General features: G+C 52.4%; 53 protein-coding genes (1 of these 53 running past the window's edge). 15 read left to right on the top strand and 38 right to left on the bottom strand.

Features of this window, described 5'->3' with window-relative positions:
* The 12 genes from ACQKE4_RS13875 to rpiB form a co-directional block, all read right to left on the bottom strand.
* Positions 1-884: the 5' portion of a TRAP transporter substrate-binding protein gene (locus ACQKE4_RS13875; RefSeq protein ID WP_427388997.1), read on the bottom strand. The gene continues 97 nt to the left of window position 1, outside the view; the window shows 884 of its 981 coding nt (coding positions 1-884); it begins with the start codon at positions 882-884; its stop codon lies off the left edge, out of view.
* An 88-nt stretch (positions 885-972) separates the two neighbouring features.
* Entirely contained in the window at positions 973-1968 is a 996-nt protein-coding gene (locus ACQKE4_RS13870; RefSeq protein WP_427388995.1) for a transketolase family protein, read from the bottom strand.
* A gap of 12 nt (positions 1969-1980) precedes the next feature.
* Positions 1981-2841 carry a transketolase gene (locus tag ACQKE4_RS13865; RefSeq protein ID WP_427388993.1) on the bottom strand — a complete coding sequence of 287 codons (861 nt, stop codon included), beginning with the start codon at positions 2839-2841 and terminating at the stop codon, positions 1981-1983.
* A 556-nt stretch (positions 2842-3397) separates the two neighbouring features.
* Positions 3398-4303: a ribokinase gene (locus tag ACQKE4_RS13860; protein ID WP_427388991.1), complete on the bottom strand. Its 906-nt coding sequence runs from the start codon at positions 4301-4303 to the stop codon at positions 3398-3400.
* Between the two features lie 102 nt (positions 4304-4405).
* The gene (locus ACQKE4_RS13855; RefSeq protein WP_427388989.1) at positions 4406-5368 is read right to left on the bottom strand and encodes a D-ribose ABC transporter substrate-binding protein; all 963 of its coding nucleotides are present in this window, start codon (positions 5366-5368) and stop codon (positions 4406-4408) included.
* A 72-nt stretch (positions 5369-5440) separates the two neighbouring features.
* A complete protein-coding gene (locus tag ACQKE4_RS13850) occupies positions 5441-6556 on the bottom strand; it encodes an ABC transporter permease (protein WP_427388987.1) in 1116 nt (371 codons plus the stop codon).
* A 25-nt stretch (positions 6557-6581) separates the two neighbouring features.
* On the bottom strand, positions 6582-8129 hold the full coding sequence (locus tag ACQKE4_RS13845) for a sugar ABC transporter ATP-binding protein (RefSeq protein WP_427388985.1): 1548 nt from the start codon (positions 8127-8129) through the stop codon (positions 6582-6584).
* A gap of 9 nt (positions 8130-8138) precedes the next feature.
* The gene (locus ACQKE4_RS13840) at positions 8139-8783 is read right to left on the bottom strand and encodes a DUF2291 family protein (protein ID WP_427388983.1); all 645 of its coding nucleotides are present in this window, start codon (positions 8781-8783) and stop codon (positions 8139-8141) included.
* A 47-nt stretch (positions 8784-8830) separates the two neighbouring features.
* Complete coding sequence (locus ACQKE4_RS13835) at positions 8831-9937, bottom strand: MDR/zinc-dependent alcohol dehydrogenase-like family protein (protein ID WP_427388981.1); 1107 nt, start codon at positions 9935-9937, stop codon at positions 8831-8833.
* A 423-nt stretch (positions 9938-10360) separates the two neighbouring features.
* Positions 10361-11341, bottom strand: a complete 981-nt coding sequence (locus ACQKE4_RS13830) for a sugar-binding transcriptional regulator (protein WP_427388979.1) — start codon at positions 11339-11341, stop codon at positions 10361-10363.
* A gap of 38 nt (positions 11342-11379) precedes the next feature.
* The gene (locus tag ACQKE4_RS13825; protein WP_427388977.1) at positions 11380-13110 is read right to left on the bottom strand and encodes a dihydroxyacetone kinase family protein; all 1731 of its coding nucleotides are present in this window, start codon (positions 13108-13110) and stop codon (positions 11380-11382) included.
* A gap of 108 nt (positions 13111-13218) precedes the next feature.
* Complete coding sequence (gene rpiB / locus ACQKE4_RS13820; RefSeq protein ID WP_427388975.1) at positions 13219-13692, bottom strand: ribose 5-phosphate isomerase B; 474 nt, start codon at positions 13690-13692, stop codon at positions 13219-13221.
* A 355-nt stretch (positions 13693-14047) separates the two neighbouring features.
* On the opposite strand from rpiB, the gene tal reads away from it, so the two are divergent.
* Together tal and tkt are read left to right on the top strand one after the other, a co-directional pair.
* On the top strand, positions 14048-14995 hold the full coding sequence (tal, locus tag ACQKE4_RS13815) for a transaldolase (RefSeq protein WP_427388973.1): 948 nt from the start codon (positions 14048-14050) through the stop codon (positions 14993-14995).
* A gap of 39 nt (positions 14996-15034) precedes the next feature.
* Entirely contained in the window at positions 15035-17032 is a 1998-nt protein-coding gene (gene tkt, locus ACQKE4_RS13810; RefSeq protein ID WP_427388971.1) for a transketolase, read from the top strand.
* 80 nt (positions 17033-17112) lie between these two features.
* Here tkt and ACQKE4_RS13805 read toward each other — a convergent pair whose 3' ends face one another.
* From ACQKE4_RS13805 to ybaK, 3 genes are all read right to left on the bottom strand, one after another.
* On the bottom strand, positions 17113-17988 hold the full coding sequence (locus tag ACQKE4_RS13805; protein WP_427388969.1) for a PA4780 family RIO1-like protein kinase: 876 nt from the start codon (positions 17986-17988) through the stop codon (positions 17113-17115).
* A 33-nt stretch (positions 17989-18021) separates the two neighbouring features.
* Positions 18022-19455 carry an ATP-dependent RNA helicase DbpA gene (gene dbpA, locus ACQKE4_RS13800; RefSeq protein ID WP_427389008.1) on the bottom strand — a complete coding sequence of 478 codons (1434 nt, stop codon included), beginning with the start codon at positions 19453-19455 and terminating at the stop codon, positions 18022-18024.
* Positions 19456-19555: 100 nt separating this feature from the next.
* Positions 19556-20023, bottom strand: a complete 468-nt coding sequence (ybaK, locus tag ACQKE4_RS13795; protein WP_427388967.1) for a Cys-tRNA(Pro) deacylase — start codon at positions 20021-20023, stop codon at positions 19556-19558.
* A gap of 253 nt (positions 20024-20276) precedes the next feature.
* On the opposite strand from ybaK, the gene ACQKE4_RS13790 reads away from it, so the two are divergent.
* Positions 20277-20462 carry a DUF3008 family protein gene (locus tag ACQKE4_RS13790; protein ID WP_035584858.1) on the top strand — a complete coding sequence of 62 codons (186 nt, stop codon included), beginning with the start codon at positions 20277-20279 and terminating at the stop codon, positions 20460-20462.
* 71 nt (positions 20463-20533) lie between these two features.
* Here ACQKE4_RS13790 and ACQKE4_RS13785 read toward each other — a convergent pair whose 3' ends face one another.
* Both ACQKE4_RS13785 and ACQKE4_RS13780 read right to left on the bottom strand, forming a co-directional pair.
* Positions 20534-20803 carry a hypothetical protein gene (locus ACQKE4_RS13785; RefSeq protein ID WP_427388964.1) on the bottom strand — a complete coding sequence of 90 codons (270 nt, stop codon included), beginning with the start codon at positions 20801-20803 and terminating at the stop codon, positions 20534-20536.
* 117 nt (positions 20804-20920) lie between these two features.
* Positions 20921-21787, bottom strand: coding sequence for a cation diffusion facilitator family transporter (locus ACQKE4_RS13780; RefSeq protein WP_290836754.1), 867 nt, complete (start codon positions 21785-21787; stop codon positions 20921-20923).
* 115 nt (positions 21788-21902) lie between these two features.
* Here ACQKE4_RS13780 and ACQKE4_RS13775 point away from each other — a divergent pair, with 115 nt between their 5' ends.
* The gene (locus ACQKE4_RS13775; protein WP_290836756.1) at positions 21903-22772 is read left to right on the top strand and encodes a LysR family transcriptional regulator; all 870 of its coding nucleotides are present in this window, start codon (positions 21903-21905) and stop codon (positions 22770-22772) included.
* Positions 22773-22981: 209 nt separating this feature from the next.
* Positions 22982-24391 carry a PhoH family protein gene (locus ACQKE4_RS13770; RefSeq protein ID WP_427388961.1) on the top strand — a complete coding sequence of 470 codons (1410 nt, stop codon included), beginning with the start codon at positions 22982-22984 and terminating at the stop codon, positions 24389-24391.
* An 82-nt stretch (positions 24392-24473) separates the two neighbouring features.
* Here the strand turns inward: ACQKE4_RS13770 and ACQKE4_RS13765 are convergent, their stop codons facing one another.
* The 10 genes from ACQKE4_RS13765 to ACQKE4_RS13720 all read right to left on the bottom strand — a co-directional run bounded on the left by ACQKE4_RS13765 (position 24474) and on the right by ACQKE4_RS13720 (position 37379).
* Positions 24474-25457: a YihY/virulence factor BrkB family protein gene (locus ACQKE4_RS13765; protein ID WP_427388959.1), complete on the bottom strand. Its 984-nt coding sequence runs from the start codon at positions 25455-25457 to the stop codon at positions 24474-24476.
* A 21-nt stretch (positions 25458-25478) separates the two neighbouring features.
* Complete coding sequence (locus ACQKE4_RS13760; protein ID WP_427388957.1) at positions 25479-27251, bottom strand: proton-conducting transporter membrane subunit; 1773 nt, start codon at positions 27249-27251, stop codon at positions 25479-25481.
* The gene (locus ACQKE4_RS13755) at positions 27248-28753 is read right to left on the bottom strand and encodes a proton-conducting transporter membrane subunit (protein ID WP_427388955.1); all 1506 of its coding nucleotides are present in this window, start codon (positions 28751-28753) and stop codon (positions 27248-27250) included. The genes ACQKE4_RS13760 and ACQKE4_RS13755 overlap by 4 nt, the downstream gene beginning before the upstream one ends.
* Positions 28750-30240: a complex I subunit 5 family protein gene (locus ACQKE4_RS13750; protein ID WP_427388953.1), complete on the bottom strand. Its 1491-nt coding sequence runs from the start codon at positions 30238-30240 to the stop codon at positions 28750-28752. Before ACQKE4_RS13750 ends, ACQKE4_RS13755 begins: the two co-directional genes overlap by 4 nt.
* Positions 30237-30917, bottom strand: a complete 681-nt coding sequence (locus tag ACQKE4_RS13745; RefSeq protein WP_427388952.1) for a hydrogenase subunit MbhD domain-containing protein — start codon at positions 30915-30917, stop codon at positions 30237-30239. The genes ACQKE4_RS13750 and ACQKE4_RS13745 overlap by 4 nt, the downstream gene beginning before the upstream one ends.
* 40 nt (positions 30918-30957) lie before the next feature.
* A complete protein-coding gene (locus tag ACQKE4_RS13740) occupies positions 30958-31623 on the bottom strand; it encodes an alpha/beta hydrolase (protein ID WP_427388950.1) in 666 nt (221 codons plus the stop codon).
* An 89-nt stretch (positions 31624-31712) separates the two neighbouring features.
* On the bottom strand, positions 31713-33482 hold the full coding sequence (locus ACQKE4_RS13735) for an SLC13 family permease (RefSeq protein ID WP_427388949.1): 1770 nt from the start codon (positions 33480-33482) through the stop codon (positions 31713-31715).
* A gap of 267 nt (positions 33483-33749) precedes the next feature.
* Positions 33750-33953, bottom strand: a complete 204-nt coding sequence (locus tag ACQKE4_RS13730) for a cold-shock protein (protein WP_008958127.1) — start codon at positions 33951-33953, stop codon at positions 33750-33752.
* A 205-nt stretch (positions 33954-34158) separates the two neighbouring features.
* Complete coding sequence (locus ACQKE4_RS13725; protein WP_427388947.1) at positions 34159-35841, bottom strand: GMC family oxidoreductase; 1683 nt, start codon at positions 35839-35841, stop codon at positions 34159-34161.
* Between the two features lie 26 nt (positions 35842-35867).
* Positions 35868-37379, bottom strand: coding sequence for a CoA-acylating methylmalonate-semialdehyde dehydrogenase (locus ACQKE4_RS13720; protein WP_427388946.1), 1512 nt, complete (start codon positions 37377-37379; stop codon positions 35868-35870).
* A 138-nt stretch (positions 37380-37517) separates the two neighbouring features.
* On the opposite strand from ACQKE4_RS13720, the gene ACQKE4_RS13715 reads away from it, so the two are divergent.
* The 3 genes from ACQKE4_RS13715 (at position 37518) to ACQKE4_RS13705 (ending at position 40745) form a co-directional block, all read left to right on the top strand.
* On the top strand, positions 37518-38420 hold the full coding sequence (locus tag ACQKE4_RS13715; protein WP_427388945.1) for a LysR family transcriptional regulator: 903 nt from the start codon (positions 37518-37520) through the stop codon (positions 38418-38420).
* Between the two features lie 77 nt (positions 38421-38497).
* On the top strand, positions 38498-39166 hold the full coding sequence (gene msrA / locus ACQKE4_RS13710) for a peptide-methionine (S)-S-oxide reductase MsrA (protein WP_427388944.1): 669 nt from the start codon (positions 38498-38500) through the stop codon (positions 39164-39166).
* Between the two features lie 196 nt (positions 39167-39362).
* Positions 39363-40745 (top strand): NAD-dependent succinate-semialdehyde dehydrogenase, encoded by a 1383-nt coding sequence (locus ACQKE4_RS13705; RefSeq protein WP_427388943.1) that lies wholly within the window; start codon positions 39363-39365, stop codon positions 40743-40745.
* A 93-nt stretch (positions 40746-40838) separates the two neighbouring features.
* Here the strand turns inward: ACQKE4_RS13705 and ACQKE4_RS13700 are convergent, their stop codons facing one another.
* The 5 genes from ACQKE4_RS13700 to ACQKE4_RS13680 all read right to left on the bottom strand — a co-directional run bounded on the left by ACQKE4_RS13700 (position 40839) and on the right by ACQKE4_RS13680 (position 48116).
* Positions 40839-41318, bottom strand: a complete 480-nt coding sequence (locus ACQKE4_RS13700; protein WP_427388942.1) for a phosphatidylglycerophosphatase A family protein — start codon at positions 41316-41318, stop codon at positions 40839-40841.
* Positions 41318-42049, bottom strand: a complete 732-nt coding sequence (locus ACQKE4_RS13695; RefSeq protein ID WP_427388940.1) for a tellurite resistance TerB family protein — start codon at positions 42047-42049, stop codon at positions 41318-41320. Before ACQKE4_RS13695 ends, ACQKE4_RS13700 begins: the two co-directional genes overlap by 1 nt.
* An 89-nt stretch (positions 42050-42138) precedes the next feature.
* Complete coding sequence (locus ACQKE4_RS13690) at positions 42139-45204, bottom strand: AAA family ATPase (RefSeq protein ID WP_427388939.1); 3066 nt, start codon at positions 45202-45204, stop codon at positions 42139-42141.
* Entirely contained in the window at positions 45201-46346 is a 1146-nt protein-coding gene (locus tag ACQKE4_RS13685; RefSeq protein ID WP_427388938.1) for an exonuclease SbcCD subunit D, read from the bottom strand. Before ACQKE4_RS13685 ends, ACQKE4_RS13690 begins: the two co-directional genes overlap by 4 nt.
* A gap of 138 nt (positions 46347-46484) precedes the next feature.
* The gene (locus tag ACQKE4_RS13680; protein ID WP_427389007.1) at positions 46485-48116 is read right to left on the bottom strand and encodes a DASS family sodium-coupled anion symporter; all 1632 of its coding nucleotides are present in this window, start codon (positions 48114-48116) and stop codon (positions 46485-46487) included.
* Positions 48117-48407: 291 nt separating this feature from the next.
* Between ACQKE4_RS13680 and ACQKE4_RS13675 the strand changes: the two genes are divergently transcribed.
* Both ACQKE4_RS13675 and ACQKE4_RS13670 read left to right on the top strand, forming a co-directional pair.
* Complete coding sequence (locus ACQKE4_RS13675; protein WP_427388937.1) at positions 48408-49031, top strand: CDP-alcohol phosphatidyltransferase family protein; 624 nt, start codon at positions 48408-48410, stop codon at positions 49029-49031.
* A 139-nt stretch (positions 49032-49170) separates the two neighbouring features.
* Positions 49171-49491: a hypothetical protein gene (locus ACQKE4_RS13670; RefSeq protein ID WP_427388936.1), complete on the top strand. Its 321-nt coding sequence runs from the start codon at positions 49171-49173 to the stop codon at positions 49489-49491.
* Positions 49492-49590: 99 nt separating this feature from the next.
* Here ACQKE4_RS13670 and ACQKE4_RS13665 read toward each other — a convergent pair whose 3' ends face one another.
* Entirely contained in the window at positions 49591-49920 is a 330-nt protein-coding gene (locus ACQKE4_RS13665) for a hypothetical protein (protein WP_427388934.1), read from the bottom strand.
* Between the two features lie 164 nt (positions 49921-50084).
* Positions 50085-51389: an MFS transporter gene (locus tag ACQKE4_RS13660; protein WP_427388933.1), complete on the bottom strand. Its 1305-nt coding sequence runs from the start codon at positions 51387-51389 to the stop codon at positions 50085-50087.
* Positions 51390-51544: 155 nt separating this feature from the next.
* On the opposite strand from ACQKE4_RS13660, the gene ACQKE4_RS13655 reads away from it, so the two are divergent.
* The 3 genes from ACQKE4_RS13655 to ACQKE4_RS13645 are packed head-to-tail and all read left to right on the top strand — an operon-like array spanning position 51545 to position 53126.
* Positions 51545-52075, top strand: a complete 531-nt coding sequence (locus ACQKE4_RS13655; protein WP_427388932.1) for a helix-turn-helix domain-containing protein — start codon at positions 51545-51547, stop codon at positions 52073-52075.
* Positions 52072-52794: an AzlC family ABC transporter permease gene (locus ACQKE4_RS13650; RefSeq protein ID WP_427388930.1), complete on the top strand. Its 723-nt coding sequence runs from the start codon at positions 52072-52074 to the stop codon at positions 52792-52794. Before ACQKE4_RS13655 ends, ACQKE4_RS13650 begins: the two co-directional genes overlap by 4 nt.
* On the top strand, positions 52791-53126 hold the full coding sequence (locus ACQKE4_RS13645) for an AzlD domain-containing protein (protein WP_427388929.1): 336 nt from the start codon (positions 52791-52793) through the stop codon (positions 53124-53126). The genes ACQKE4_RS13650 and ACQKE4_RS13645 overlap by 4 nt, the downstream gene beginning before the upstream one ends.
* 116 nt (positions 53127-53242) lie before the next feature.
* On the opposite strand, the gene ACQKE4_RS13640 is transcribed toward ACQKE4_RS13645, so the two are convergent.
* From ACQKE4_RS13640 to ACQKE4_RS13630, 3 genes are all read right to left on the bottom strand, one after another.
* The gene (locus tag ACQKE4_RS13640; RefSeq protein WP_427389006.1) at positions 53243-55240 is read right to left on the bottom strand and encodes a TonB-dependent siderophore receptor; all 1998 of its coding nucleotides are present in this window, start codon (positions 55238-55240) and stop codon (positions 53243-53245) included.
* A 401-nt stretch (positions 55241-55641) separates the two neighbouring features.
* Complete coding sequence (locus tag ACQKE4_RS13635) at positions 55642-56064, bottom strand: type II toxin-antitoxin system VapC family toxin (RefSeq protein ID WP_427388928.1); 423 nt, start codon at positions 56062-56064, stop codon at positions 55642-55644.
* Positions 56061-56303: a FitA-like ribbon-helix-helix domain-containing protein gene (locus ACQKE4_RS13630; protein WP_427388927.1), complete on the bottom strand. Its 243-nt coding sequence runs from the start codon at positions 56301-56303 to the stop codon at positions 56061-56063. The genes ACQKE4_RS13635 and ACQKE4_RS13630 overlap by 4 nt, the downstream gene beginning before the upstream one ends.
* A gap of 264 nt (positions 56304-56567) precedes the next feature.
* Here ACQKE4_RS13630 and ACQKE4_RS13625 point away from each other — a divergent pair, with 264 nt between their 5' ends.
* Positions 56568-56906 carry a type II toxin-antitoxin system RelE/ParE family toxin gene (locus ACQKE4_RS13625; protein WP_427388925.1) on the top strand — a complete coding sequence of 113 codons (339 nt, stop codon included), beginning with the start codon at positions 56568-56570 and terminating at the stop codon, positions 56904-56906.
* Positions 56903-57187, top strand: coding sequence for a NadS family protein (nadS, locus tag ACQKE4_RS13620; RefSeq protein WP_427388923.1), 285 nt, complete (start codon positions 56903-56905; stop codon positions 57185-57187). The genes ACQKE4_RS13625 and nadS overlap by 4 nt, the downstream gene beginning before the upstream one ends.
* A gap of 45 nt (positions 57188-57232) precedes the next feature.
* Here the strand turns inward: nadS and ACQKE4_RS13615 are convergent, their stop codons facing one another.
* Complete coding sequence (locus tag ACQKE4_RS13615) at positions 57233-57466, bottom strand: hypothetical protein (protein ID WP_427388922.1); 234 nt, start codon at positions 57464-57466, stop codon at positions 57233-57235.
* Positions 57467-57671: the final 205 nt, after the last annotated feature.

Below are 57671 nucleotides of genomic sequence, written 5' to 3'. Positions count from 1 at the left end.
AAAGGCTCAGGATCCACTTCATTGAACACGACACCAGCCTCTTCCATCGCACTTCTCAGCGCAGCGTCGGCTTCTAAAGAGGCCTGACGATTAAATTCTCCAGCCTCAATGGCCGCTTGCTGAACCACATCCTGATGCTCTGGTGAAAGTGAATCCCAGACCATTTTGCTCATCAGCAGCGGGGTTGACTCATACTTGTGGCTAGTCAACGAGATATAGTCTTGCACCTCGTGAAGCTTGGATGAGTAAATATTCATTAACGGATTTTCCTGACCGTCAACGACTCCTTGCTCGAGAGCAATATAGAGCTCAGAGAAATTCATTGGCGTTGGGTTGGCGCCTAATGCATCAAAGATGTTGACCGTCATTTCATCCGGTGGAGTACGGATTTTGAGGCCGTTTAGATCTTCAGGGGTTTCGACAGGACGAACATTGTTGCTAACGTGGCGGATGCCGTTATCCCACAGCGCCAGCAGCACAAGTCCCTTTTCTTCCGAAAGATTTTTCAGTTCATCACCGACTTCGCCGTCCATGACCTCCCAAGCACTGGGCAGAGAATTGAACAGAAACGGCAACCCCAGTAACGAGAACTGCGGCACAACGCTGGAGGTCGCGCCCTGGCTATTGGTGCTAAAAGCCAAGGTGCCCATTCTCATCTGAGTAATGGCTTCCATATCGTCGCCATACTGTGCGTTACCGCCAACATCTACTCTTAACTCCCCGTTAGTCCCTTCTTCTATAAGTTCTGCGAAGAGTTCTGAAGCATCCCACTTGGGGTTACCTTCCGCCGCATTGTGGGCGAGTTGTAGGGTTTGCTGAGCGGCGGCATTACCACTAATGAAAAAGGCGCTGGCAATGGCAGAAGCAAGGAGTATTTTTTTCATGACGTTTCTCTCTATTAAATATTTGTTGTTAGAAATAGCGGTTATCAAACGTAACTGGAGTCTTAGTTTTTTGATTTAGTGAGTATCTTCAGGCAACGTGCTGCTTTAGCGATTTGATCACCTCCTTGGTGGAAATACCGTAACGATCATGCAGAGTGGGTAAAGCACCGGCATCCAGAAATTCATCGGGAAGGCCGATCTGATTAAATTTGACGGATACACCCTCTTTCATCAGCAGCGATGCGATGCTTTCGCCCAGACCACCAATGATTGAGTGGTTTTCGGCCACGAAGACAGGACGTTCAGGATAGCGACGAACCTCCGCCAGAATGGTATCGGTATCTAGCGGCTTGATTGTGGCGCAGTGTAAAACCGCCACGTTAGTGCCTTTCTCTCTCAGCTCATCGGCAGCCTCAATCGCACGCATCGTCATCAGCCCAGAAGAGATGATTAGGGCATCTTCTCCATCTAGCAGCCTTTTAGCCTTGCCGATCTCGAACTGGTAACCTTCAAAGCGATCTAAAACACGGGGCACCTTGCCACGCAGTAGGCGTAAGTAGACGGGGCCATCAAAATCGACCATCGCTTGAACTGACTGCTCAATATCGACCGCATCACAGGGGTCAATGATGGTTAGGTTCGGCATGCCGCGGAAGATAGCGATATCTTCGGTAGCCTGATGGCTCGGGCCATAGCCCGTGGTCAGCCCGGGAAGTGCGCAGACAATTTTGACGTTCAGCTTTTCTTCGGCAATGGCTAAACAAATAAAGTCGTAAGCACGGCGTGAGGCGAAAACGCTATAGGTCGTCACGAAAGGGATAAAGCCTTCGCGAGCCATACCCGCACCTGCCATAATGAGTAGCTGCTCAGCCATGCCCATCTGGTAATAGCGATCAGGGTAAGCCTGAGCGAAGATATGCAGATCGGTATATTTGCCCAGATCTGCCGTCATACCGACAATCTTGGGATTTTTCGCAGCAGCCTCTACTAATGCATGCCCAAAGGGCGCGGAGGTCGTTGGCTGGTCATCACCTGCGATGGACGCAATCATTGCCGAGGTCTTTAGCTTCTTCTTGGCGCTCATTTCATATCCTCCTTACTGGACACCGTAAACGTCATCGAGCTGCTTGAGCGCCACACTCCACTCATTCTCATCAACGCGAATAAAGTGGTTCTTGTCACGTTCTTCGAGGAAGGACACGCCGCGGCCCATTAGGGTGTCGCAGACAATCACCCGGGGTTTGTGAGAGTCACTGGCTAGAGCACTGTCGAAAGCTTTGACTAGCGCTTCAAGATCATTGCCATCAACACGGTAGGTTTCCCACCCAAACGCAATCCACTTATCAGCGATCGGCTCGTAGTTGAGTACGGTGGAAGACTTGTCGTCAGCCTGCTGGTCGTTGACATCGACAATGGCAATCAGGTTATCCAGCTTCCAATGGGCTGCAGAGGCGACAGCTTCCCAGGTCGAACCTTCATTCAGCTCGCCATCTGAAAGCAGATTAAAAATACGTGAGGCACTCTTCTTGCGCTTAAGGCCCAGCGCCATCCCCACACCGATACCCAAACCATGCCCTAGCGAACCACCGGTGATTTCCATGCCCGGCGTGTAATCGGCCATACCTGACATGGGCAGAATGCTGTCGTCGCTGCCGTAATCCTCAATCTCTTCCTCGCTAATAACACCAGCCTCGATCAAAGCGGCGTATAAGGCGATGGCGTAATGCCCGATAGAGAGCAAGAAACGATCTCGTCCTTCCCAATCAGGGTTCTTGGGATCCAGCTTCAGGGCATGGAAGTAAGACACCGCCAAAACATCGGCAATCCCGAGCGCCTGGCCAACGTACCCCTGCCCTTGCACTTCACCCATTCGCAGAGCGTGGCGGCGAATTTTGTAAGCCCGCTGCCGAAGCTCCTCGATAACACCAGCGCTCGATGCGATAGCTGTTTGACTCATTCTAGCCACCTCCAAATGGTTGACCATTTGAAGATAAAGATAATTCCAATATATTGAAACGGAACTTTAGTCTAAAAAATCAATAATATATTAATCATTATTAGTTAACACGCCTTAAAATCACTAGGCTTCATAAAAAACAGCCTGATTATCACAAATAAAACAAACACTTAAGAAAATATTCTTTTGGCATCTAGTAGGCTGGTATTTAAATTAAAACATGAACCCACCTAGATTTACGTAGAAAAAATCCGCCAAAGAAAGACCTTACGCAAAAATGGTCAACCAATTTAAGAAGCTTGCGGAATATGAGAATGCCAGCTAAAGGTAGGAGCAGCGCTATTTTAGGAGGATTACCGAACAGGATTAATGATGGATAATGAAAACATGATCATTGGCTCAACAAGATGAGCCGATACCATGAAAGTCTTAAGGAGGGCCCGCCCACGGGGGCGAGTAGTAGCTTGGGCGGATCGAAGGAACCTAGATCAATTTAGCGGATGGCTGAACATACGTACCGCGGATATATCAATTATGTCCAAGGACATTTCCATATCTATAGCCCGTCTTGTTGACACATCAACCTATCAACTTCTTCCACCATCGGAATGCTACTGGCAGCACCGAGCTTTTGTACCGCCAGGGCAGCCGCCGCTGTTGCTCGCTGCAAGCACTGTGAGGGCGCTAGGCCAGCTTGCCTAGCGGCAAGGAAGTAACCCACAAAGGTATCACCTGCGGCCGTTGTATCGATGGCATTTACCTTTAAAGCCGCTTGAAAAAGAGTCTCACTGCTGCGCTGATACCAAGCCCCCTCGCTACCTAGAGTAAGAACCACCTCGACATCGCCAAGCGTTTCTTTACAACGCCTTAGCAAATCTGCAGCGCTCGACGCTACTGGCATCTCTAATAAAGCAGCGGCCTCTGTACGGTTAAAAAAAAGCAGTTCACATTGAGCTAGCGGGAGTGATGATACCTTCGAGGTCATTGGTGCAGGGTTAAATATCACCTTGCAGCCGTGGCTCACAGCTAATGGAATAAGCTGATCAAGCCCGTTACATTCGTTCTGAATAAGCATTGTGTCGCCAGGAGCAGTTTGCGCGATAAGAGCCGTCATTTTCTCCTGCGTAAAACCATGATTGGCACCAGAGAACAAAAGAATAGCGTTTTCACCACATGAATCAATTTGAATAATCGCATGCCCACTTGGCTCTGGGGTCAATTCGATATCTTTCACACCAACACCCGCAGACTCAAGCTCATGGGCCACCCAAGCATCTATCGATGACACTCGCCCCCAGTGACTCACAGCCCCTTTGGCACGCGCTATCGCCAGCGATTGATTGACCCCTTTCCCACCCAAGCCAACACTGTATTGATTGCTTTCCAGCGTTTCGCCAGGGCGAACAAAATAGGGAACGTGATAAGTATGATCAATATTGATGGAACCAAAATTAAATATCACTGAAACGCCCTCTAATTCAAAAAGCCAGCCAGCGTTAACGCTGGCTGGCTTCTAAGCAAGATTTCCCAATCCTTATTCGTCTAAAACCTATTTTTCTAACACTTACTCTTCTAGAACAAAAGGAGAGGTATAGTTATCAACATTATCCGACGTAATTAGGATACAGTCATAAAGCTGCTTTTCACTATCCAACCCCGTTTCTCCCGTATTGATGTAATGATCAGCAATTTTTACTGCATCTTCTGCAAATACGGCCACAGGCTGTAGAACGGTATAGGCCAACTCACCCGAGCGAACCGCATCAACCGCATCGGGTGAACCGTCAAACCCACCGACCAATACATCGTCTAGCCGCCCCTCCTGTTTCAAGGCAACAATAGCGCCTAACGCCATTTCGTCGTTACCGCTAATGACACCTCTGATATCAGGATGAGAACGCAGCATGCTCTGCATTTTATTACGCCCTTCCGTCCGATCCCAATTCGCGATATCAGACGCCGCCAGAGTAAGGTCGGGGTACTGGCTAAGCACCGTTTCATAGCCATTGGATCGTGTCGCCGCATTATTATCAGAAGGTGGGCCTTTTAACTCTATATAGGATCCCTCGCCATCCAATTGCATTGCCCACTCTTGTGCGCCTAACGCGGCTCCCTGGGCATTATTGGAAACCAACTGCGCCTTGGCTAACCCCTGCTGGTTAATCTCAGCATTAATAATAAAGACTGGAATTCCCGCCTCAACAGCTCTTCGCACAGCGCCAATGGAACCGTCCGCATTAGCAGGATCCAAAATGATCGCTTTAGCCCCATTGGTAATCGCGGTATCGACCTGGTTGCTTTCAGTGTTGGTATCACCCACATGGGAGCTTACACTTGCTGTATAGCCCAACTCTTCTGCTGCCCGCCCGGCTATTGTTCCTTCCGTTTGCCAATAGGGGTTTGACATATCATTAACAATAATTGAAATCAGCCCCTTGTCCTGAGCAACCAGGGAGCCACTAAAGAGCATTGAGACACTGGCGAGTGCTGTAAAAAGCATCTTTTTACTTTTTGGAAACATGTTCATTACCTCATCGTTATGATTATTAGTCTCTTAATAAGTAGCCCCTAACAGGCCATACTTCTAAGCAGTGCTACATTAAGTAACGCTTGCCCTAGAACCTTCGTGCTTACTTGCTGTTGTTTTTATCTCAGCTTTTTTCGGGGACTTATTTTTAGTGCTGTATTGGACATTATTTAGCATCACAGCAAAGACAATCACGCTGCCTGTGAATACCATCTGCCAGTAAGCAGACACACCGATAATGACAAGCCCATCGGCTAAAAAACCAATCACAAAAGCACCCAATAATGTATTGCGAACCGTGCCACGCCCTCCCATTAGTGAAGCACCACCAATCACGACTGCAGCAATCGCTGTCAGCTCATAGGTAGTGCCTGCCGTGGGGCCTGCAGATGTCAACTGAGAGGCAAGCACTATTCCCGCCATCGCGGCGCACACCCCCGAAATAATATAGACAGAGAGCTTAACGCGATTGACGGGCACCCCAGAAAGCTCTGCAGCACGCGCATTACCTCCTGTTGAGTAGACCCATCTTCCAAAAGGAGTACGACTCAGGGCCAACATGCACACAATGGCGACACTAAACAGAATCAAAACGCCTACCGGAATGCCTAATAGCTTATTAAATCCAAGCCATTCAAAGCCTGTATTACCTAACGCCGGGTCACCGCTTAAACGGTTAAACGTTAAGCCATCCGTTAGTAACAGGGCAGCTCCGCGCGCGACATACAACATACCTAGGGTGGCCACAAATGCAGGTACTTTAAAATAGGCAACTAACACACCATTGATAGCCCCCACTAGCCCGCCCAGTAAGCAGGTAAGAACCACGACCACCCATACTGAAGGGAAGAAGGCCAAATCAAGCGCCTCAATCTCTACCCCTTCTAGCAACATACCTGCGAACACCCCGCAAAGTGCTAGCGTAGAGCCAACCGACAGATCGATACCACCGGTCAGAATGACAAACAGCATACCAATGCCTAGCAAGCCAAAAACGGCCACATGCGAAGACATGGTTAAAAAATTACCTGTTGAAAAATAAACAGGCGAGAGCATGGAAAAGACAATAATGATCACGATTAATGCGAAAAAAGCCCGACCTTCCAGCAAAATCTTGACGATATCGATACTGCCTTTTTCAACCTGTAACGCATTATTATTGTCATGAGACATGTTGTGATAAGACATAGTCATTACCTATCCGATTGAATAATCACGCAGCAACTGATTCGCCCGAGGCCGCCATAATTTCATCTTTCGTTACCCCCGGTTTGAATTCAGCAGAGATCCGCCCTTTGCTCATCACCAGCACTCTGTGCGGGATACTCAAGCACTCACTTACTTCAGACGTTGTAAAGACGACCGCCAACCCTCGCCGGGCCCCTTGGCTCAATAACTTGAATACTTCGGCCTTGGCACCCACATCAATGCCACGGCTTGGTTCATCAAGCATGATGACGTCTGGATGAGTCGCCAACATTTTCCCGATGACCACTTTCTGCTGGTTGCCGCCAGACAATGAACCAATGGCAGCCTCTCCACCGTCTGTTTTGATGTGTACCTTATCGATAGCGGATTTAATCATTTCTGCCTCCAAGCGGGATGAAGTAAGCCCCTTGCGAGTAAACGCATGGATACTGGCTAGCGACAGATTTCTACCGACGGACAGGGTGGGCACTAATCCATCACGCTGACGATCCTCAGGCACTAACACCAACCCTCTCTCGATTCGCTGCGCAATGTTGTAATGCGAGACATCATTTGAGTTGAGCAAAACATCGCCCTTGGATTGCCGGGTTCGTCCGGCCACACACTCCAATAACTCAGTTCTCCCTGCACCCATTAACCCATAAATGCAGACAATCTCGCCTGCGTGCACATCAAGCGAAAAGTCCTCAACAACATAACGATCTGCCACTTTATCGTCGCTGACGTAAAGGTTCTGGATGGAGAGCGCGGTAGCGCCTTGCTCATACCCTGTGGGCGGTGAACCAAGATCGAAACTCTCTCCCACCATATTCCTAACAATCCACTGCAGGTCGATATCACAACGCGGAGCATAAGCTGTCATAGCACCATCGCGGAGAACAACGGCATGATCGGTAATCTGTAGCGCCTCTTCCAAATGGTGAGAAATATAAACAATCGAGACACCCTTGTTTTTTAGATCCTGGACGACTTTAAATAACGTCTCGACTTCCGTGGCACTCAATGCGGAAGTCGGTTCATCCATAATCAAAATGCGAGAGTTCTTGGACAGCGCTCTCGCGATTTCAACGATTTGTTGCTGCCCAACCCGTAGATCTTCGACCAGGGTAAGAGGGTGGATCGGTTCATCCAGCTCCTCCATTAACAATTCAGCCTGACGTGCCTCTTCTTTATAGTCGACGCTGCCTCTTCCTTTAGTCAGCTCACGGCCCATAAAAATGTTGTCACGCACATTCAGATTAGGGGCCAAGCTCAACTCCTGATGAATAATGGTAATCCCCAGCGCTTCAGCATCCGACGGCGACGAAAAGCTAACACTCTCGCCTTCCAGTACAATCTCACCCGCCGTCTGAGCAATGACGCCAGACAAAATTTTCATCAGCGTGGATTTACCCGCTCCATTTTCGCCAAACAGCGTTGTCACTTGTCCTCGATAAATATCGAAGTTCACCTCTTTGAGGGCTTGCACGGCACCGAAACGTTTTTCAATATTATGTGCAGAAAGAATCACTTCGGGTGGAGCCACTTCCACTGTTGATCTATCGATACTCATAGCCGCCCCTCACTCAATGATCGCCATACTCACAGGAGTAATTAGCCAGTTGGTAGGATTTATCAGGGTAAAGGAGCCGACTACTTCTAACGTTTTTCCGGCTAAATCTTGGCCGGAAATATCCGCCAGCACTTGACGCTTCATTTCGTCATTGAGAGCTGCGCCAACATCCTGGTATTCGATCTGATTGGTGAAGTCACCAAATTGAATAGTGCCGGTTGTATCTCTCAGCGTCGTGCCATTAATAGCTGGGCCTGTTTGCACACGAATGACGACATCAGAAGGCACATTTTCAACATCAAGGGTGTAAACGCCCCCCCTACCTTCTATGGCAGCACCTGATAAAGAGACTGGCACAATATGACCAATGCCGGCAGCAACACCGTATTTCTCACCTGCCACGCCTGCATCCTGAAGCACTTCTGGCGCCAATACCGATGCATCTACGGCGTTATTCTCGACATATGACTGAATCTCTGGAAATGTTTCCTGAGCAAATTGCTGGGGTGAAAAACCGACTTCGCTCTCGAGCTCAGTAAGAGTAATGACTTTGGTATCAAACGCCATGAGTGCAACCAGCACTAAAGCAAAAGCCGTTGCTACATAAATTTTTGTACGCTTATCACCGGGCACCGAATTTAATGTCGCCGACATAATCACTCCGGTTATCATTGTATTTATAAATAAGAAACTTCAGTTATCTACTTCCCGTCAGGTATAAGCACAACCTTTAACGCATCAGGATCATTGCGCATTAAATCTAGCCCTTCGTGGAATTTTGTTAACGGCAGCTTATGGGTCACTACGTGATCCGTTGGGAAATCACCATTACCAATGCCTTCGATGACAAGTGGATAGCAGTAAGGACCTAGATGCGCACCCAGTATATCGAGCTCTTTACGATCGCTGATAATGCTCCAATCAACCGTAACAGGCTCTTTGAATACGCTAAACTCGACGAAACGGCCAAGCTTACGAATCATATAAAGGCCTTGCTCTACTGACTTGACTGCACCGGTGGCCTCAATATAGATATCGCAGCCATAGCCTTCAGTTATACCTTTCACGTAGTCAACAACATCGACGTCAGCTGGATTAAGGACAATGTCGGCACCAAACTGCTTGGCCAGCTCTAACCGCTTGTTATTGAGATCCAGCACGACCAGCTTGGAAGGCCCGGATTTTTTGATCGCGCCAATCATCCCTAGCCCTAAGGTTCCCGCACCGGAGAGTACAACCACATCACCCAGTTCAATCTGTGCACGCTTAACGGCATGCAATGAACAGGCGTAGGGTTCAATAAGAACCGCTTTCTCCATTGGAATCTCATCGGGCAACTTGTGATTAATGGCTTCTTTGGGAAAGACCATATATTCGGCCATACCGCCATTCACGTTATGCTGAAACCCATAGACATCGTGCTTTTCACACATCCAGTACTGCCCGCGATTACAGAAACGACACTCCCAGCAAGGCACAATTTGCTCAGAAATAACGCGGTCACCGATTTCGAAATTCTTTACACCTTCCCCCATTGCTATCACATGACCAATAAACTCATGGCCTGGAATCATCGGTGCTTTGATATAAGCGGGCTGGGTTTCGTCTCCCCAAAAGCTGGGGGCGCCTTCATAGGCTTTTAGATCGCCTGCGCAGATGCCGCATGCTTCGACCTTAATCAGTACTTCACCCTCTCCCGCCTGCGGCACGTCCACCTCTTCAAGGCGATAATCACCAGGCGCGTAGGCTACGACGGCTTGCATGGACTTTGGTAGTTTGGCGTGATTGTTGTTATCGGTGTTATGCATTACTCACTCCTAATGTATCTTATAATGCCTGACTAGCGACGCCCGCATTACAAAAGATCTTATCGTGTACATATGAATTAACTGCTTTAAGCGTAGCCGAGTCAATCCATAATGGAATTTTCTGATCTTATACTTTAGACCCATACGTTAATTTATTGATTTTTATGTTTAAATTCAATAAATGGAAACAGTTTGTTATTACTGCCTTATAAAAACAAAAAAATTCGGCCATGCTATATGTTTCATCATCGATCAAATGTACGCTTGCCGATCAGGTTTTATTAAGCTTGTAGCGAGAGGCGGGGCGGCGAACGAGACATGCCAAAAAATGCACATGCCTCAACACAGCCAACAAACAAAAGAGATGGAGCTAGGCTGGACTAGGCATAGAAGATCGGAATCCCCTCAGGTTTTAAATACTCCTTAAGCGCGCACCTCTCCTTGAGTCGCTTCATCAAGACGCAGAATGGTGTGGGCGTTTGTGACGCTTGTGGCCAGCGTGTCGATAACCCCGGTACGTAGCGCACCTAGTATGCCGACCGCTTTAGTATTCTCACTGGCGATAGCAATAACGTCTGGAATACGCGTGAGATCCTGGATATTGAGCCCAACCACACGCCCCTGCATCTGCGTTGCGGAAGGCCTCCCATGGATATCGATAAAGTCATACCCCATCATATCGCCCACTGTCCCAGATAGCCGTGCTTCAGCAATCTCCTGGGCGGAAAACCACCCCATACGCACCATATTACTGTCTTCACTGACATCGCCTACACCAATCAAAGCGGTATCCGCACGGCGAGCCCGGTCTAGCGTCTGGCGCACGGTGGAGTTTTCATACAATGCATCCCTGAGCTCACCATTCTGCACCAGCGCTGGGGCATAAAGCGTCTCACTGTCACCGCCAAACCGACTCGCCAAGCGTCGACAAATATGGTCAGGATTCATATGCTCACCTGCACGCAGCGAGCCGCCAATTGCGCACACAAATGAAACTTTTAACGACTCCGCCAGGAAAACATTATCCGCCACCGCGGCGACGTTACGCCCCATGCCAACAGCCACGATCTGGCCATCGGTCAAGCTACGGGACAAATGGTCGGCCACTAGACTCGCAACCGACGAGCGCTGCACATCCGGATCGGCATTATCCAGAGCAATCAACGCTCGCTTCAGGCCAAAGCGCCGTTTGAGCTCCTGCTCAATCTCAACACTAACGGCGGGGTGCAGGCGCACGCGAACATCGACAATTCCTTCTGCCTGGGCACGCTTGAGCAGCCGCCCTATTCGCACGCGCGAGTGGCCGAGCCTATTGGCGATCGCCTCCTGCGTTTCCCCCTGCACATAGTAGAGCGTTGAAATCTCTGTCATTAAGTCTATATCTGCAGCGTCTTGACCATTCATCCTCGGCATCCAGGGGTTGTTGGCGGGCATGTATCATGTCAGTTTGCTTGACACTTTTTCAACACAGGAATCAGCGCCTGAATAATCAGCGCCAGTGAAACCGAACCGGCATCCGGTGTACCCACGCTTTTTTCGGCTAATGGGCGCGCGCGACCAACACGGGGAATTAGCTGCCTGGTAGCCTCAGCCGCCTCACTCGCTATGCGTGCAGAAGATTCCCAGCAAACCAAAGCACCCTGGCCTTGCTCAGCCTCCCAAGACAAGGCATCGGCAAAAGGCACCAGCACATCGACAAGGGTTTTATCACCCAGCTCAGCCTTGCCGAATGCCATCACTTGTTGGCGGGCCTTGACCACTCCAGCGGCAAGACGCCGCCCTGAGAGCGGCTGCTCATTGCCAAGCGACTCACCCATCGCTTTTAAGATCACCCGCCAGATAGCACCAGAGGTGCCACCCGCTTTATCCGACCAGCGCTGCCCAGCCCACTGCAGCACTGTCTCCGCGCCCGCCCCGCCGTCAAGCGCCTCTTTAGCCGCCTCAAGCGCAGCCCTGCTGCCCCGCTGCATACCAATACCGTGATCACCATCCCCAGCAACCGCATCAATCTGGCCCAGCATCTCGCTGTTTTCATTGACCGTATTTGCGAGCACTTCGAGCGCCTCAACGACGCCTCTGGCTAATGCCCGCGAGGCATCGCTAGCCGCGGGAATCTCATCTTGCGTAACCAACTCTACCTCGGCAGGATCCAACGCCTGCGCTGGCGTCACGCTACCTTTCCGATAGCCCGGCGCATCCGCCGCGGCGATCCACAGCGGCTCCATCTGTTTATCAAGCCAAAACAGCGTCAGCGAAACCCCGGCCATATCAAGACTGGTCACCAACTCGCCCACATCCGGCTCGACAATGACAACGCCTGCTTCCTGCAGCAGCTCGTCAACCTTGCGATAAATAACGAAAAGCTCTTCATACTTAACGGTACCCAAGCCATTTAGTATCGGCGCCACCCTGGCCCCCTTGATATTGATTCCTTCTGGCACCTCTTCCAATAATCGGCTAACGAGGATGTCTGCCAAGCCATCTGCGGAAGGGATATCCGTCTCACTAATCCCCGGCTCACCATGAATGCCCAGCCCAATAGCCATTCGGCCTTCGGGCACATGAAAGAGCGAATCGGCTGCCCCTGGTAACGTGCACCCCTCAAACGCCACCCCAAAAGAGCGCGTGCAGCGATTAGCCTCCTTCGCCACTTGCACCACTTCTTCCAGTGATAATCCATTTTCTGCGGCAGCGGCAGCAGCTTTGAAAACGGTTAGATCACCGGCGATACCCCGGCGTTTATCAATCTCCGCCAAGGGAGCACTGGCGACATCATCAGTAACCAGCACGATTTCACAGGGAATGCCGTCCGCGATCAAACGCTCGCGCGCCTCGCCAAAATGCAGCACATCCCCCGCATAATTACCAAAAGAGAGCAGCACACCACCGCCGTTGTTAGCGGCTTTAGCGACGGAGTAAACTTGTTGCGCAGAAGGCGAACAAAACAGATTCCCCATGACCGCACCATGGGCCAGCCCCTGCCCAACCAATCCCGCAAAGGTTGGGTAATGGCCACTACCACCGCCAATCACAACCGCAACTGTACCTGCCTGACTGCGCGTACTGCGCACAACACCTCCCGGCACAGCCATCAGTTTATCGCGATGTGCAGCGACTAAGCCTAACCGGGCTTCCTCAGGGAAATCATTCGGGTCATTAAATAGGCGTGTCATTGTTATACCCTCTGGAGTGAGGCCAAACTGCGTATTACAGCTTGCATGGAGTTGTTATAAATGCTTTTTTAATGTGATCTTATTAATCAGAGTTAACGAATATTAGCGTCACCGAGTATTAAGCCGAGACTCATATTCGTCAATTTTTGCGATTTTTAATTCGGAATTACCACCCGAAAATTGGCTGCCCAAAAAGGTTGCCACTATTGATTTAGCCAACTCAGGCCCAATCACCCTCGCCCCCAGCGTGACAACCTGAGCATCATTACTGGTGCGCGCCTTAGCTGCTGAGTAAGTATCGTGTGCCTGCGCAGCGCGGATACCGGGCACCTTATTGGCAGAAATAGCTACCCCTATTCCCGTACCACAAACCAGCACTGCACGATCGAAACGCCCCTCCCTAATAGCCGTAGCCACTTCAAAGGCGATGTCCGGGTACAGCACCGGCTGGGCATTAAAAGTGCCGAAATCTTCAACTTCGTAGCCTAAATCCCGGATATAACCAATAAGAATCTCTTTCAAGTCGTAAGCGGCCTCATCACCGCCAATGGCGACTCTGAGAGAAGCCGTCGTATTAGACATTCATGCTCTCCCTTTCCAGACAATAGAAATGCGGACGACTAGCAACGGTGAACACCAATACGCAGTTACCAGCCGCCTACTGACGCTATTCAATCTATCACCAACCGAGCATTTGTAAACACATCGATCATAAGATCATATTGCTTTTTATGGAGGAATTAAGACGAGAAGTTCAAGCACAAAAAATAACTCATTGATTAAAATACTAATATCTAGAAATAAAGCATCGCTCAAAGAGCATTATACTTTTGTGCAATCTCTTAAAATCAACTCAATCGGTATACCGATTTGACTAAATCGATAAAAATGGTCAATCATTTGAACACATGATGTTCATTTCTATGGAGAGTAGACAATGTCGCTTCTGAATGGATTACGCGAACACTCACTGGTCGTGGCCGACACAGGCGACTTGGATGCCATAAAGCGCTATCAACCACAGGACGCCACCACTAACCCCTCTTTGATTCTCAAGGCCTTCGAACTACCTCGTTACCAAGAGATGATCGATAGAGTACTTGCTGAATCATGTCGTGATGAGAGCGCCCCGAGCCGGATAATTGACCAACTTTCGGTTGCCATCGGCGGGCAAATTTCCAATGTGATACCTGGACGAATATCGACAGAAGTGTCCGCACACCTCTCTTTTGACACCCAAGCGAGTATCCACAAGGCCTACGAGTTGATTGAGCGCTACGAAAAACAGGGTATTAACCGCAACCGTGTGCTGATCAAGCTCGCGTCTACCTGGGAGGGGATCCGTGCGGCCGAGCAATTAGAGCAGGAAGGTATCAACTGCAACATAACGCTCTTGTTCAGCGATGCTCAGGCGCAGGCCTGCTTTGATGCAGGGGTGTATCTGATTTCCCCCTTCGTTGGCCGTGTTAGCGATTGGTACCAAAAAACAACAGGTATGCAGTTCACCCCAGAAGAAGATCCTGGCGTGCTATTTGTAAAAGGGATTTGCGAGAGGGCTGCCGCTGGTAGTTACGACACAGTCGTTATGGGGGCGAGTTTTCGTACCACCGATCAGGTCTTAGCGCTGGCGGGCTGCCATCGCCTGACCATCTCTCCCGGACTGCTAGAACAGCTTGATAGCATGGAAGGAGAGGTCACTTCAAAAATCCAACAGGAAACCGTCACTCGTAAAGCATTCACACCGCTATCAGAAGCAGGTTTTCGTTGGCAGCACAACCAAGATTCAATGGCCAACGAGATGCTGGCTGACGGAATCCGACGCTTTGCCAATGACCAGCAAACATTAGAGTCGTTGATTACTCAACGTTTGACCGCTCGTGCCTAACGAGACGCTACCCAATATAACAACCAAGGTATCACTAATATGAATAGCCGTTTTGAGCTAGCCAATGCCATTCGCGCCCTTTCTATGGATGCCGTTCAGAAGGCCAAGTCAGGCCATCCTGGCGCCCCCATGGGTATGGCTGATATTGCCGAGGTGCTATGGAATGACTACCTCAAGCACAACCCCGAAGACCCTAAGTGGGCTGATCGCGACCGGTTCGTGCTCTCTAATGGCCACGGCTCCATGCTGCTCTACTCACTGCTGCACCTGAGTGGCTACGAGCTAAGCCTGGAGCAGCTGCAGAATTTCCGTCAGCTTCACTCGCCCACCGCAGGTCATCCTGAATTTGGCTATGCCCCCGGCATTGAAACAACCACTGGCCCGCTCGGGCAGGGGTTTGCTAATGCGGTAGGCTTCGCCATTGCTGAAAAAACCCTAGCCGCGCAGTTCAACCGCCCCGGCCACACGATTGTTGATCACCACACGTGGTGCTTTGTCGGTGACGGCTGCTTAATGGAAGGTATCTCTCATGAGGCGGCGTCGCTGGCTGGTACCCAGCAGTTGGGCAAGCTGATCACTGTCTACGACGATAACGGCATCTCCATTGATGGTGAAGTGGAAGGCTGGTTTACCGATGATACTGCCAAACGCTTTGAAGCCTACGGCTGGCATGTCGTTCCCAACGTTGACGGTCACAAGCCTGAAGAGATCAAAGCCGCTATTGAACTGGCCAAGAGCCACGACGATAAGCCGAGCCTGATTATCTGCAAAACGATCATCGGCTTTGGCGCACCCAATAAACAGGGTAAAGAGGACGCCCATGGTGCCCCGCTCGGCGATGAAGAAGTGGCCCTGGCCCGCACGCAGTTAAACTGGCCCCATGCGCCGTTCCATATCCCTGAGCCTATATACTCTGCCTGGGATGCCCGCGCTGAAGGGAAAACCCGCCAGCAGGAGTGGGAAGCACGCTTTGCTCGCTACGCGGAAGCCTTCCCCACCGAAGCGCGTGAATTTAAGCGCCGCATGAAGCGCCAACTGCCTACGGAGCTGGCCACTGAAGCGTTAATTGAGCAGGCCCAAGAGCGTGGCGAGACCATCGCATCGCGCAAAGCCTCCTTTGAAGCACTGAACGTGATTGGCCCACAAATGCCTGAGCTGCTAGGTGGCAGTGCGGACTTGGCACCGTCTAACCTAACCTTCTGGAAAGGCGCTAAAGCAATCACACCAGAAGATGCCAGCGGTAACTACTTACACTACGGTGTGCGTGAGTTCGGCATGGGCGCGGTCATGAACGGGATCGCACTCCACGGTGGCTTGGTGCCTTACGGTGCGACCTTCCTGATCTTTATGGAGTACATGCGTAATTCAATTCGCATGGCAGCTTTAATGGGTCAACAGGTGATTTACGTGTTTACCCATGACTCCATTGGTTTGGGTGAAGATGGCCCGACCCACCAACCGATTGAGCAGCTTACTAGCCTGCGTACTACGCCCAACTTAAACACCTGGCGCCCCTGTGATGCGGTAGAGGTAGAAACGGCAGCTTCTTGGGATGCGGCGATTAAGCGCCACTCTGGCCCCACAGCGCTGGTGCTGTCACGTCAGAATCTGCCCCATCAGCAGCGCACTAAAGCGCAGCTAGCGGCGATTCAGCGCGGAGCGTATGTGCTTAAAGACAGCGAGAGCACACCTGAGTTGATTTTGATTGCCACCGGTTCAGAGGTATCGCTTGCCATGGACGCCGCCGCTGAGCTTGAACAGCAGGGTAAAGCGGTGCGAGTAGTTTCTATGCCGTCGGCCTACCGCTTTAATGGTCAAGATGCGGATTACCGTGAAAGCGTACTACCCAAAGCGGTGACCAAGCGTATCGCAATTGAAGCCGCCCACGCCGACTACTGGTACAAGTATGTTGGCCTGGAAGGCCGTGTCATCGGCATGACCACTTACGGCGAATCTGCCCCAGCGGGTGATCTGTTCAAGCACTTCGGCTTTACCGTCGAGAACATTGTTAAACAAGCCAATGAGCTGTTTAGCTAAGTTTTAATAGACAATTATCTCATGATCAGGCTCTTCACATTACTTCTAAAATAAGAAGAGCCTAATTATTGAGGGTATAGTCAGTATGGCTGAGGTATTTCACCATCATCGCCATCATCACGCATACGTGCTTGCCGCTCGGCTTCTTCCTCTTTGGCGTCGTCGATCACTTCCATTAACTCATCGACGTTAGCAATATGGGTATCGGCCTCGAAGTGACCCGTAAGCTTACTATCCGGGTGTAGTTCGCCGGTTTCATACAGCGCCCACATCTCTCTGCCATATTCGGTATTCAGAAGCGCCGGTGCGAACTGACCAAAGTAGTTACGCATATTATCAACATCGCGATACAGCATCGCGGCGGCGCTGTTGTTGCCTGCGGCGTCTACGGCCTGGGGTAAATCGATAATCACCGGTCCTGAGGCATCGACCAGCACATTAAATTCCGACAAATCGCCGTGAATCAAACCCGCGCAAAGCATTTTAACCACGTCCTGAATAACCTTGGCGTAGTAGGTCTCGGCCTGTTCTGGCGTAAGCGTCACCTCATCCAAGCGCGGCGCGACGTTACCCTCGGCATCGCTAATCATCTCCATCAGCAATACGCCATCGACAAAGCCGTGGGGCTCAGGCACCCGCACGCCGGCTGAAGCAAGACGATAAAGCGCATCGACTTCGGCATTAAGCCACGCCTGCTCTTGCTCTTTCTGGCCGTAACGGGTTTTCTTGGCCATTGCCCGTGAGCGGCGACTGTTACGCTCTTTACGCCCTTCCTGATACTGAACGGCCTGTTTAAAACTGCGCTGTTTAGCCTCTTTGAAAACCTTGGCACAGCGTATGTCTTCACCACAGCGCACGACGTAGACCTGCGCCTCTTTGCCACTCATTAACTGCACCAGCACCTCGTCGATCATTCCATCATCGACCAGCGGCTGTAATCGCTTGGGGATTTTCATGGTTAGCTGCGTCGGCTCCTCTTTGGTACGCGTTCAATAACGGATACGGCGAACACGGAAAGCCCGCCCTTTTAATTTATCACGCTCAAGTTTGGCCTGAGCCTGTTGAATAACGTCCCTCGACACCGCCACGTAGGCACTGCGGGCAAGCACCTTAATTTTACCCACTTGATCACCGCGCAGCCCACCTTCGCTGGTCAGCGCACCCAGTATATCGCCAGGGCGCAGTTTGTCTTTCTTTCCACCTGCCAGCTGTAGCGTCGCCATCGGCGGTTCAAAGGGAGTCGACTGCTGGGGCTTGGGCAGTGGTTCAGTGGTTAGCGGCTGCTGTAGCAGTGCCTCTAGCCGTTCCAATCGGTAGCTCTCTTTAGGCGTCACCAGTGTACAAGCAACGCCGCTGGCCCCGGCGCGGCCTGTGCGACCTACCCGGTGCACATGAACATCCAGCTCGCGGGCAATTTGATAATTAAACACGGCATCCAGCTGAGCGATATCCAAGCCGCGTGCGGCTACATCGGTAGCCACCAGAATAGACGCACTCTGGTTGGCGAATAGAATCAAAATACGATCACGGTCTTTTTGCTCTAAATCGCCATTGAGCGCCACCGCACTAAACCCGGCATTCACCAGTTGCTCTGCCACCGCTTGGGTCTCGCGCTTGGTGTTGCAAAATACCACGCTCGTGGTGGGTTGGTAGACCAGCAGCAGTTGGCGCAGCGCGGCAAAACGCGCTTCATCGCTGTCGACGATATAAAAATGTTGGTGAATGGTGCTAGCGTCATGCACCTCGGCAATTTTCACCGTCACTGGGTCTCGCATAACGCCGCGGGTCATTGCCGTTAGGCCGCCCGATGACTGCTCATCCGGAAAAGTAGCGCTAAACAGCAGCGTTTGGCGGTCTGTGGGAGTCTCGGCGATGATGTCGTCAATGGTTGCCTGAAAGCCCATATCCAACATGCGATCCGCTTCATCCAGCACTAATATCGAGAGCGAATCCAGGGCGAGCGAGCCTTTGCGCAAATGTTCGTCAATACGCCCAGGCGTGCCTACTACGATATGCGCACCGTGTTCTAAGGAACCAAGCTGAGGGCCAAACGGCGCACCGCCGCAGAGTGTTAGAATTTTTACGTTAGCCATACCACGTGCCAAGCGGCGCAGTTCTTCCGCCACCTGATCGGCTAACTCCCGCGTTGGGCAAAGCACTAAACCTTGTACTGCGAAGCTCTCTACTTTTAACTCAGCCAATAGCGCTAAACCAAACGCCGCTGTTTTGCCAGAGCCGGTCTTTGCCTGAGCCAGTACATCGCGCCCAGCTAACATCGGCGGTAGGCTTTGTGCCTGTACCGGCGACATTTCATGGTAGCCAAGGGATGCAAGGTTGCTCAGCAAAGCTTCAGGCAACGCTAACGAGGAGAAAGAGGAGTCAGACACGATATTACCTTGCTTGGGCCACAGGTGGGCAGCCATCAGAAACACAGCGTGAGCACCCTAGAGGAAAAGCGACGCACGCAAACTTTACGGCACCATAACAGAAAGTGCCTCGGCCTGCGCCGCCATCACATCGGTATCACGTCGCCAGCGGTACAAAAATGGCCTGACTTAGCGTGGCTAAGTCACGCGGCGCGAGCTCTATTTCAAGCCCGCGACGACCAGCACTCACATAAATACTTGCGTAAGCTTCAGCGGAGAGATCAATAAACGTAGGCAACCGCCGCTTCTGTCCCAGCGGGCTCACACCACCCAATACATAGCCGGTCACACGCTCGACCTCCAATGGCGCTGCCATGGCCGCTTTCTTTGCTCCGGCGGCCTTGGCGATCTGCTTTAACCCCAATTGGCAGTTCACTGGCACGACACCCACTGCTAGCTGTTTGCCATCCAGCTTTACTACTAAGGTTTTAAATACCTGCTCAACGGCTACACCGAGCTTTGCCGCTGCCTCTAAACCATAGGAAAGCGCAGCGGCATCGTGGTCATACTCATGCAACTGAAAGGCAAATCCTGCTTGTTTTGCACTATGAATAGCCGGTGTCATGTCGTTCTCTTTGTTAGCGGCGCGGCGGCAATAGGGTGTACTGCGCATATCTAACTAAATAGCGCGACAGGCAAAAGGAAGTCAACTGATTGGAACAGATGAAAGGTTTGATTGATGCTTCTGGAAAGCTGTGTTCCAGCTACTATGCTCAAAGTATCAGGTTCAAGGCACCAGACTTAAAAGTGTCACGCTCAAAAATGCAACGCTTAATGGTGAAGTAGGTCAAAGGAAGCTAATCGAAAGGAGTTCAGCAATGCCAGCAACCTCTAAAGCGCAACAAAAAGCGGCAGGAGCAGCGCTTTCCGCTAAGCGCGGGGAAACCAAGCCTAGTGAACTTTATGGTTCGTCTAAAGAGATGTATGACTCCATGAGCGAGGAGGAGCTAGAAGATTTTGCGAGTACAAAGCGCAAAGGCAAGCCGGAAAAGAAGCAGGATTGACAGCTTACTCACGCAAAAGCGCCAGCGTACTGACGCTGGCGCTTTTGCTGATACTATCAAAATAGTCGTCGTTACTTACAAGCGACTACTTTGCGCATGGTGTCTTTTGCCCATAGCGTTTGGCCGTCTGGCGTACGCCCGTGGTCATTCCAGCGCTCGGCAGTTTCAAGGCAGAACGACCCGGCGCTTTCAACCGTCGTATCCCGGTTAGCTGGACGCTCGCCACCAATCCGCAGCACGTCAGGATTGTCGGTGGTATAGCTTGGGGCAATGGTAGAACTGGCACAGCCAGCAACCAAAACGGTCAATAGCAGTGCAGGTAAACAGCGGCGCAATGGCATGTTTTTACAACCCTCAACGTAGCAAAGTTTGCCCGACACCTATTGTCGGTAGCGCTAAATAGCATTGCTAACGATACAACGTCAATCTTTTTTGGCGCGGCTCTTTTTTAACGCGGCTTAGCCTGCGCTTAGAGTAAGGCTAGTGACCGGGCGTAGGTTTAGACGCTTACAACGCTGCTCCACGCTATCCATAATCTCTTGGGCATCATTAAACTGCTGCTTGTCGAGCTGGATATCCACCATTAGAAAACTGCCTACTTGAGCCAGGCGAACATCATCGGCGGCCACATCAAAGTCGGCAACATCGCTGACCACATCGCGGCGCATGTTGTTGCAAGATACGCCAAACATAAGTTCACGCAGCGCACCACGCACCATCCGAATCGGCATAGGTAAGAAATAGCCAGCAATGATCAGCACCATCACTGGGTCTGCAAATCGCGCGTAGTTTGCCCATGGCGACTGGGTGAGCGCCCAAGTCAGCGCGAAGCCGAGCATCACTGCAGCACTTAACCAAGTATCCATCTGCCACTGGCGCAGCTCGGCCGCCAATAGTGAAGAGCTCGCGATGCGGGCATAGCGCGCCAAGCACCACCAGGTCAGTAAGCAGCCAGTCACGTTAACGACACCAAACATTAACGCTAAATCCAGCGTGACTAGGCGACCGCCGTCACGCAAGCTCCACAGCGCAGACACCAGCGAAACAATACATACCATAGCGATCACCACGCCTTTGAGCAGCACTGCAAGCGGCTCCACTGTTAGCCGCCCAAAGGGGTAGTGATCATCAGCAGGCTTGCGCGCCTGTTGAAGAGCAAACAGCGATAATGATGCCAACACAAGACTTAGTAGCGAATAGCCGCTATCAAAAAGAATGGTGATGGAACCACTGGCAAGCCCTAACGCAAGCCCGGTAAACGCAAACAGGCTGGCAGAAATGGCTGAAAATCTTAGCGCACGGCGCTCGGCAACAAAGGGGGTCACGCGAAAAACTCCATAGCATTAGGGAAACTCTGCGCCATAATAGTGGGGAGTTAGGCTAATCACGAATCGCTCAGCGTCAAATTATTTGGCGCTCGCAGCATTAACCGAGAACCCTATGCGCGCTGAACAGGTACAGGCCTTTATAGATGTCACTGAGCATGGCTCCTTTGCCGCCGCCGCGCGGCATACCGGCGTTAAACGCAGTACGTTGAGCGCTGCCGTACATGCTTTAGAAGACAGCCTGGGGGTGGCGTTATTTGAACGCTCAGGCAATAGCCTCACGCTTACTGCTGTTGGCGATAACGTGCTGCCGGATTGCTACCGGTTGCTGACCAGCGCCAGTCGAATTAAAAAGCACTGTCATCAACACTTGCAGGGCGTTGAAAGCCAACTGTGCATCGCCCGCGATGACGCTCTGCCTGAGGCGTTTTGGCGTCAAGTAATGCACGATTTAAAACAGCAGTTCCCTCTGACGGCTATTTCGGTCTATCTAGTGCCCCCCCAGGAGCATACTCAGTTTGTACAGCGCCAAACGGTCGATATCGCTTTTGGTCTTTACACCGCTGAAGGCATTGAGGCCAATGCCGAGAACCTAGCACCTGTCAGCATGCGCCTAGTCGCCGCTCCCCATCACCCGCTCAGCCGACTTCCCAGCGTGAATCGAGATGATTTAGCGCAATACACTCAAGTGTGTTTAACCCACGTACAGGATGACAAACTGATCAGCGAAGCCCTGTTTTCAGGTAATTATCTTGGTCTAACCATGTTTGAGGTGATTCGCGATGCGGTCATCAACGCCACCGGCTGGGCGCTACTGCCCTATCCGCTGGTTAAAAGCGCCCTAGAAACAGGCGCCCTCACCGCGCTAAATCATGACCTAGCGTTAGATAGCCATTATTACCGCTATGTGGAAAGCGATAGCCGCGGCGTGGTGGCCACGGCGTTGTTAAAAAAGGTGGCACATTTTTTAGCGACGCTGCACTAAATGACGCTTTTTAAAGGCGCATGAACAGTCTGACATAACGTTGAAATAATTTTTGTGGAAAAAAACGCTAAAGCCTTCCACGCTATTAAAAAGCGCTAAATAAGGAGAAGCCAGGTCACGCCACGTGAGAGACACAGGCAAGTGTCATCTGGGCGTAATACGCACCTGCCAGTGTCGAAGTTGCCGTCAACCAAGGAGTGATTCCACCGATGGTACGACTCGATAAGAAAGCCACTCGGCTGTATGTGTTGGACACTAATGTCCTCATCCATGACCCTTCCGCGCTTTATCACTTTGATGAGCACGATGTGGTTATCCCCATGACTGTCCTTGAGGAGCTGGATAAGCATAAGAATGGTATTCGTGAAATCGCCCGCACGGCCCGCCAGATCAGCCGTACGCTTTCTGACCTTACTAGCCAAGTCACCTTCGATGAAATTCAGCGCGGTATTCCAATCCCCCGGCTTAGTGGCGAAACAGGACGCCTGCACTTTTTATGCTACAACGATTTAAAACTCCTAGACGCGCTTGACGATAGTCCAGATAACCGCATTTTGGCGGAGACCTGCCGCCTACGCGAAGAACGCCCCGACGCCTCTGTTATTTTAATTACCAAAGATATTAACCTGCGAGTCAAAGCAGCTGCTCTGAAAGTGCCGGTCGAGGACTACTTCAATGACCGCGCTTTCTCCGACAGCGATGCGATGATTGAAGGCGCACAGATCTATGCCAGTGCAGGGCAAAATGGTGCGGCATTATGGGAAGGCCTAAACGTTGATGTCACTGTTGAGCGGATTGGTCATCACACCTTTTATCAACTTAACGGCACGATGCCACGTAACTGGCATGTAGGAATGCTAGTGTCGGATAGCGAAAACGGCGCGGAGTTCGAAGCGATTGTTCGCGAACTGGGGCCCTCTTCAGCTCGCCTTCAACTGCTCACCAACTACCGTCATCATGCCGGCGTTTGGGGGGTTCATGCCCACGACAGCCGCCAAAACTTCACCTTAAACCTACTGATGGATCCCGATATTGACCTAGTCACGATTGCGGGCAACGCAGGCACAGGTAAGACCTTTATGACGCTGGCCGCTGCCTTTCAGCAAACGCTGGATGCCAAGCTATTTGAGCGCATTGTGTTTACCCGCGCGCCGATCCCCATGGGCGAAGATATTGGCTTTCTACCTGGAACGGAGGAAGAGAAAATGTCGCCGTGGATGGGTGCATTCCACGACAACATGGATAACCTGTTACGCAACGAGGAGGGAGAATCGAGCTGGGATAATGGCGCAACGCGGCAGTTAATAGGTTCGCGAGTACAGATTCGCTCACCGAGCTTTATGCGTGGACGCACCTTAAACGATACTTTTTTAATCATTGATGAGGCGCAGAACTTCACCCCTAAACAGCTTAAATCACTGATTACGCGGGCGGGGCGTAACTCTAAGATTGTCTGTTTGGGCAACGTTGGGCAGATCGATACGCCCTACCTTACCGCAAACACCTGTGGTTTAGCCGCAGTGGTTGAACGGTTTCGCGACTGGCCCCATTCGGGGCATATCACGCTAAAAAGCGTCGAACGCTCACGTTTGGCACTAGCTGCGGAAGAACTGCTATAACCAAAACACCTCCCACCGCAGGCAGCGGTGGGAGGTGTTTATCTCAATAGACTTCAAATCAACACTTGTACTACTCGATACATTACTCCGTATCAGGGTCTTTAGTTCCACGCCATGGCTGTGGTTTACCAATCGTATCTGCCGCAAACGCCTCCCGTTCCCCCAACGGGCGAGTTTCGCCTACCGTCGTATCGTTATAGGTTTGGCGCTCCATTTCGCAGTTTACTTCTGCGCCAAAAAGAACAACAAATGCAGACAGCCAAAACCAGATCATCAGGGCTACTACCGCGCCTAACGAGCCGTAGAGTTCGCTAAAGCTAGAAAAGTAGCGCACGTATAGCGAAAGACCACCAGAGCCTAACAACCACATGACAGTCGCTAACATTGTTCCATAGCTTAGCCACCGCCACTGTGCAGAGCGCCGATAAGGCGCGAAACGGTAGAGCAGTGCAATAAGCCCACTCATCAGCACCAACAGCGCAGGCCAGCGTAGCCACTTAAAGACGCTGTTTAGTGGCGCGTCAATATCTAATGCGTCCACCACAATAGGGACGATGGCAATAAAGCCAAGCGATACCAACGTCATGATAATTAAACCAAAGGTCAGTGAAATAAGTACGGCACTGCGGTGCATTAAGCTGCGCTTTTCGGTTTCGCCATACACAACATTTAAGCCAATGACTAACACCCCAACGCCTTTGGAAGCAATGTACATGGCAATTAAAAGCCCTGCTAATGCCGCCATAATATTGCCTGATTCTGCGCTCTCCACGACCTGCTGGGCTTGCTGATCAATCAAATTAGCCGCATCCGGCGGCATAAAACGGCTAATTTCATACAGCTGCTGCCCCGCTTCATAGGGATCAAACAGTAATCCCCATAACGAAATAACCGCTGCGATAGTAGGAAACAGCGCTAATAGGGCATAAAAAGCAACACCTGCGGCCAACATGGTAATACGGTTACGACGAGCAGCGCGCATCACACGCCAGACGATATCGTGCCAGCCACGAGACGGTATATCACCGGGTGCCAAGGCATGACGACCCCGAGCAACTTTACCCATTATGCTTTCCTAGCAGGCGTTTCATCGCTGACCTTCCCACATAAGTAACGCCGCGAGTACCACGGCAAGAACCATCATCAAACCACTGGCATGGTGACGCATCCAAGACTCCGCTGACAACAGGCGTGTTAAATAGCCCATCAACGTCTCTTCAGCCTGCTGTGTTTTCACCACGCTCGACGCTTTTAGTTTGCCGCAGTAATGACTAAAACCGCGGACTGGCGCCAGCACAGTGGCTGCCCCTATAGCATAGAGCCACCATAAATCCCCTGCGGGGGGGGCTTTAACACGGCTGTTCCGCATGCATAGCCAGCCCAGTGTGGCCAAAGCCAGCCCCACAGGAAAGGGCCACATAATGCCTAACCACTCTTTAATAGGCGGCATTACTATACTGTTGGCGGGCAGCGGCAGCCAAAGTGGTGTTAGCAGTGCCGCAATGATGGCGACCAACCAAGCCCCCCACTGCCATTGATTGCTCCCGCCTTGATGGCGCTGCTGCCACTGGCGCCATAGGGCAACGCTCACCAGAGCTGCAGTGCCCACGGCGGCCCAGGTAAGTAGTTTGGTTAGCGTTTCATGATGCATCTCATAGAGCGGGCCTTTGACACTCCACTTGCTAATCAAACCCGACCCAATGGCACCCGCTAGCGAGATACCGGGCAACGCCAGCAAACCCCATATCAAAGGCAGCGGCCAACGCGGCAGATGCTCACTAATACTGGTGCCCATAAAGAGCGCCCCCTTGGCAAGCGCATGATGGGCGGCAAACAGCACCACGCCTGGCCAGAGTAACGGCCACACCTCAGGTGCGGCCAACCCCATCGCGACCAGCGCTGTTAGCATGCCCATTTGACTGATACTGGAGTAAGCCAACACCGCTTTAGGGTGGCGTTGAAACACCCCATACAGCGCTGCTGCAAAGGCCGCTACCAGCCCGGCCACCAGCATTATGTTGCCTAACTGGACCAAAGAAGCGGACACACCTGACTCCCCAAGCGGCAGTACATTTATCCAGCCTAGTAGACCTGCCTTAATCATCGCCCCACTCAGCACAGCGCTGGCGGGAGCAGGCGCCACCGGATGCGCCAGCGGCAGCCAAACATGCAGGCCAATCACGCCCGCTTTCACCCCAAACCCAAGCCACAATAATGTGGCCATCCAGACACCCTGTTCCGCCAGCAAAATACCTTCACGCACACCTTCCAGGCTGAGTGTTTCGGCCTCGCCAGCCGCCCAGAGAAGGCCGCCCAAAATAAGCCCTTCCCCGATAACAGCTAAAATTAGATAAGCTTTAGCCCCCAAACGCGCGTCCTGTGTACCGCTATGCACGACCAAGGCGTAAGCGGCAAACGTCATCAGCGCGAAGCCTAAATAGAAACTGGCGATATCCTGAGCAATGATCAGCAACACGTTACCCAATAGGGTCAGAGGCCATAGCAGCAATAAGCGTATCAAGCGACGTTGGGCGTCTTGGTCACCGGCCTGGGCCTTGGACTGTTCGGCCTTGAAATAGCCCCTGGCATGCACTGCCGCTAAACTCCACAGCAGCGCAGTAAAGGCCAGCCATGGGCGGCTTAAGGTGTTCAACTCCCATAGCCCTCCCAACATCCAAGCATCCATCACCCATTGTGCTTCACCGACGTAGGCCAGCAGTAAAGCAGGCCAGGCGGCGCTTATCCACAGCAGTGAGAAGTAGCTACCCTGCGCAACCGGGGCGCGATAGGTGTGCCATATTGCACTTCCGGCAACGCACAGCGGCCATACCAGCGACAGCGCCAGTAGCAGCGTCATCATGGCAAGTACTCCCCGATCGCGACCCGCGTTGCCCAATCCAATGGGCTAAATGGCATACCTGCCAACAGCCCTGCGCCAAGACTTGCCAATGCGGTAAACACCATTGGCCAAAGCAGCCAGCCATGAGTTTCTAAACGGCCTAACCGCTGCTCGTTCGGCCATTGCCCTTTGCCGTGCGCTGGCCCCAGCCGGAACCAGAGGCGGTGGAGAATGGGTAGAAAATACATAGCATTAAGCGTACTGCTCGCCACCAGCACCATAACCACCCAGTACATTTCAGCCTGGATGGCACCAATGCCGAGATACCACTTGGTAATAAACCCTGCCACCGGCGGCAACCCAATCATGCCCAGCGCCCCTATCGTAAAGGCAATGCTGGTCAACGGCATGCGCTTGCCAGCGCCATCCATTTCATCAATACGATGAATGCCTAGCTCCTCGGCATAGTTGCCGGCGCAGAAGAATAGAGTGACTTTCATTAAACCCTGATGGAGTAAGTGCGCCAGCGCGCCTATGGTGCCGAAAGGTCCAAACAAACTTACACCCAAGATGACATAAGAAACCTGGCTAATCGTGGAAAATGCTAGCCGAGGCTTTAACTCCGTTTGCGCAATTGCCCGCAGCGAGCCATAAATAATAGTGATGGAGGCTGCTACCGCGAGTACCGTGGTAACGCCCAGCTCGACGCTGAGCTCAATACCGTAAAGATCATAAATCACCCGCAAAATACCAAAGGCACCAGCCTTCACCACCGCCACCGCATGCAGCAGCGCGCTCACTGGCGCGGGGGCCACCATCGCTCTAGGTAACCAGCCGTGTAACGGCACCATCGCGGCCTTCACCGCAAGCCCGCCCACTAGCAGCGCAAAGATGAGCGTTAACAGGCCGCGATGATCGTTTAGGTAGTCACCTAGGCCCTCTTCAGAAGAGAAAGAATGCTCCCCGGTTAGGCTGTAGAGCAGCACCGTACCCAGTAGCAGCACCACCCCGGCGGTCAGCGTATAACGTAGATAGACCCTGCCCGCATTGAGCGCTTTATCGGTACCCGAGTGAACTACCAGCGGGTAGGTGGAAAGCGTCAACATTTCGTAGAAAATCAGAAAGGTAAACAGGTTATCGGAGAGCGCAATGCCTAGCGTACTGGCAACACACAAACTAAAGAAGCCAAAGAAGCGTTTGCGATTGGCCGAACCTTCTAAATAACCAATAGCGTAGATAGTGGTACACAGCCAAAGCAGTGACGAAAGCCCAGCGAACATTACTCCCAACGCATCCGCACGCAGCACAAAATCAATGCCGCCCACCACCTGGAAGCTGAAAACGTCTTCGTGCCCTGAGGCCACCCTTCTGACCATCAGCGTCACCAGAATAATTTTAGTGACCGCCGCCAGTAAGTTGATAATGGTGCGCGCCTTTCTGGCCTCTTCCGGAAGAGCAAAAATCACCACGGTAACCAGTAGCGAAGTCGCTAGTGCAGTGAGCGGTAACCATGCGGCATTCATACACCTCCTCCATGCATCAGCTCTAAGGGGAAGTGGGCCAACAAACCCAACGCCAATGCGATTAAAGCAAGCGTTAGCGCAATCAGGTCCATACCTGGCGCCAGCGGCTGATAGTGGTGGCGGGGCGCCGTCTCATCGAACGAGTAGCGAAATACACGGAATATATAGGCGGCGCTGAGCAGCGTGCCGATCAAAAGCGCGGCTACCGCCCACCACTGCTGAGACATCACCATCGCTTGCAACAACAGCCATTTAGCCGTAAAGCCAGCGCTGGGGGGCAAGCCCATTAAAGTGATGGCGGCAATGCCAAACACGAGCAGCGAAAGCGGCAACCGTCGACTGCTACCCGCCAAACCTTTGAGCGTACTCTCGCCTGTGGCCAGTATCAGGTTACCCGCGGCCATAAACATGGCCGCTTTAGCAAAGGCGTGGCCCATCAACTGCAGCCAAAACCCTTCCCAGGCCAAGGAGCGAGCCAGTAGCTCTATATCAGGGCCTAACAGCAGCGGAAAGACCACCATTAGGTAGCCCAACTGCGCCACCGTCGATGAAGCGACCAGGGTTTTAAGCGAATCCGTACGCCAGGCAAGCAGGCCTCCCCAAACAATCGCCAGCATCCCCAGCCAGGCAATAACGCGGGGGGCGTAGAACGTATCAGGTAATAGAATGCTCCACAGCTGTAGAAGCATAAACAGCGAGGCTTTGATGACCAGCGCGGCATGCAGCGCGCTTACTGGCGTCCAGGCACTACCGTGTACCGGTGACAGCCAGCCATGCAGGGGAAAGAGCGCCGCTTTTAACGCAAGACCTGCACCTATCAACGCGGCGGCAATCCAAGCGACCGGCCCCGGTTCAACGACCTCTGCTAAGCCCTGTAGATCCAGTCTGCCCCAGTGACCTAGAATCAGCGCCACGCCTAATAGGTAGGCAAGCGACCCCACCAGCGCCAATAGCAAATAGCGCGTGCCTGCCAGCAGCGCTTCGGCCTTTCCCGATAGCAGCAGCATACCCACCGCCGCCAACCCCATTAGCTCTAGGGCAAGGTAAAGGGTGAGTAGATCCGTGGCTAGCCAGATTAGCGAGAGCGCACTAATGAGTACGCCCATCAAAGGCCATAACCAGCGCCCCAATGGGTCAGTGGCAGTTAAACGCAGTTGTCCAGGTGTATAGAGCGCGGCAGCAAATCCAATCCACTGCGTCATTAACAGCAACAAAACGCTAAGCCCGTTTAAGCGCAGCGCTATGCTGACGCCGAGGATTTCCCACTGCCACTGCAGTAGCTGTACTTGAGCAACCGCGGACAACAACATCACGCCAGAAGCCAATACCGGAACACTAGCTAACGCCACCGGCCAAGCTTTTTTGGGTGGCAATAATGCCGCTAAGAGACCTAATAAAAGTGGTAAACAGAGGGCAATGAGTAGCGCCCAATGGGTGGTTACCAGCGGCTCAAAGGTGCTATCGAAGAGGCCAAAACGCCAGGTCATTTAGCCTCCTTCTTAGGCTCGCCGTCATGCCCCAAGGCCTCGACGCCCTCTAAATGTAACAGCTGCCTAATCAGCAAGGCCGCCAGCATCGACCCCAGCCATGCAATACACAGCCCTACGGTAATCAGCGCCTGGGCCGCCGGAGAGGTTCCTGCAACGCCAGCCAACAGCATAAATACCCCAGAGCCAAGAATATTAAATGCAAGTAAACGGCGTAAAAGATGGCGATGTAAAGCAAACGCCCCCAACGCACAGGCGATAATAATGATGCCTGCCAATAGCAGCGGATGTTCAGTAGGTGAGTACACCATTTCGGCAATGACATAGCGGATCGCCGCACCGACCATCACAAACCAGCCAAGCGCCAATACCAGCCGTGCGACTGCCCGCGCCCAGGGTTCGTGAAAGTTATCGCGCGTTAGTGTTGGGGAAGTGTCAGGAGAGAAAATACCCAGCGCATGAAAAAAGCATAAGCCGGTTAATACAACCCCTAACAACAGCTCAGCGGCGGCCAGCCAAGGCGCGCCTAGCAGCCACCAAGCTAAGGTCATGGTGACAGCAAACACCATAAAAAAGCAGCAGGCGCGCACCAGGTGTCGATCAAATAGGCAAGCTAGCGCTGCCACCGTTAAGCAGAGCGCTAGTAGCGTTTCTAATGCATCAAAGGAAGCTATCATTCGCTTTCGCTACGTCCTTGTATCGCTCACGAAAAGGCGCTTAGCTTAGGCGTGTGCTTAGCCATTTACCAATATCGCTAACCTGTTGGGGACAAAGCGCGTGAGCCATCGGGTATTGGCGGTAATTGACGGAATAGCCCATGCCTTTCAAACGGTCGACACCGCTTCGCCCCAGGCTTTCAGGAACGATGGGGTCGAAGCTGCCGTGCTGCACTTCAATCGGGATTTGTCGATTGGCTTCTGCAAGGTCGATATTGTCAGCGGTAGCAAAGTACGTCGACATAGCCAGTAAACCACCCAGCGGCGCAGGGAAGGAGAGCGCGGCTTGATAGGCAACGGCTCCACCTTGAGAAAAGCCCGCCACTATAATGCGTCGGCTGTCGATACCCTGGTCAATCTGCTCTTGAATAAGCGCCTGGATTCGCTCAGCGGATTTCTTAAGCTGGCCTTCATCGACTCGACGGCCCAAGTCCATGGCCAAAATATCATACCAAGCGGGCATCACCATGCCGCCGTTAATTGTTACAGCTAAGCGTGGCGCATGAGGCATGATAAAACGTACGTGCGACTCTTTCGGCAGTGCCAGGGCAGGCACTAGCGGTTCAAAATCGTGTCCGTCAGCACCCAAGCCGTGAATAATAAATACGCACGCATCGGCGGGTTGACCATTTTTCGGCTCAATAATCAGTTCGCCAGGAGCAGTCATGGAATCCAGTTCCTTAATCTAAAAGCGCCACCCTAGCGCAATCCAGCGTTAACCGCGAGCGATGAACGCTTAAAATGACCAACACCTGTTTAAAATGGCCACACCAACGGTATCAAAGATAAGGCGATCGCACCGGTCAGCACATTCAAACCGCCTCCTACGCGAAGAAAATCACTAACGCGGTAACCACCAGGGCCATACACCATAAGATTGGTTTGATAGCCGATGGGCGTTAGAAAACTGGCCGAAGCGGCAAACATTACCGCTACCACATAGGGCATCGGGCTTACACCCAAGCTCTCTGCTGCACTCATTACCACCGGAAAAATAATCACCGCTGCGGCGTTATTGGTCACAAGCTCGGTGAGTAGCGCGACGACACAGTAGGTGCCAATAAGCAGTAACAGAGGGTTACCCGCCACCAAGGTTAATAAACCACCGCCAATCACCTCAGCCGCACCGGAGCTTTGCAGCGCCGCACCTACACCAAACGAAGCGGCAATAGTAAGCAGCACCTGGGTGTCCAGGCCACGTTTGGCAGCACCCACTGAGCAACAGCCAGTGAGCAGTGACAACGCTGCGCCCAGCATGGCGGCATTAAGCATGCTCAGCACACCGAAAGCAGCGAGCAGCACTGCGCTTAATAAAATACCCCAAGCCAACAGTGCTTTTTCATGTATGGGTCGCGCCGCGCCATTCAGCTCACTAATCAGCAGGAAGTCTCTTGACTGGCGGTGACGCTCGATAAACGGTGGGCGGGCTTCAAGCAACAGCACATCGGCAGGCTGCAGGCGCACTTGACCTAGGTTCCCTTTAACGCGCTCGCCACCACGGCAGATCGCCAGCACCGCTGCCCCATAAAGAGTTCTAAAGTGGCCATCGCGAATACGCTGGCCGATAAACTGGCACTGATTAGACACCACTGCCTCTACCAATCGGCGCTCTTTAAACTCTTTCTCCAGGCTAGAGGTGTCATCTCGGGAAGGAATCAAGCCGCGAATTTGCTGCAACTCCACCGCCGCATCAGAAGTACCTGCAAACACCAGCCGGTCGCCACCTTTTAAGCGCTCCCCCGGACCCACTACGCTGACCACGTTACCCGCGCGCTCAATCTCAACCAGAAACAGCTCTTGTAAGTGACGCAGCCCCGCCTCTTCAACGCTGCGATCAACCAGCACCCCATCGGGATCCACTTCCATTTCGATAGTGAACTCACGGGGGTTAGCAAACGCGTTGGCCAGCCCTTCCCTGGCAGGTAATAGGCGTGGTCCTAGCACAATCAGATAGCCGAGCCCCACCAACGCCACGGGGATACCCACCCAGGCTAAATCCAGCAGGCCCATGCCAAGTTCAGGGTAACGCTCTAGCAATAGCCCATGCACTACCAAGTTGGTACTAGTACCAAACAAGGTGATAGTGCCCCCCAGAATAGAAGCGAAGCTTAGCGGCATCAGTAGCCGCTGGGGAGATATGCGTAACCGACGGCTCCAGCTCATGACTGCCGGAATGTAGGTAGCGACCACGGGGGTGTTATTGACAAAACCGCTCAGCGTTGCCACAGGTAGTACTAAACGCGTCAGCGCTCCCCTTTCGCTTTTGGGGCGCCCCAACACGTAACGAATAATCAGATCGATACCGCCCGTTTCACGAATGCTTGCCACCAGCACATACATAAAGGCAACAGTAAACAAGCCGCTATTGGAGAATCCTCCCAGCGCTTGCTGGGGGTCAATCACGCCAAGCGTCATTAGAAAAATAACCGCGCCAAGCAGAATAATATCCGGCCCCAGGCGTGAAAACGCCATCAGCGGGAAAATAGTCAGTACCACCCCCACTGCAATCCAAGCATCCAGCGACATCGCCACTTCATCCTTAACAATCAGAATTCAGGTAAATGAACATGGAGCTATTGTGAGGCCAATTCTATATTCTAAAAAGTTATTTTTAGAAACACTTAAAGATCAAAATGGAATATACGGAGGTGTGAGGTGTGAGGTGTGAGGTGTGAGGTGTGAGGTGTGAGGCAAGCCTAAAGCTCAAAAACAAAAAACCCCGCACTTGGCGAGGTTTTCTGGTCAATCATCGCTAAGCGGTGATTATTAACATCTTAAAGCTTAAGAATTAACTTAAACTACTTTGATGTTAGAAGCCTGAAGGCCTTTTTTACCCTGGGTAACGTCGAAGGAAACCTTCTGACCGTCTTGCAGAGATTTGAAACCTTCAGACTGAATTTCAGAGAAATGCGCGAACAGGTCGTCGCCATTGTCATCAGGAGAAATGAAGCCGAAGCCTTTAGTGTCGTTAAACCACTTAACTGTGCCAGTTGCCATGATTGAATTCCTCAATTTAGCTAATTAAAACCGGGTAATACCCGAATTGCAGTGGGTAGAACAAGAAACTTTCACCAGATTTAACGCTTGAGGCGCTTCTATACTGCTGACAACGTTCGACTTGCTAACCAACTGCCGGTAGTTTGCGCCTAACCCATGCGCTCGTCAACACTCCGATAAAAACATCGCGTTAATCATTATGTGACTAACGCCCAGACAACATCCAGCCAGCAGCTTTCTCCGCTATCATCAGCGTGGGCGAGTTAGTATTACCGCTGGTAATGGTCGGCATAACCCCTGCATCAGCCACCCGAAGCCCCCTGATACCGCGCACTCTCAGTTGTGCATCTACCACGGCCATTTCATCATCCTCACGCCCCATACGTGTGGTGCCCACGGGGTGAAAAATCGTCGTACCAATATCACCCGCCAAACGAGCTAATTCATCGTCAGTTTGATACTCGGCGCCCGGTTTCACTTCTTCTGGCGCATATTTAGCGAACGCTGGCTGTTGTGCTATCCGCCGCGTCACCCGCAATGAGTCCGCCGCCACCTTGCGATCTTCTGGCGTACTCAGGTAGTTAGGCGAAATGGCGGGCGCTTGGCGCGGGTCACTACTTTTAAGCCGCACCGTGCCTCGGCTGGTCGGGTTCAAATTGCATACGCTAGCGGTAATTGCCGGGTACGGGTGTAACGGTTGACCAAAGGCTTCCAGACTTAGTGGCTGCACATGGTATTGAATATTGGGATGCGTTTGCTCTGCCCCACTGCGAGTAAACGCGCCCAACTGCGAAGGCGCCATACTCATCGGCCCAGAGCGTTTAAGCAGATACTCAAGGCCAATCCCCGCTTTACCCAGCAAAGTGCTAGCCATGGCATTCAGGGTTTTGCCATTGGTGATTTTATATATCGAACGAATCTGCAGATGATCCTGCAGGTTCTCCCCCACCCCAGGCAGTTCATGCATTAACTCAATACCGTGTTCCCGCAGCAGCTCGGCTGGCCCCACACCAGAAAGCTGGAGTAGATGCGGTGAGCCAATCGCGCCCGCGCAGAGCACTACTTCTCCACCACCCTCTTCCCCGTTCACCATGGCGCGCTGGGTTTTACCATCACGCTCTACTTCTACGCCAATACAACGCAGCGTGTCCGCGTGTTCAAAAGCCTGTCTATCAAAAAGCAGGCGATTGACCTGGGTGGAGTGCCAGAGCGTTAAATTGCTACGCTTAAGCGCAGGCCGCAAAAACGCTTTAGCGGTATTCCAACGCCACCCCGAACGCTGATTGACGTCAAAGTAGGCCACGCCCTCATTTGACCCCCGATTGAAATCGTCGGTACGTGGAATACCCGCCTGCACAGCAGCCTCGGCAAAATCATCCAATACTTGCCATTTGAGGCGCTGTTTTTCGACCCGCCATTCGCCACCATGGCCATGAAAATCTCGATGACGCGCATCAGCATCTCCATTAGCATCAAGGCGATAGTGGTCTTCATGCTTAATAAAGTCGGGTAAGCAGTTCTCCCAGCGCCAGGCATCATCACCGGTAACCTCGGCCCAGTGATCATAGTCTCGCGCTTGGCCACGCATATAAATCATGCCGTTGATGCTGGAACAGCCGCCCAAAATCTTACCGCGGGGATAGATCAATGAACGGCCGTTAAGTCCTTTGTCAGGCTCAGTGCGAAACAGCCAGTCGGTGCGTGGATTGTTAATGCAGTAAAGATACCCCACCGGGATATGAATCCAGTGGTAATTATCGCGACCACCGGCCTCTATCAACAGCACCTTATTGTTCGGATTGGCGCTCAACCGGTTGGCCAGCAGGCACCCGGCGGTACCTGCTCCCACAATGATATAGTCGAAATTGTTATTAGTTGATTCTGACATGCACTGACTCCCGTAACGTATAGGCGTTACTTCGCCGTAGGCATCACAAACTCAGCGCCAGCATCAATGGAATCAGACCAACGCTGCATAATCGACTTCTGCTTGGTGTAGAAACGCACCCCCTCTTCGCCGTAAGCATGGGTATCGCCAAACAGCGAGCGCTTCCAGCCACCAAAGCCGTGCCACGCCATCGGCACCGGAATGGGTACATTAATACCCACCATGCCGACCTGAATTCGACGGCCAAACTCCCGCGCCACACTACCGCTTTCGGTGAAGCAACTAACGCCGTTGCCAAATTCGTGGTCGTTAATCAATTGAATGGCCGTGGCGATATCCGGAACACGTACACAGACCAGCACCGGCCCAAAAATCTCTTCTTTATAAATCGTCATCTCGGGGGTGACATTGTCAAACAGCGTGCCGCCCATCCAGAAACCTTCAGCGCAGTCGTTACCCGCCGCTGCCGTATCAAAAGTGCGGCCGTCAACTACCAACTCAGCACCTTCGGCCACGCCTTTTTCGATATAACCGGTAATCCGCTCATGGGCCTGGCGGGTGACAATCGGGCCCATTTCCGCATCCAGCTGCATACCGTCTTTTACTTTCAGCGCCTTAGCACGCTCTGCCAATGCTGGAACAACCTTGTCGGCTACGTCACCCACCAACACCGCCACACTAATCGCCATGCAGCGCTCACCCGCAGAACCATAGGCAGCACCGATCAGCGCATCAACGGCTTTATCCAGATGCGCATCCGGCATCACCACCATATGATTCTTAGCCCCACCCAATGCCTGGATGCGCTTGCCGTTGCGCGCACCGCGCTCGTAGATCAAATTTGCAATAGGTGTCGAACCCACAAACGACAGCGCTTTAACCTTAGGATGATCGATCAGCGCTTCCACCGAGTATTTATCACCCTGAACGACGTTGAACACGCCGTCAGGCAGGCCTGCCTGTTTAAGCAGGTCGGCCATTAACAACGATGCACTAGGATCAAGCGGGCTAGGCTTAAGAATAAACGTATTACCGGCGGCAATGGCGACCGGGAACATCCACATTGGCACCATGGCCGGGAAGTTAAACGGCGTTATACCAGCCACCACACCTAACGGCTGGCGCATGGTCCAGTTGTCGATGCCGGTGCTGACCTGCTCGGTGTAATCGCCCTTAAGCAATTGCGGGATACCACAGGCGAACTCAACAATATCAATACCGCGGGCCACTTCACCTTGGGCATCGGTGAATACCTTGCCGTGCTCTTTGGTAATCGCTTCAGCTAGCTCATCTTTATGGACATTTAGCAGCTCTAGAAACTTGAACATCACCCGAGCGCGGCGAATGGGCGGTGTATCAGCCCAGGCGGGAAAGGCGGCTTCTGCCGCTTCCACAGCGGTATTGACATCTTTTGATGACGCCAGCGACACACGGCCAGATACACGGCCGTTGGCAGGGTTAAATACGTCCTGTGAATTTGTAGACTCGCCAGCGGTGACCTGGCCATTAATAAAGTGTTGAATCGCTGTTGTTGTCATGGGGCTACCTGTTTATTAAGAACACATGTCAGCCTAGCCTACTGGGCTCTACCAACGGATCAATTGAGTTATTTAAAAGCCAGTTATAAGCTCTGCTAATATCACTGCCACTTTGACTGCACTGCGCTGAGGGCCTTTATGCAAGACTACGCCACACTGCGCGCCTTCGTGGCCGTTGCAAGAACAGGTAGCGTGTCACGCGCCGCTGAGCAGTTACACCTAACACAGCCTGCCATTAGCCTAAAGTTGAAGCAGCTGCAGGCGAATTTAGGGCTTACGTTGTTCAATCGACGGCCCCAGGGCCTCGCTCTTACGGCTGATGGTCATACGCTGTTACCTGCCGCCGAGAAAGCCTTGGCGAGTGGGCAGGCGTTTGAGCAAATCGCGGGAGCACTGCACAACACCCTGCGTGGCAAGCTTGCGATTGGCACCATTGTCGACCCTGAATTTCTGCGTTTGGGCGCGTTTCTAAGCCGCCTAATGGCACGCGCGCCTCAATTAGAAACAGAGCTACACCATGGTATGAGCGGCAGCGTGTTAAGCCGCGTTGCACAGGGACACCTCGACGTTGGTTTTTACCTGGCACCACCTGGCGAAGGCCCAGGGCAAGATGCCCTTGCCTGGCGAGAGCTCACGCATTTTGATTATCACGTCATTGCCCCGGCAGGCTGGGAAAGCCGTTTGGTTGATACCCGTTGGGAGCAGTTGGCGGCACTGCCCTGGATTGTTACCCCGCAAGACTCAGCACACCATCGTCTACTCAAACAGGCGATGGCGCCGAGCGGGGCGATACCCAACCGGGTAGCCCAGGTCGACCAAGAAGCCTGTATGTTGGATTTAGTGCGGGCAGGGGTTGGTTTAAGTCTAGCTCGGGACGCGCTGGCGATGACCGAACGCCAAGAGAGTGGCCTAGCCGTCGCGGAGAATATTCGGTTGCCCTGCGCGCTAAGCTTTATTTGGCGTCACGATAGCGCCGCCGAATCGACGGTGAACGCTGCGCTCAGTACGCTAGACGAGGTATGGCCTCATCGGCTGAGCTAGCGTGTAAAGAAGTGGAGTTCCAAGCGACTAATAGACTCAAATGCGATACCTCGCCACCGCCACTGGAGTGCTCTTTAATGACAAGGTTTACGCTTTTGCGTCCATTCTTGCTTTGCACGGTAGCCACTGCGGGTTTAGCCACTGCGTCGCTTGATGCCCAATCCTCTCAAGCCCACTCCTCTCAAGCTCCCTCCCCTCAAGGGCAAACCAATGCAGAAGCAACCTTTGCCGGTGGCTGCTTTTGGTGTATGGAGCCGCCTTACGATAACCAACCAGGCGTTAGTGCCACCATTTCTGGCTACATTGGCGGCGAGCTTGAGAACCCTACCTATGAAGATATCGCCCGGGGCGACACTGGCCACGCCGAGGTAGTAAAGGTCGTGTACGACTCGGAACAGATCAGCTATGAGCAATTACTAGCGATTTTCTGGCGCAATATTGACCCCTTTGCGGTTGACCGCCAGTTCTGCGACGTAGGCGATCAATACCGTTCCGCGATTTTCTATCACGATGAAGCACAGCGTGAACTGGCTGAAGCGTCCAAGGTGGAAATGGAGGCTCGTTTTGACCGGGAAATCGCCACCCAGATAGTACCGGCTACCACGTTCTGGCCCGCCGAGGAGTACCACCAGGATTATTATCAAAAGAACCCGGTACGCTATAAGTTCTACCGCTACAGCTGTGGTCGCGATGCCCGCTTAGAAGAAGTTTGGGGAGAAGAAGCGGGGGGTCCTACATTTGAGTAGAACGCTCTTTTCGCGCTCATAAATGGAACTGATTGATCACACTACTGCCTGAAAGTGAGCGCCTATATTAGGCATAAACTAGGCATTGACGCTCTTTTTGTACTAAGGTGGTTGAACATTAGAAGTAGACCGGTCGATTAAACGCGCAGGAGCTGAGCGTTTTGACCAAAACGTTGATCTGAAGATAGGAGATCTTATGAGCAACAGCATTAAGACAATTAACCCAAGCAATGGTGAAACCCTCGAAACCTACGCATTGATGAGCAGCGCAGAGGCCAAGCAGGTCGTGGATGACTGCTACGAGGCGTTTCTCGATTGGCGTCTTGAATCTTTGGAAAGCCGTGCTAAAACAGTAAAAGCGATTGGCCAAGCGCTGCAGGACCACAAAGAAGAGCTTGCAGACTTGATGGTCAAAGAGATGGGGAAACTACCCTCTCAAGCCCGCCAGGAAGTTGATCTATGTACCGGTATCTGTGACTACACCGCTGAACATGGCCCCAAAAAACTGGCCGATGAAGAGCGCCAGCCTGGCAATGGCGAACGCGGCTTTGTCACCTACTCACCGATGGGTGTGATCTACGGTATTCAGCCGTGGAACTTCCCTGCGTATCAGGTAGTGCGCTACTCGATTGCCAATATAATGGCCGGTAACGGCGTACTGCTTAAGCATGCAGAAAATGTTACAGGCAGTGGTTTACTGCTAGAAAAAATCTATCGTGAAGCTGGCCTTCCGAAAAATGTATTCCGTACGTTAGTGATTTCACACGACGTTTCTGATGAAGTCATCGAACACTCTGCCGTGCGTGGTGTAACGCTAACCGGTAGCGACGGTGCAGGACGCAAGGTGGGCGCTAAAGCCGCTGAGAACCTGAAAAAGACCGTTCTTGAGCTGGGCTCTAACGATGCTTACCTAGTGCTTGATGATGCCAATATGGATGTGGCTATCGACACCTGCGTTCAAGGGCGCGTCTTCAATGGAGGCCAAACCTGCGTTGCCGCTAAGCGCTTTGTAGTGACCGAGAAAAACTACGAGACGTTTAAACAGCGCTATGTTAAACGCATGCAAGCATTAAAAGCTGGCGACCCCACCAACGAAGACAGCGATCTTGGCCCAATGGCACGCGTTGACCTACGCGATGGCCTCCACGATCAAGTGGAAGAGAGCGTGCGCAAAGGAGCGAAGATCCTGTGTGGCGGCGAGAAGCCATCAGGTAAAGGCGCGTTTTACCCGGTCACCGTGTTGGATAACGTCACACCTGGTCAGCCAGCCTATGACGACGAACTGTTTGGCCCCGTCGCTGCGCTGATTCGTGCTAAAGATGACGAAGACGCAATGCGCATTGCCAACGACAGCCGTTACGGCCTGGGCGGCGGTATTATCTCTAAAGACGTTAAACGCGCAACAAAGCTTGCAAGCCAATACTTCGATACCGGCATGGTGTTTATCAACGGTTTTGGCGTGGCGACACCAGAAATGCCCTTTGGCGGCGTTAAAGACTCTGGCTACGGCCGTGAGCATGGCGGTTTTGGCATGCTTGAGTTCGTTAACGTTAAGTCGGTGATTGTCGTTCAAGAGTGAGTGATAAACGCTCTAAACCGTAGGCGTTAAAAAAACAGCGCCGTCAGCCTATCGATTAGGCTGACGGCGTTTTTTTATCACACGTTATAGCGTTCAGGCATGCTGAGACGTACGGTGCTGCCACAGTTTTAACACTAGTACAATGACAACCCAGCTCACCAGTGCAGCAATAACGTCGTCTAACACAATACCAAAGCCGCCCTGCACATACTCCGTAAAATGAATCGGCGGTGGTTTTAACGCATCAAAAAAGCGATAGACAACGAAGGCCATTGCCATTACCAGCGGATGGCGTGCGGCCTTTATCCCTATTACAGCGAGCGGAAAGGCCACATATTCATCGGCCACGATACTGCCATGGTCGGCACCCGCAAACTGAAGCGAAGCGAAGTGGCATACCGGAATAGCCAACGCTATTAGTACAGCGAGAATCGCACCCTGCTGCCCAAGCGGCCGCCCCAAAAGCCACCACGCCAGCGGTATACCCAGCAATGAACCAAAAGTACCCGGTGCAATGGGCGAAAGCCCTAAGCCAAACCCAATCGCTACCCAGAAATTAAGCGTTTCCAGCATTAACCTGCCTGCTGCGCTTGACGCTCAAGCTCTGAAGTCATCTCTTTGGGCAAATTAAGGGCGCTTGCCAACTGATCAAGCCATGCACGCTCCATGGGGTTTTGATCATCCGTGACGGCAACACTAATTAGGTACATTTCCCGCGCAGCCTGAGGAGAATCCGCTTCACGGGCCAGGGCTTGTGCATCTAACGGCGCTTTAAGCTGCTGCGCTACCCAGTTATGCATTTCTTGATCAGCACCAAGCGCATCAATCTGCTCGGTGATCAGCGCCTGCTCTTGCTCATCAATATGGCCATCAGCCCGGGCGGCCATAATCATCGCTTGCAGCAGCTCAAGACTGCGGCGCTCTTGGTACTCACCGGAAAGCACTTCTACCCGCTCGCCTTCGGCGACGCTTTGAGCACTACCTGCACTACCCTCTTTTGCCGCCTGAGAGCTTTGCCACGCCTTCCACGCCAGCATGCCTACCCCGGCAATGGCGCCATACTTTAATGCCTTGCTACCCATGCTACGGCCACGCTTGGACCCCACCAACATACCCATGGCACCACCGCCCAGCAGGCTTTTCATATCAAAACCGCCGGTGGTACCACCCCCTTGAGTAGCGCCACCCAGCTGCTTAGAGAGCCCGCTCAGCATGCCTTTAACATCGACACCGCTGCTATTGCCACCCTGCTGACCACCGCTGGCTTGCTGCATGAGCTGCTGTAAAATTTTGCTTGCGTTCATCCTTGTACTCCTAAGTAGCTGTTATCTTTAGGGCCCGTTTGACGTTATAAAACATGCTTTATGAACGCAGCATGAATTAACGCTAGGCATTAAAGCAGTGCGCCTTTCACCTTCACCGAACTACCCTGGCGGCTCGCATGCACGTCGATACGAACAGGCATTTGCTCTTTGAGTTCACTAACGTGGGAAATCACTCCAATCATGCGTCCGCCCATTTGTAGCTCACTGAGCATGGCAATGGCTTGGTCTAACGCATCTTGATCAAGGCTGCCAAAGCCCTCATCGATGAATAGCGTATCGAGTGTAATCCCGCCAGCATAAGCCTGCACGACATCTGAAAGTCCTAGCGCCAGAGAGAGTGCCGCCATAAACGATTCACCGCCAGAAAGGGTTGCCACCGAGCGGTTTTTACCGGTGTAGGTGTCGGCCACATCAAGCTCTAATCCAGAAGCTCTGTTGCCCTTAGAAGGATCTTCCCGACGCACCAACTGATAGCGCCCACGGCTCATACGCACTAGCCGCTCAGAGGCTTGAATTAATACATCATCAAGCAGCACACCCAGCACAAAGCGCTGCAGGCTAATACGGTGTCCGGTACGGCCATTGGCGACCTCGCTCAATGTTCCCCACACTCGATACTGAGCCTCCAGTTCCGCCTGGGCCTCATGCGCTTTAGTAAGCTTCTGATGAATACTGGCCAGGATATTGGAGCGCTCATCCAGCGCTCGCCATGCTTCTAGCTGAGCATGCTCTTGCGCTTGAGCCGCTTCGGTTAGGCTAGTGAGCGCGGCGAGATCCGGCGGCGTTTTTTCTGCAAGCTGGGTTTGATAATTCTGAAGTGCACCTTCCAGCTCGGCTAAGCGGCGCTGGAAGGTTTCTACTTGCTGGGTAAGCGCTTGCCGCTGAGCGTCATCCAACTGAGCTGCCTGAAACGCGGCCATATCGCTGAAGGGGCTTTGTTGCAACGCCCCCTGCCACTCGGATTGTGCCTGTTGGAGCATCTGCTCGCTTCGCTTAACGCGCTCGTCAGCGCCGCGCAGTAGCTCTTCCACCCTCGCCAATTGAGTTTGAGCCTTCGAAAACGCCTGCTGCGCACTCTCACAAGCGTTCTCAACGAGCGTAATCTGGCGCTCAAGCTCGGCAATGGTTTGATGCATTGCTTCAGCATCACGTGCATTTTCTGGTAGCGATTGACTCAAGTGATCACGCTGACTCTCAAAGCGCAACGCTTCCTCTTTGGCTTTTTCTACCGCTGGCCTTTGAGCTTTGAGCTGTTTATCCAGTGTGCCCCACTCGCGTCGCAGCCCATCGCGCGCGGTAGTTTGTTGGCTGATCTCAGCCTCAACGCTTTCTCGGCGCTGCACTTGGTGGCGCAAGACTTCGCAGGCTTTTTGCAGCTCTGCCGGCGGTTGGCTAGCCCACTCGCCCAGCTGTTGGGTAAGCCGCTGGGCCTGCTCTTCGTTGTAGTGAATCTGCTGCGCGAGCTGATGGTGATGACGTTCGGCGCTCTGGCGTGCGTGGCGAGCCTGCTCTTGGGTCGATCTGGCTTCTTCAACCTGCGCCTGGCTGACCACATCGGCACTATTAACCGCTGGGGCTGGATGCTCCAGGCTGCCACACACCGGGCAAGGCGCATCCTGTGCAAGAGTAAGCGCTAACAGTGCGGCCTGCCCCTGGTGCCAACGCATTTCCTGCTCAGTGGCGTGGCGTTCCGCGCGTTCTACTTCGCGTTGCTGGCGGTTGAGTGCCTCCGTTGCTTGCTGCTGTTGAGTGGTTAACTCACGCCCTTGCCGGGCGAGATCATCCAGCTCCTGGCGCTGGGTCAGCAGGCTGTTGTGATGGCTTAGCTCAGCAGGAGCGCTGGCGAGCTGCTGAAGCGCTGCCTGCAAACGCTCAAGAGTAACGCCTATCGCTTCACCTTGTTGGCGTATGCTGTCCAATTGAGCTTCATCGCGCTTGAGCGCATCATCAGCTTGCTGCCAAGCGGACCGCGCCGTTTGAAAACGCCCTTGCAACTCGCTCAACTGCTGGCTTTTGTGAATAAACTCGCCCAATTGGCGATGGCGTTCGCGCATTTCAGGGAGCGCTGCTTGGCGCTGACGAGCCGTCGTGAGGGCCTGCTGCGCTTGCTCAGCCTCGGTGCGCTGGGCCGTTAACGCGGTTTGCGCCTGACGCCGCTCAGCTTGTGCGGTAGTCAGCGCCTGCTGCGCTTGGGTCAAGGCGGTACTGTAAGGCTGCAGCGTCACTGCTTGGTCACATTGAGCTAAACGCGCCTTAATGCTCTCGATGTGAGCATGCTGCTCAAAATGACGGGCTTTATCCGCCGCGAGCGTATCTCGCGCCTCAAATTGACGCTGAAGCGCCAGGGCCTCATCACGCTGCATTTCGGCCTTGCGACGCTGCTGCTGAGCGATGTCAAACTGTTGCCGTGCATGGCTAACCTGAGGTACCAGCGCCTCTAACTCCTGCACTAATGCGGCTTCACTCTCCAGCTCACCACCAGCGAGAATGCCGCTGATATGCTGGCGATGATCGTTCACCGCCCGTTCAATTTGATTCGCTTGAGTACGTAGTTGCTCTTCAATACGTTGAAAGATTTGTGTTTGAAACAGCTGGGAGAAAATCACTTCACGCTCTTTAGAGCCTGCCAGCAATAGCTCACGAAACTTGCCCTGGGGCAGCACCATGACTTGGCGAAACTGGTTGGCATCCAGTCCTATCAGGGTTTGCAGTTCCGCGGTGGCGTCGTTAACCTTGCGCGCGACCAGGCAGGTTTCAACATCACCACCTGCTTTTAAGCGCCAAAGCTGGGCTTCAGCATTATGGGTGGTGGTGCCTTCACCGCGGGCTTTGGGGCGTTCTTGCTGTGGCACGCGGCGAACCCGGTAGTCGGTGCCGCGCAGGCGAAAATCCAGCGTCACTTCCGTTAACAGTGAAGCGTCGGCCTGATCGCAGCGCATCTGGCTAGGGTCGCGCTCATTACCCGTTGTTTGGCCGTACAGAGCAAAGCAGAGCGCATCAAGAATCGAGCTTTTACCCGCCCCGGTGGGGCCGTTAATTAGAAACAGCGGGCTTCTACCCAACGCGGTGAAATCAATCGTTTCACTGCCAGCAAAAGGCCCAAACGCCTGCAGGGTGAGCGTTAACGGCGTCATCCTTGAACCTCATCACGCTGTAGCTGGTTTATTAATGCCGCCATGGCGCTCGCCTGCTCTTCGCTCATGGCTTCTCCGCTGGTTTGATTGAAGAAGTCGCTAAACATATCCAGGGCATCAAAGCGCAGCCGTTCACGGTCAAGCTGCTGAGTACCACGAGCATCTAGCATGCCGGGTTTCTCCAGATGCAGCACGTTGGGGTATACCTCGCGCAGTTTGCCCATGGGATCGAGAATGGCGTGGCGATCGGTGAGCCGCACCAGCAGATAATCATCGGCGCTGGGGTCTGTTTCTCCCTGGGCAATCAGGGCAGCTATCTCACCCTCCAACACACGGACTTCACGGTTTGGGATCAGTGGGATCTGCTCTATGTGCTTAACACCGCTCGCGTCGATATCAACCAGCGTGATGCCTTTGCGCTGAGTGGCTTCCGAGAAGCTGTATTTAAGCAGCGAGCCACTGTAGCGAATATACTCACCTCCACGATACTGGGGGCCATGCAAGTGACCAAGCGCCACGTAATCAAAGCGTTGCATGGGCTGCCACGCCACGCTTTCGGCACCGCCCAGCGTTAGCGGGCGCTCTGAGTCGGAGGCGCTGCCGCCATCCACAAAGCAGTGGCTCATCAGGATGCAAGGGCGTGTTGGGTGGCGCTGCTCAATGATGCGCTCAACCAAATAGCGATGGGCACCGTCAAAGTCGCGCACCTCAACGTTAAACTGGCTGCGTACATGCTCAGGGTCGGCGTAGGGGATGCCGAATATATCTACTTCAACACCGTTAATAGAGAGTGTGACCGGGGTCGCAAATTCAGCTAAATCCGAAAGAATATGCAGCCCGGCCTGGCGCAAATGGCGCGCGCCGAAGCGCAGCCGCTCAGCGCCGTCATGATTACCGGAGATCATAATCACCGGCAGCTTGCGCTCCTCGCAAAGTGCGTGGAGCACTTCATCCAGCAGCGTTACCGCCGCCGAAGGTGGCACCGAGCGGTCATAGATATCGCCCGCAATGAGTACGGCATCCACTTTTTCCCGATCGATGATCTCAATAAGCTGGTTAAGCACATGACGCTGATCATCAAGCAGTGAAAGGTTATGAAATAGCCGACCCAGGTGCCAATCCGCGGTGTGAAGTAGACGCATAACAAACTCAACAACAAATGATGTAGCGGCATCATAACAACCCAATACTTTATCTACTCATAAAACTCTCTTTATCCACAAAAAAGCCCCGCCCAAGGGCGAGGCTCTAACGACTAGATGGCTTTATCCCGCATTATATTAACGGCGGAAAGCATCCGGGTAATTGGTTAAATCCACGTTCCACATCAGTGGTAATAGGAAATAAACCGCTGCGGTAATCAGCAGCATAGCAATGATGTTGATCCAGAAACCGGTGCGCACCATTTCAATGATTTTAAGCTTCCCGGTTGCGAAAATAATCGCGTTTGGCGGCGTTCCTACCGGCAGCATAAAGGCGCAGTTGGCGGCCATAGCTGCAGGCACCATCAGTGCAAAGGGGTGGATATTTAATGCTAGGGCTAACGAGGCCAGTACCGGCAGGATCATGGTCGCAGTCGCGGTGTTAGACGTGATCTCAGTCAGGAACAGCACCATGCCGGTTGCCAGCAGAATCACTAATAGGAAGTTCATGCCTTCCAGCACGCCCATTTGCCCACCAATCCACTCCGCCAGGCCGGAAGAACCGAAGCCTGCAGCAATCGCCAAACCACCCCCGAACAGCAAGAGAATTCCCCACGGAACGTCTTTGGCGACATCCCAGCCCAGTAGGCAACCACCTTTGTTTTTAGAGGGAATCAAAAACAGTAGCAGTGCGGCGACAATCGCAATCATGGTGTCATTGATGCCAGGAATATTGATGATCTGGCCCTGCCACAAGAATGATCGGGTGATCCACATAAAGGCCGCAAACAGGAAAACGGCTAGCACCGCCTTCTCTTCAAAACTGGTTTTTCCTAACGCATCCTTCTCTTTATTAATCATTTCCCGGCCGCCGGGTAAATTATTAAATTTAATAGAAAAGAATACCCGTGTTAGCAGTAGCCAGGTGATAACTAACAGTACCACCACGACAGGAAAAGCAAACATTAACCAACCGGCAAAGGAGATCTCAAACCCAAACAGCTCATTCACGATTGCCGCGAGAATAATGTTGGGGGGGGTGCCAATCAGCGTGCCCAAGCCACCAATAGTACCGCCATAACCAACGCCAAAAATCAGCGCTTTACTGAACTTATCGATTTCAGAGCTGTGGTCGCCTTCGGTTTTATTAAGCTCTTGGGTCACTTGATAGACAATCGCCGTAGCAATGGGCAGCATCATCATCACCGCCGCCGTATTGGACACCCACATCGACAGAAAGCCGGTAGCAGCCATAAAGCCGAACACGATGCTGTTAATACTGGTACCCAGCACGGCGATAATCGATAGCGCGATGCGCTTGTGCAAATCCCATTTTTCCATGGCTAAAGCGATCATAAAGCCGCCCAGGAACAGGAAAATAATCGGGTTGCCATAAGCCGCGGTTACCGTATTACCATCCAATGCCCCGGTGATCGGCAGCAGCACAATCGGCAGCAATGAGGTCGCGGGAATAGGAATAGCTTCGGTAATCCACCACACGGCTACCCATAAGGTGGTTGCCAACACCATACGCCCTTCAAAACTTAAATCTTCAGGGTGAAAAAACAGCACAACAAAAGCAAACAGCAATGGCCCGAGCAGTAAACCTACCTTCTGCGGAGTGGTGTAGGCAGGCGGCTTAGGCTGATAGCCAGGCTCACGCTTCGCACTGGATGCCGCTGCTTGCGCAGCGCCGCCAGTGGGAAGCGCACACATCAATAATTTTTTGGCTTGGTAGTGGGAATGCCACAACTGATCCCATGCCGTCATCAGGGCGGTTTTATGCATACAGTTAACGTCTCTTATGCTCATATGGTCGGTAATATTGAGGTTCAGCAACTTGGCAGTTGAGCTAATCTGCATGTAGAGCTGGCCTCGATTGGCGCCCTTTATTAACTGCAATAGGCAATTAGTCCAGCGATTTGCTCAAAATTACCACCAAAGTCTAACAACTTTAGTTTTAATTATTAGCATTTTCTAACAGTGATGTGAAAATCTTAACTGACGTAAGTTGGCGCTATTATTAGCTAAATATTCTATAAGTAGATGAAGGAGAACTGAGTGCTTGACCGCTGGACAATGCCACTAACGCACCCTCCCTTAAAACATATAGCGCGGCAATTGCATAAACGCCACATCACCCCAGATCAAGTGACGCTGAGTGCTTTTCTTGTTGGCATGACAGCCCTACCGCTGTTGGCCTGGGAGCAGTATGGATTCGCGTTGCTGGTCATTGTGCTCAACCGGCTTGGAGATGGCTTAGATGGTGCGTTAGCCCGTTTAAGTGGCAGTACAAGTGAGGCAGGTGGGTTTCTCGATATTGGACTGGATTTTGTTTTTTACGCAGCGGTGGTAGTGGGCTTTGCCCTGGCCAATCCTGCCCAGAACGCGCTCGCCGCCGTCTTATTACTATTTGCCTTTATCGGCACCGGAACGTCGTTTCTAGCCTTTGCCATTGCTGCCAAAAAGCAGGCGATAGAGCGTCCTCACTTTCCCAATAAAGCGTTCTACTATTTAGAAGGATTAACCGAGGGTACCGAAACCGTCATTGCGCTGGTAGTTTTTTGCCTGTTCCCATCCGCCTTTCCAACCCTAGCGCTTTTTTTCGCGGTGGCCTGCCTCATCACCACGGCAACACGCCTCTGGGGAGGCTACTGGACACTGCGTCGACAGGGCAGCCAATAGAGGTATTGGTATTTTATTCACATTTGCTTCTCACTCACGGCTATATTAAGCTCATTTTCGTACAAGACACGTACAACACATAAGTAGGTGGTTTATACGTAAGCCACCATTAAGAATCGCATTCACACGGAGCCGTGACATGCATAGCGAAACACAAACCGACCTTTCCCAGGCAGGTCTTCAAATCGCCATTCAAGATATCAAGGACGAGCTGTTCGACACTCCTGAGTGTGATTACGCCATTGCCCAGCTACTTAACCGCTGGGGTAAGGCCGAACAAGCCGAACACATGCTCGATGAAATGCTGCTGAAATGGGGCTCTTCCCCCGAGGTCATTGCCTTAACACAGCAAGGCTTCGCTGAAATTCACGCGCTTCCAGAACTTCTTATAGATAACGGCTCCGTTCCGCGCAAGCCTAAGAAGAGCGCCTCAACAACGCTTAACGTTGTCGCCGCCTAATTAGTTAGTCGCTTAGAGCTAGGTTAAATGACCACCGCTTAGCCAACTCTACCCCTGCCTGCTTACGCGGCAGGGGTATTTTATTGACCAAAAGGCAGGTTAATCCAAGTGATCCAGTGTGACGATAATGTCTTGGGTGGATACGTCGACATTCCAAAAGGTGTAACTATCGTCATCCTCATCGACTAGGCGGATATCGAAGTAGGGATTGGTATACCCCGTTAAGGTAACCCGCTGCGTATCGCCATTCATCAGTACATCACTGCCTAATACATCTTCCTCCCAGCTTTTTGAGTTCCCTGGACTCACATACATATAGAAGATGGTGTACCCCGTACGGTTAGTAATATCGACATAGTAGTCAGCGGCCATTGCCAGAGAGGAAGCACACAGCGCCACAAGTGCAACCAACAACGTTCTGATACGCATTGGAAATTTCCTTTTTCATTCTTTTTTTGGGAAGCGTTTTAACCGTTAGGAGAAGTAGCGCCACCACTCTGATATAGCGCGATTAACGACTCAATAGTTAATCAAAATATAGCCCGTCACCTCGGCGGGGCATAGTACCTAGGGCTAGCTATACACAAATTATTTTAGATGTTGGGTGGGGACAGAACCTCTCTTAACCGCTGCCGTTCATGCTCTTCATAAAAACTGGGATCATCAAACAGATCCGGTTGCGCATCATCGAAGATCATTTCCAATGCTTCTGCACTACTTTGTACCATTGGCTCGAAATGGGCAGTGTGTGTCACTAAATCCGTTACATGGCGGCGGCGATAAATGGCGTAAATGCCCAGTAGACTAAACACACAGGCAATATAAATTGGCAGGCCGTGGCTTCCTATGGCGGTCATCAGTGACCCTGCTGCAATTGGCGCCACAGCACAGCCCGCGCCATGCATAACGAGCATATCCGCTGAGCCGGAAACAATTTCATCCGGGTGAAGCTGGTCAATTAGCTGGGCTACCGCGAGTGGATAGAGCGAAAACGCTAAACCGCCCCAGATAAAGTAGAGTCCCAGCAGCACTTCATGGCTAGGGGCAAACGGCATACCCGCCGCTATTAACGCCGCTAATAGCACTACCCAGGTCATCACCCTGGGCCGGTCATGTTTATCTGAAAAGCGACCAATGGGAATCTGCAGCAACGCACCGCCAATAATCGCCACACTCATCACTAGCCCAACACCGCCAATATCAAAACCCAGTTGCGTGGCGTATATCGGCGTCATCGACCAGAACGCGCCCATTGCCAGCCCTGATAACGCGGCGGAGGCAACCGCCAGCGGGGCAAATCCCAGCAGCGCTCGCAGGCTGCTTTTTGGCCGCTCAGTGATTTTCGGCTGAACCCGGCGGGTCATCGTGATGGGTAGCAGTGCCCAACTAATTAAAATGGCGATCACGACAAACAGCAAAAACCCTTCTGGTGATGAGAGCCTCAGTAACTGTTGAGCCAGTGCTAGCGCGCCCAAGTTGACCACCATGTAAACGGCGAAAATACGCCCCCGCTCATGGGCAGCGGCTTGGCTATTCAACCAACTTTCGATCACGGTAATTAAGGTTATAAACGATAGCCCATAGACCACTCTTAAAGGCAGCCACACCCACGGGTCGATAAACACAAGGTGCAAAAGCGCCACAGAAGAACAGATAGAGGCGCAAAACCCAAAAGTACGAATATGCCCCATGCGCCGTATTAACCGCCCGCTCACCCAGGTGCCACAGATAAATCCAACAAAATAGCCGGACATAATTAACCCGAGCATCGCACTGGAAAAGCCTTCCATGGTGCCGCGCAGCGTCAGCAGCGTGTTGAGCAGGCCGTTGCCAAGCAGTAGTAGCGCCACACTTCTTAGAATCGATTTAACCGGCTGGAGCATTGCCAATGAATGCATTGCACTTCCTCGTAGCAGTCTACCTAAAGTTAATGCATAAAAAGTGCCAGCGTAGCTATCAATAGAATCGTTGACAGGCTAACGTTCTTTATATAGAACAATAGTGTGCAAGTCGCCGTATTAAAAACGTTTTCAACACAGCCGGATGGCAGGTAATGGATAAGCTTTCACTGAGTACATTAGGCCAGCATTTACAGTCACTGCGTTTAGCGCGGGGCTGGTCACTCTCACAGCTGGCTAATGATGCGGGTATTGCTAAATCCAACCTTTGCCGACTGGAGCAAGGTAACGGCAACCCGACGCTAGATACTATTTGGCGACTGGCGGTGCAGCTTAACGTTCCTTTCGGCACGCTGGTCGCTCCGATTACCGTACCACTGGGTGAAGATGGCGTGCAGGTACGCTTAATTGATCAAGGCAAAGACGACCCCCAAGTGGATGCCTACTGGATGCGTTGCGCTCCCCACACGCTGCGCCGTGCCGAAGCCCACACACCGGGCACCCATGAATCACTGACGCTGATTAGCGGCAGGTTAGAGGCGGGGCCAGAAGCGGCTATTACGTTGCTCTCGCCTGGAGACACCGTGACCTTCCCCGCCGACCAGCCGCACCTTTATCGCACCCAGGCAGCAGAGGCCACCCTGATAATGACCATCACCTACGGTGAACAAGGCAAAACACCATGAACTCAGTTGCCAGCCTCTCCCCTACTCGCTCAGCACTCAAAGGCGTGCGGGAAGCCATTCCGCTGTTAGGTGGTTATATTCCGGTCTCACTCTCATTTGGTGTGGTGGCGTCTCAGGCTGGGTTTAGCATGTGGGAAGCTGCCGCAATTTCAGCACTGATTTACGCTGGAGCCTCGCAGTTTTTGTTTGTCGGAATGATAGCCGTTGGTTCGCCGCTTTGGCTGGTGGTCGCGATGACGCTGCTGATCAATGTTCGCCATGTGGTCTACGGACCTAATTTAGCCTCTTTGCTACCACGCAGCCGGCACTGGCCCTGGCTGATGCATGGCCTAACCGATCAAGTGTTTGCCCTGGCGCTAACACGGCTACCCCAGTTGCCAGCCCACGAACGGTTTGGTTGGTTTGTGGGCGCATCGCTACTTGCCTGGGGGGTGTGGATAATAGGTACGATGGTAGGTGCCACAGCGGGAGAAACGTTAACCGCACGCTGGCCGCTGTTAGGCGAGGTAATGCCCTTCGCCCTGCCCGCCCTGTTCCTTACTATGGTAGCGCCGCGCTTCACTGACAAACGCTGGGCATTAGCGTTAGGCTGCACCATTTTTTCCGCGCTATTTTTCACCCTTTACGGCTGGAGCAATGTGGCGATTCCGCTGGCCGCTGCCTGCGGCGCGATCTGTTTCTACATGGTGAAGTTCCAGGCGAGGAGGCATAACTCATGAGCACCGCACTTTGGCTAGCCGTGGTGGCGTCAGCCTTGGGCACCCTGCTAATGCGGGTAGTGCCGTTCTTATGGATGCAGCGCCGGTTAAATAGCGACACCGGCCTCAATAACATGCCCCAGTGGCTGGGCATTCTCGGCCCGCTAATGATTGCCGCAGTGCTGGGCGTATCCATCATGCCGGTTAACCCAAGCGCTATTTCCTGGATCGCAACCGCGATTGGATTATCCGTCACGCTAGTGGTTTGGTGGCGGCTACGGTCACTGGGCTGGCCAGTGGCGGCGGGAGTGGCGGTGTACGGGCTAGTACAAGTAAGCGTGGCTTTGTTGTAGGCAAGAGAAGAGCAATTGCCCAACCATAGTTTGCCGTTTAAATACGAAGCTGCTAAAGCACTCCCCATATATATAAACGCCCGGCTTTTATAGCCGGGCGTTTCAGTAAAAACGGATCACCACTTATATGTCACACTGCCAATCACGCTGCGCGATTCACCGTAGTAACACCAGTACTCACAGCTTGCGACGTATTCTTTGTCGGTAAGGTTATTAACGTTAACCTGAGCTTCCCAGCCATCGGCAAACTCATAGCCCACCATGGCATCAACCAGCGTGTAGCTATCGACGTCAACACTGCTGTTGTCAGCGTCAACACTGCTACCCACATAACGCACCCCACCGCCTAATTTAAGGCCATTAAGCGCACCGCCGGTCACCGCGTAATCTAACCAGGTAGAGGCCTGATGGCGCGGGATCAGGCTCGCGCGCCGATCATCTTCTAAGCGCGAATCGTTATAGGTGTAGGCAGCGGTCACTCTCAGATCATTCGTCACATAACCTACGCCTTCCAATTCAAAGCCTTGTGAAGTGCGCTCGCCCTCTTGGACCTGAAAGCCCGCCGGTGAATTCACCAGGGTGTTGCTCTCTTGCAGGTCGAAGACCGCCGCTGTCACATAACCATCCCAGTTAAACGGCGCGACCTTCACACCCACTTCCCACTGGCGACCTTCGCGAGGCTCATACAGTTCACCGCTGCTATCAACGCGGCCCACGGGGTCAAACGACTCGGTGTAGCTAATGTAAGGGTTAATACCGTTCTCACCCAGATACATTGCACCACCGGACCAAGAGACTTGATCATCATCTGAGCGCTGGGTAGTACCTGCGGTTAGATCACGGTTCTCGGTTTCCGCTTGGTCATAACGAACCCCACCTAATAACACCCAACGGTCGTCTAAGCGCAGCTGGTTCTGGGCATAAAGACCTGTCTGCTCTTTATCTATTTCACGTGTTAGCAGGTCATCAGCTGAAATCGGCGTAAAGTTACCGTAGGTAGGGTTAAAAATATCGATAGGATCGCCAAACGCGTAGTCATCCGCCTCACGCCCGCTCAAACCAAGGTTTTGATAATCAACGCCTAGCAGCAATGTATTCTCTGTGCGGTCGGTATACCACGTTCCCACTACGCGGTTATCCACTGTCCAGCTATCGATACTACCATCGCGGTAAACATGCCCCCGCGAGGCACGACGGTCATCCACCATAGAGAGCGCATAGGTACTGCGTAAGTCTAGATCGAGTTCGCTATAACGTAGATCTTGCTCAAACGCCCACGTATCGTTGATGGCATGCTGAAGTTCGTAACCGATTCCCCACTGGGTGCGTGAATCCTGGTCATAGCCCGGCTCACTCAAGTTTGTTTGGGGGTCCACGCGACCAAAAGGAGTATTCTCAATCGTGCCGTAGGGCAACTTAAAACCGTTAACAGGCACGCCATCATCTTTTTGGATACTGGCTAAAAAAGTAACGGTCGTGTCTTCGCTAAAATCTACCGCCAGACTGGGCGCAAAGTAGTAGCGCTCGTTATCCGTCGCGTTTAAATCACCATCGCGCTCTTTATACATTCCCACCAAACGGTAGCGCACATCGTCTGATTCACCCAGCGGCCCGCTGGTGTCAATTCCCACTTGGCGATGGTTACGATTGCCAAGCTGCAAATTCACCTCACCCTGGGGCGTCTCTGTAGGACGTTTACTAACCGCGTTGATTAACCCACCAGGAGGCGCCTCGCCGTAAAGAATCGATGAAGGCCCTTTAAAGACATCAACACGCTCCAACCCATACGGCTCAGGCAACCATTGATAAAAGCCTTCGCGGTAGATGCGCAAACCATCTTGGTAAGTCGCCTGATCAAACCCCCGCACCTTAAACCAATCCGTGTTGTTATCACTGCCGTAATGGCCCGCTAACACGCCTGCACGATAGCGGAACGTTTCATCCAACTGCTGAACGTTGCGGGTCTCCAACTCTTCCCGGTCAACGCTTGAAACGGGGCGCGGTGTTTCCACCAGCGGTGTGTCTACTTTCAGTGCCGTGGCGGTAACCACAACGGTTTCATTGGAAGTAGGCGCTTCTTGAGCGAGAACGGCTAATGGCACAACGCTAAGCATTCCACCTAGCGACACCACCAATGAGCGGCGAACCGCTACAACCAACGGCGCGACGGTAAACGGCATGGACGTACGGAACATGAGGAGGTCTCAACGGGTAAGAGGAGAAGTATCGTTATAGTAATACAAATGATACGGATTTTTATTTACACTCACAACAAGCACGTTGAGGCAATAACAGCATTGCTACGCCCGCCAGCAGTTCGGTTATGGTGCGCTGCCAATACACTAGGCGCGGCGCACCTCATCTGGCACGTTTCTAACCATATTTGATGGCGTAGATTTGGTGGCGTAGTTAATGGCGCAGTTTCATGTCCTGACGCTGATTGATTGCACATTAGGAACAGCGCAATCAAACATCATTATGAAATAGAGACGGCCACTACTATTGCATATAGATATCAGCTAATTTCCCACGGGTTGATTGTCTCGACATTCAACGTCGAAAAATCCTTAATATTGCGTGTCGCTAATACCGCTTCATGCCGGATACAGATAGCCGCTATTTGAGCATCGGCCATGTGGACCAGCCTTCCTTCACTCTCACTGGCAGCGACCTGTTCTGCATAATGAACCGCAGCCTCGCTATCGAACGGCAGTATACGGCCAGAGAAATCTTCCTCGAACATTGCCGACGCCATAGCTGCGAAACCACGTTTGCGGCTCCCGTCGGGCAGACGCTCAATTCCATAGAGAATTTCAGCGACTGTAATGGCAGATATTGTTACGGACATAGCATCCTGACTATCCAGCCAGCCTACAACTTGAGCATCTGGCACAGGGCGCATCAGCTCAGATAGCACGTTAGTATCAAGGACAATCATGCACCGAATCCTGGATCACGAGGGCTATCAAACCTAGGTGGAATTTCCAATTCAATGCCTTCCGCCTCAGCGAATCGCTGCTGTATACGACTTCCCAGCCCCCCTTTTTGAGATTGGCTCAGAGCTTTTTTCAGGATGATGCGAACCTCCTCTTCCATTGAATGACCATTCTTTGCGGCCTCAATACGAAGCTGAGCCTTCAATTGTTCGTTCAAATTGCGGATCGTTATTGATGCCATCTTAGCCTCCAAGCGCGCGCATGCATTGATAGCAATGATATCATAATGACAGTCTAGGACATAAAGACGCTTATCGTTAGGCACGATGCCTTTTTTAGGTTCGTTCATCGACAGATAGATATACGCGCCAAGTTTTAAGCTATTGGGATTGGCAGCTGAAGAAAAGAGTTATGCGATTTTTAACATTATGCAGAGTCGATAATTGATAACCCAAAATGTACTATGTACACTAAAATACGCACTGGCTAAAGGAAGTGCCCTAACGTGAGTCATGCGATTGAATTTATCGAAACCCCGACGTTCACCCGCCAGATTCAGATCATTGCAACAGACGACGAATTAAAGGAGTTGCAGCGCACCCTGATTGCTCAACCCGATAAAGGTGACCAGATTCAGGGCACGGGAGGACTGCGCAAAATACGCATGGCGTTGGGCAACCAGGGCAAAAGCGGCGGTGCCAGGGTTATTTACTTTTTGGCAACGGCAGAGAGAATCTATCTGATACTGGCCTACCCCAAGAGCGTGAAAGACAGTTTAACGCCCGCTGAAAAGGCCGCACTGAAAACAATGACCCACCAATTAAAGGGGGAGGTTTCCAAATGAGCATTTTTGACGAACTGCAATCTTCACTGCAGGAAGCCGTTGAGATCAAACAAGGTAAAGCGCAGGCCAGCCGCATCACACGCCATGAAGTGGCCGATGTGAGGGCTATACGGGCCAATCTTCACGTCTCTCAGGCGGAGTTTGCTAAAGCTATGGGGACCAGTGTTGACACCATCAAAAGCTGGGAAACCAAGCGCCGTAACCCTACAGGGCTAGCCGCTAAGGTATTGGCAACGATTCAGGACAACCCTGCTTTTTTCAACGAACTTGCTTCGCATTAGCGCTTTTTTTGCAGTACGAATGCAGTGTCAATATCTAGTTAATATTCATGAAGAATATCGTTCGATACTCAAGCGGTGTTTGCCGTAGGCAATCTGCCGATTAAATCGGCCTTTTACTTTGACCACTACCCGCGCCGGAATTTGTGTGCGGCCCGCCTGATAAGCTTTTTCTGCACTGGCTGGCTCCCACTGTACCCCTAGGCGGTTCAACGCCTCTTTGGCAGCCTGATCAAAGCCACCGGGCGCAGCAATCATTGGTTTACCAGTGATACGGTTCATACGCGCTTTAGCGTATAGCCCCTTTCCAATTCGTAATAATCGTCCCTGCCCTTCTAATTGCCGAAGCACACGGCCAACTTGGTCATAACCACCCAGTGCAGCGAAATCATTGCGTATTCCGGCGAACGTGACCGGTCATTCCGGTGATCGTGATCGATTTGCACACGGCCTTCACGCTGGAGAGAGTTTTGTACGCTGAGCGGTC

It is taken from the genome of Halomonas sp. NPDC076908, assembly GCF_050269715.1.
In the GTDB taxonomy this organism is placed as follows: Bacteria; Pseudomonadota; Gammaproteobacteria; order Pseudomonadales; family Halomonadaceae; genus Vreelandella.
Note: the sequence above shows the minus strand (reverse complement) of the source record. Positions and strands in the feature narration are given on the sequence as shown.

Excerpts from the sequence above, each read along its gene's own strand:
- tkt (WP_427388971.1), top strand. The coding sequence starts at position 15,035 with ATGAATAGCCGTTTTGAGCTAGCCAATGCCATTCGCGCCCTTTCTATG.
- nadS (WP_427388923.1), top strand. The coding sequence starts at position 56,903 with ATGAGCATTTTTGACGAACTGCAATCTTCACTGCAGGAAGCCGTTGAG.
- tal (WP_427388973.1), top strand. The coding sequence starts at position 14,048 with ATGTCGCTTCTGAATGGATTACGCGAACACTCACTGGTCGTGGCCGAC.
- ACQKE4_RS13705 (WP_427388943.1), top strand. The coding sequence starts at position 39,363 with ATGAGCAACAGCATTAAGACAATTAACCCAAGCAATGGTGAAACCCTC.
- ACQKE4_RS13670 (WP_427388936.1), top strand. The coding sequence starts at position 49,171 with ATGCATAGCGAAACACAAACCGACCTTTCCCAGGCAGGTCTTCAAATC.
- ACQKE4_RS13770 (WP_427388961.1), top strand. The coding sequence starts at position 22,982 with ATGGTACGACTCGATAAGAAAGCCACTCGGCTGTATGTGTTGGACACT.
- ACQKE4_RS13655 (WP_427388932.1), top strand. The coding sequence starts at position 51,545 with ATGGATAAGCTTTCACTGAGTACATTAGGCCAGCATTTACAGTCACTG.
- ACQKE4_RS13680 (WP_427389007.1), bottom strand. The coding sequence starts at position 48,116 with ATGACGGCATGGGATCAGTTGTGGCATTCCCACTACCAAGCCAAAAAA.
- ACQKE4_RS13635 (WP_427388928.1), bottom strand. The coding sequence starts at position 56,064 with ATGATTGTCCTTGATACTAACGTGCTATCTGAGCTGATGCGCCCTGTG.
- rpiB (WP_427388975.1), bottom strand. The coding sequence starts at position 13,692 with ATGTCTAATACGACGGCTTCTCTCAGAGTCGCCATTGGCGGTGATGAG.
- ACQKE4_RS13695 (WP_427388940.1), bottom strand. The coding sequence starts at position 42,049 with ATGAACGCAAGCAAAATTTTACAGCAGCTCATGCAGCAAGCCAGCGGT.
- ACQKE4_RS13850 (WP_427388987.1), bottom strand. The coding sequence starts at position 6,556 with ATGTCTTATCACAACATGTCTCATGACAATAATAATGCGTTACAGGTT.
- ACQKE4_RS13645 (WP_427388929.1), top strand. The coding sequence starts at position 52,791 with ATGAGCACCGCACTTTGGCTAGCCGTGGTGGCGTCAGCCTTGGGCACC.
- ACQKE4_RS13785 (WP_427388964.1), bottom strand. The coding sequence starts at position 20,803 with ATGCCATTGCGCCGCTGTTTACCTGCACTGCTATTGACCGTTTTGGTT.
- ybaK (WP_427388967.1), bottom strand. The coding sequence starts at position 20,023 with ATGACACCGGCTATTCATAGTGCAAAACAAGCAGGATTTGCCTTTCAG.
- ACQKE4_RS13685 (WP_427388938.1), bottom strand. The coding sequence starts at position 46,346 with ATGCGTCTACTTCACACCGCGGATTGGCACCTGGGTCGGCTATTTCAT.
- ACQKE4_RS13855 (WP_427388989.1), bottom strand. The coding sequence starts at position 5,368 with ATGAACATGTTTCCAAAAAGTAAAAAGATGCTTTTTACAGCACTCGCC.
- ACQKE4_RS13730 (WP_008958127.1), bottom strand. The coding sequence starts at position 33,953 with ATGGCAACTGGCACAGTTAAGTGGTTTAACGACACTAAAGGCTTCGGC.
- ACQKE4_RS13840 (WP_427388983.1), bottom strand. The coding sequence starts at position 8,783 with ATGTCGGCGACATTAAATTCGGTGCCCGGTGATAAGCGTACAAAAATT.
- ACQKE4_RS13750 (WP_427388953.1), bottom strand. The coding sequence starts at position 30,240 with ATGACCTGGCGTTTTGGCCTCTTCGATAGCACCTTTGAGCCGCTGGTA.
- ACQKE4_RS13735 (WP_427388949.1), bottom strand. The coding sequence starts at position 33,482 with ATGTCGCTGGATGCTTGGATTGCAGTGGGGGTGGTACTGACTATTTTC.
- ACQKE4_RS13870 (WP_427388995.1), bottom strand. The coding sequence starts at position 1,968 with ATGAGCGCCAAGAAGAAGCTAAAGACCTCGGCAATGATTGCGTCCATC.
- msrA (WP_427388944.1), top strand. The coding sequence starts at position 38,498 with ATGACAAGGTTTACGCTTTTGCGTCCATTCTTGCTTTGCACGGTAGCC.
- ACQKE4_RS13765 (WP_427388959.1), bottom strand. The coding sequence starts at position 25,457 with ATGGGTAAAGTTGCTCGGGGTCGTCATGCCTTGGCACCCGGTGATATA.
- ACQKE4_RS13700 (WP_427388942.1), bottom strand. The coding sequence starts at position 41,318 with ATGCTGGAAACGCTTAATTTCTGGGTAGCGATTGGGTTTGGCTTAGGG.
- ACQKE4_RS13615 (WP_427388922.1), bottom strand. The coding sequence starts at position 57,466 with ATGAACCGTATCACTGGTAAACCAATGATTGCTGCGCCCGGTGGCTTT.
- ACQKE4_RS13725 (WP_427388947.1), bottom strand. The coding sequence starts at position 35,841 with ATGTCAGAATCAACTAATAACAATTTCGACTATATCATTGTGGGAGCA.
- ACQKE4_RS13720 (WP_427388946.1), bottom strand. The coding sequence starts at position 37,379 with ATGACAACAACAGCGATTCAACACTTTATTAATGGCCAGGTCACCGCT.
- ACQKE4_RS13715 (WP_427388945.1), top strand. The coding sequence starts at position 37,518 with ATGCAAGACTACGCCACACTGCGCGCCTTCGTGGCCGTTGCAAGAACA.
- ACQKE4_RS13830 (WP_427388979.1), bottom strand. The coding sequence starts at position 11,341 with ATGAATGGTCAAGACGCTGCAGATATAGACTTAATGACAGAGATTTCA.
- ACQKE4_RS13640 (WP_427389006.1), bottom strand. The coding sequence starts at position 55,240 with ATGCTTAGCGTTGTGCCATTAGCCGTTCTCGCTCAAGAAGCGCCTACT.
- ACQKE4_RS13775 (WP_290836756.1), top strand. The coding sequence starts at position 21,903 with ATGCGCGCTGAACAGGTACAGGCCTTTATAGATGTCACTGAGCATGGC.
- ACQKE4_RS13835 (WP_427388981.1), bottom strand. The coding sequence starts at position 9,937 with ATGCATAACACCGATAACAACAATCACGCCAAACTACCAAAGTCCATG.
- ACQKE4_RS13790 (WP_035584858.1), top strand. The coding sequence starts at position 20,277 with ATGCCAGCAACCTCTAAAGCGCAACAAAAAGCGGCAGGAGCAGCGCTT.
- ACQKE4_RS13690 (WP_427388939.1), bottom strand. The coding sequence starts at position 45,204 with ATGACGCCGTTAACGCTCACCCTGCAGGCGTTTGGGCCTTTTGCTGGC.
- dbpA (WP_427389008.1), bottom strand. The coding sequence starts at position 19,455 with ATGGCTGCCCACCTGTGGCCCAAGCAAGGTAATATCGTGTCTGACTCC.
- ACQKE4_RS13745 (WP_427388952.1), bottom strand. The coding sequence starts at position 30,917 with ATGATAGCTTCCTTTGATGCATTAGAAACGCTACTAGCGCTCTGCTTA.
- ACQKE4_RS13740 (WP_427388950.1), bottom strand. The coding sequence starts at position 31,623 with ATGACTGCTCCTGGCGAACTGATTATTGAGCCGAAAAATGGTCAACCC.
- ACQKE4_RS13660 (WP_427388933.1), bottom strand. The coding sequence starts at position 51,389 with ATGCATTCATTGGCAATGCTCCAGCCGGTTAAATCGATTCTAAGAAGT.
- ACQKE4_RS13665 (WP_427388934.1), bottom strand. The coding sequence starts at position 49,920 with ATGCGTATCAGAACGTTGTTGGTTGCACTTGTGGCGCTGTGTGCTTCC.
- ACQKE4_RS13845 (WP_427388985.1), bottom strand. The coding sequence starts at position 8,129 with ATGAGTATCGATAGATCAACAGTGGAAGTGGCTCCACCCGAAGTGATT.
- ACQKE4_RS13865 (WP_427388993.1), bottom strand. The coding sequence starts at position 2,841 with ATGAGTCAAACAGCTATCGCATCGAGCGCTGGTGTTATCGAGGAGCTT.
- ACQKE4_RS13825 (WP_427388977.1), bottom strand. The coding sequence starts at position 13,110 with ATGACACGCCTATTTAATGACCCGAATGATTTCCCTGAGGAAGCCCGG.
- ACQKE4_RS13755 (WP_427388955.1), bottom strand. The coding sequence starts at position 28,753 with ATGAATGCCGCATGGTTACCGCTCACTGCACTAGCGACTTCGCTACTG.
- ACQKE4_RS13805 (WP_427388969.1), bottom strand. The coding sequence starts at position 17,988 with ATGAAAATCCCCAAGCGATTACAGCCGCTGGTCGATGATGGAATGATC.
- ACQKE4_RS13630 (WP_427388927.1), bottom strand. The coding sequence starts at position 56,303 with ATGGCATCAATAACGATCCGCAATTTGAACGAACAATTGAAGGCTCAG.
- ACQKE4_RS13760 (WP_427388957.1), bottom strand. The coding sequence starts at position 27,251 with ATGATGACGCTGCTACTGGCGCTGTCGCTGGTATGGCCGCTGTGCGTT.
- ACQKE4_RS13650 (WP_427388930.1), top strand. The coding sequence starts at position 52,072 with ATGAACTCAGTTGCCAGCCTCTCCCCTACTCGCTCAGCACTCAAAGGC.